Origin of the sequence: Nonomuraea sp. NPDC050022 (assembly GCF_044460705.1) — a bacterium.
In the GTDB taxonomy this organism is placed as follows: domain Bacteria; phylum Actinomycetota; class Actinomycetes; order Streptosporangiales; family Streptosporangiaceae; genus Nonomuraea.
On sequence record NZ_JBITKE010000007.1, the window covers coordinates 55,331 to 112,313 of the forward strand.

The 56,983-nt window shown below is 69.8% G+C and carries 49 protein-coding genes and 1 pseudogene (1 of these 50 only partly in view); 40 read left to right on the top strand and 10 right to left on the bottom strand.

Features of this window, described 5'->3' with window-relative positions; translation table 11 throughout:
• The 4 genes from ACIBO2_RS29390 to ACIBO2_RS29405 form a co-directional block, all read left to right on the top strand.
• Positions 1-764 carry the 3' portion of a protein kinase gene (locus ACIBO2_RS29390; RefSeq protein ID WP_397300927.1) on the top strand. It extends 169 nt beyond the left edge of the window, so 764 of the gene's 933 nt are visible here — the last part of the coding sequence; the start codon falls outside the window, past its left edge; its stop codon occupies positions 762-764.
• Positions 765-1,249: 485 nt separating this feature from the next.
• Positions 1,250-2,419 carry a hypothetical protein gene (locus ACIBO2_RS29395; protein ID WP_397300930.1) on the top strand — a complete coding sequence of 390 codons (1,170 nt, stop codon included), beginning with the start codon at positions 1,250-1,252 and terminating at the stop codon, positions 2,417-2,419.
• 2 nt (positions 2,420-2,421) lie between these two features.
• Positions 2,422-3,732, top strand: a complete 1,311-nt coding sequence (locus ACIBO2_RS29400; protein ID WP_397300933.1) for a serine/threonine-protein kinase — start codon at positions 2,422-2,424, stop codon at positions 3,730-3,732.
• Entirely contained in the window at positions 3,732-4,703 is a 972-nt protein-coding gene (locus tag ACIBO2_RS29405) for a TolB family protein (protein ID WP_397300936.1), read from the top strand. Before ACIBO2_RS29400 ends, ACIBO2_RS29405 begins: the two co-directional genes overlap by 1 nt.
• Before the next feature lie 95 nt (positions 4,704-4,798).
• On the opposite strand, the gene aceA is transcribed toward ACIBO2_RS29405, so the two are convergent.
• Complete coding sequence (gene aceA / locus ACIBO2_RS29410) at positions 4,799-6,085, bottom strand: isocitrate lyase (RefSeq protein WP_358552790.1); 1,287 nt, start codon at positions 6,083-6,085, stop codon at positions 4,799-4,801.
• A gap of 258 nt (positions 6,086-6,343) precedes the next feature.
• Between aceA and ACIBO2_RS29415 the strand changes: the two genes are divergently transcribed.
• Positions 6,344-7,816 (top strand): helix-turn-helix domain-containing protein, encoded by a 1,473-nt coding sequence (locus tag ACIBO2_RS29415; RefSeq protein ID WP_397300939.1) that lies wholly within the window; start codon positions 6,344-6,346, stop codon positions 7,814-7,816.
• Here ACIBO2_RS29415 and ACIBO2_RS29420 read toward each other — a convergent pair.
• Both ACIBO2_RS29420 and ACIBO2_RS29425 read right to left on the bottom strand, forming a co-directional pair.
• Positions 7,813-8,469: a response regulator transcription factor gene (locus tag ACIBO2_RS29420; protein ID WP_357957377.1), complete on the bottom strand. Its 657-nt coding sequence runs from the start codon at positions 8,467-8,469 to the stop codon at positions 7,813-7,815. The genes ACIBO2_RS29415 and ACIBO2_RS29420 overlap by 4 nt on opposite strands.
• Complete coding sequence (locus tag ACIBO2_RS29425) at positions 8,466-9,605, bottom strand: HAMP domain-containing sensor histidine kinase (RefSeq protein WP_358552788.1); 1,140 nt, start codon at positions 9,603-9,605, stop codon at positions 8,466-8,468. Before ACIBO2_RS29425 ends, ACIBO2_RS29420 begins: the two co-directional genes overlap by 4 nt.
• 85 nt (positions 9,606-9,690) lie before the next feature.
• Between ACIBO2_RS29425 and ACIBO2_RS29430 the strand changes: the two genes are divergently transcribed.
• The 5 genes and pseudogenes from ACIBO2_RS29430 to ACIBO2_RS29450 all read left to right on the top strand — a co-directional run bounded on the left by ACIBO2_RS29430 (position 9,691) and on the right by ACIBO2_RS29450 (position 13,517).
• A complete protein-coding gene (locus tag ACIBO2_RS29430) occupies positions 9,691-11,202 on the top strand; it encodes a hypothetical protein (RefSeq protein ID WP_397300943.1) in 1,512 nt (503 codons plus the stop codon).
• 67 nt (positions 11,203-11,269) lie between these two features.
• On the top strand, positions 11,270-11,551 hold the full coding sequence (locus tag ACIBO2_RS29435) for a metal-sensitive transcriptional regulator (protein ID WP_358552784.1): 282 nt from the start codon (positions 11,270-11,272) through the stop codon (positions 11,549-11,551).
• Between the two features lie 18 nt (positions 11,552-11,569).
• Entirely contained in the window at positions 11,570-11,779 is a 210-nt protein-coding gene (locus ACIBO2_RS29440) for a cation transporter (protein WP_358552782.1), read from the top strand.
• Positions 11,780-11,914: 135 nt separating this feature from the next.
• A pseudogene (locus ACIBO2_RS29445) lies at positions 11,915-12,286 on the top strand (heavy metal translocating P-type ATPase); the annotation flags it as partial.
• A gap of 256 nt (positions 12,287-12,542) precedes the next feature.
• Positions 12,543-13,517 (top strand): hypothetical protein, encoded by a 975-nt coding sequence (locus ACIBO2_RS29450; RefSeq protein WP_358552780.1) that lies wholly within the window; start codon positions 12,543-12,545, stop codon positions 13,515-13,517.
• 342 nt (positions 13,518-13,859) lie between these two features.
• Here ACIBO2_RS29450 and ACIBO2_RS29455 read toward each other — a convergent pair whose 3' ends face one another.
• Complete coding sequence (locus ACIBO2_RS29455) at positions 13,860-14,444, bottom strand: TetR family transcriptional regulator (RefSeq protein WP_358552778.1); 585 nt, start codon at positions 14,442-14,444, stop codon at positions 13,860-13,862.
• Between the two features lie 229 nt (positions 14,445-14,673).
• On the opposite strand from ACIBO2_RS29455, the gene ACIBO2_RS29460 reads away from it, so the two are divergent.
• A complete protein-coding gene (locus tag ACIBO2_RS29460; protein WP_358552776.1) occupies positions 14,674-15,840 on the top strand; it encodes an MFS transporter in 1,167 nt (388 codons plus the stop codon).
• Positions 15,841-15,970: 130 nt separating this feature from the next.
• Positions 15,971-17,179 (top strand): acyl-CoA dehydrogenase family protein, encoded by a 1,209-nt coding sequence (locus ACIBO2_RS29465; RefSeq protein ID WP_358552774.1) that lies wholly within the window; start codon positions 15,971-15,973, stop codon positions 17,177-17,179.
• Here ACIBO2_RS29465 and ACIBO2_RS29470 read toward each other — a convergent pair.
• Positions 17,157-17,507 carry an integrase gene (locus ACIBO2_RS29470; RefSeq protein ID WP_397300949.1) on the bottom strand — a complete coding sequence of 117 codons (351 nt, stop codon included), beginning with the start codon at positions 17,505-17,507 and terminating at the stop codon, positions 17,157-17,159. The genes ACIBO2_RS29465 and ACIBO2_RS29470 overlap by 23 nt on opposite strands.
• Before the next feature lie 97 nt (positions 17,508-17,604).
• On the opposite strand from ACIBO2_RS29470, the gene ACIBO2_RS29475 reads away from it, so the two are divergent.
• Positions 17,605-17,937, top strand: coding sequence for a hypothetical protein (locus ACIBO2_RS29475; RefSeq protein WP_358552771.1), 333 nt, complete (start codon positions 17,605-17,607; stop codon positions 17,935-17,937).
• On the opposite strand, the gene ACIBO2_RS29480 is transcribed toward ACIBO2_RS29475, so the two are convergent.
• On the bottom strand, positions 17,934-18,257 hold the full coding sequence (locus tag ACIBO2_RS29480; protein ID WP_358552769.1) for a hypothetical protein: 324 nt from the start codon (positions 18,255-18,257) through the stop codon (positions 17,934-17,936). The genes ACIBO2_RS29475 and ACIBO2_RS29480 overlap by 4 nt on opposite strands.
• 327 nt (positions 18,258-18,584) lie before the next feature.
• Here ACIBO2_RS29480 and ACIBO2_RS29485 point away from each other — a divergent pair, with 327 nt between their 5' ends.
• Positions 18,585-19,211 (top strand): ParB/RepB/Spo0J family partition protein, encoded by a 627-nt coding sequence (locus ACIBO2_RS29485; protein ID WP_397300953.1) that lies wholly within the window; start codon positions 18,585-18,587, stop codon positions 19,209-19,211.
• Here the strand turns inward: ACIBO2_RS29485 and ACIBO2_RS29490 are convergent.
• Complete coding sequence (locus ACIBO2_RS29490; RefSeq protein WP_397300956.1) at positions 19,181-19,903, bottom strand: hypothetical protein; 723 nt, start codon at positions 19,901-19,903, stop codon at positions 19,181-19,183. The genes ACIBO2_RS29485 and ACIBO2_RS29490 overlap by 31 nt on opposite strands.
• A gap of 1,146 nt (positions 19,904-21,049) precedes the next feature.
• Here ACIBO2_RS29490 and ACIBO2_RS29495 point away from each other — a divergent pair.
• Both ACIBO2_RS29495 and ACIBO2_RS29500 read left to right on the top strand, forming a co-directional pair.
• The gene (locus ACIBO2_RS29495) at positions 21,050-21,928 is read left to right on the top strand and encodes a RidA family protein (RefSeq protein ID WP_358552763.1); all 879 of its coding nucleotides are present in this window, start codon (positions 21,050-21,052) and stop codon (positions 21,926-21,928) included.
• Positions 21,929-21,932: 4 nt separating this feature from the next.
• Positions 21,933-22,085: a hypothetical protein gene (locus tag ACIBO2_RS29500; protein WP_358552761.1), complete on the top strand. Its 153-nt coding sequence runs from the start codon at positions 21,933-21,935 to the stop codon at positions 22,083-22,085.
• 127 nt (positions 22,086-22,212) lie between these two features.
• On the opposite strand, the gene ACIBO2_RS29505 is transcribed toward ACIBO2_RS29500, so the two are convergent.
• Complete coding sequence (locus tag ACIBO2_RS29505) at positions 22,213-22,416, bottom strand: amidase family protein (RefSeq protein ID WP_358552759.1); 204 nt, start codon at positions 22,414-22,416, stop codon at positions 22,213-22,215.
• 179 nt (positions 22,417-22,595) lie between these two features.
• On the opposite strand from ACIBO2_RS29505, the gene ACIBO2_RS29510 reads away from it, so the two are divergent.
• From ACIBO2_RS29510 to ACIBO2_RS29535, 6 genes are read left to right on the top strand one after another with little or no spacing between them, the layout of a single operon-like run.
• Positions 22,596-22,946, top strand: coding sequence for a bifunctional 3-phenylpropionate/cinnamic acid dioxygenase ferredoxin subunit (locus ACIBO2_RS29510; RefSeq protein WP_358552757.1), 351 nt, complete (start codon positions 22,596-22,598; stop codon positions 22,944-22,946).
• On the top strand, positions 22,943-24,115 hold the full coding sequence (locus ACIBO2_RS29515; protein ID WP_397300961.1) for an NAD(P)/FAD-dependent oxidoreductase: 1,173 nt from the start codon (positions 22,943-22,945) through the stop codon (positions 24,113-24,115). Before ACIBO2_RS29510 ends, ACIBO2_RS29515 begins: the two co-directional genes overlap by 4 nt.
• 14 nt (positions 24,116-24,129) lie before the next feature.
• The gene (locus ACIBO2_RS29520) at positions 24,130-25,215 is read left to right on the top strand and encodes an S-(hydroxymethyl)mycothiol dehydrogenase (RefSeq protein ID WP_397300964.1); all 1,086 of its coding nucleotides are present in this window, start codon (positions 24,130-24,132) and stop codon (positions 25,213-25,215) included.
• Complete coding sequence (locus tag ACIBO2_RS29525) at positions 25,215-25,838, top strand: MBL fold metallo-hydrolase (RefSeq protein WP_397300967.1); 624 nt, start codon at positions 25,215-25,217, stop codon at positions 25,836-25,838. Before ACIBO2_RS29520 ends, ACIBO2_RS29525 begins: the two co-directional genes overlap by 1 nt.
• A 29-nt stretch (positions 25,839-25,867) precedes the next feature.
• Positions 25,868-26,983, top strand: coding sequence for an aromatic ring-hydroxylating dioxygenase subunit alpha (locus ACIBO2_RS29530; protein ID WP_397300969.1), 1,116 nt, complete (start codon positions 25,868-25,870; stop codon positions 26,981-26,983).
• A complete protein-coding gene (locus tag ACIBO2_RS29535; RefSeq protein ID WP_397300972.1) occupies positions 26,983-29,235 on the top strand; it encodes an FdhF/YdeP family oxidoreductase in 2,253 nt (750 codons plus the stop codon). Before ACIBO2_RS29530 ends, ACIBO2_RS29535 begins: the two co-directional genes overlap by 1 nt.
• Here ACIBO2_RS29535 and ACIBO2_RS29540 read toward each other — a convergent pair.
• Positions 29,201-29,980: an IclR family transcriptional regulator gene (locus ACIBO2_RS29540; RefSeq protein ID WP_358552745.1), complete on the bottom strand. Its 780-nt coding sequence runs from the start codon at positions 29,978-29,980 to the stop codon at positions 29,201-29,203. The two genes, ACIBO2_RS29535 and ACIBO2_RS29540, sit on opposite strands and share 35 nt — an antisense overlap.
• Positions 29,981-30,107: 127 nt before the next feature.
• Here ACIBO2_RS29540 and betA point away from each other — a divergent pair, with 127 nt between their 5' ends.
• Complete coding sequence (betA, locus tag ACIBO2_RS29545) at positions 30,108-31,745, top strand: choline dehydrogenase (protein ID WP_358552743.1); 1,638 nt, start codon at positions 30,108-30,110, stop codon at positions 31,743-31,745.
• Between the two features lie 109 nt (positions 31,746-31,854).
• Here the strand turns inward: betA and purU are convergent, their stop codons facing one another.
• Positions 31,855-32,718, bottom strand: a complete 864-nt coding sequence (gene purU, locus ACIBO2_RS29550; protein WP_358552741.1) for a formyltetrahydrofolate deformylase — start codon at positions 32,716-32,718, stop codon at positions 31,855-31,857.
• Between the two features lie 227 nt (positions 32,719-32,945).
• On the opposite strand from purU, the gene ACIBO2_RS29555 reads away from it, so the two are divergent.
• The 17 genes from ACIBO2_RS29555 (at position 32,946) to ACIBO2_RS29635 (ending at position 56,768) form a co-directional block, all read left to right on the top strand.
• On the top strand, positions 32,946-34,406 hold the full coding sequence (locus ACIBO2_RS29555) for an aldehyde dehydrogenase family protein (protein WP_397300977.1): 1,461 nt from the start codon (positions 32,946-32,948) through the stop codon (positions 34,404-34,406).
• 24 nt (positions 34,407-34,430) lie between these two features.
• The gene (locus tag ACIBO2_RS29560; RefSeq protein WP_358552737.1) at positions 34,431-35,492 is read left to right on the top strand and encodes a betaine/proline/choline family ABC transporter ATP-binding protein; all 1,062 of its coding nucleotides are present in this window, start codon (positions 34,431-34,433) and stop codon (positions 35,490-35,492) included.
• Entirely contained in the window at positions 35,489-37,489 is a 2,001-nt protein-coding gene (locus tag ACIBO2_RS29565; protein ID WP_358552735.1) for an ABC transporter permease subunit, read from the top strand. The genes ACIBO2_RS29560 and ACIBO2_RS29565 overlap by 4 nt, the downstream gene beginning before the upstream one ends.
• Before the next feature lie 44 nt (positions 37,490-37,533).
• Positions 37,534-38,520: an ABC transporter substrate-binding protein gene (locus ACIBO2_RS29570; RefSeq protein WP_397300981.1), complete on the top strand. Its 987-nt coding sequence runs from the start codon at positions 37,534-37,536 to the stop codon at positions 38,518-38,520.
• A gap of 204 nt (positions 38,521-38,724) precedes the next feature.
• Entirely contained in the window at positions 38,725-41,127 is a 2,403-nt protein-coding gene (locus tag ACIBO2_RS29575) for an FAD-dependent oxidoreductase (protein WP_397300984.1), read from the top strand.
• A 13-nt stretch (positions 41,128-41,140) separates the two neighbouring features.
• A complete protein-coding gene (gene glyA / locus ACIBO2_RS29580) occupies positions 41,141-42,397 on the top strand; it encodes a serine hydroxymethyltransferase (RefSeq protein ID WP_397300987.1) in 1,257 nt (418 codons plus the stop codon).
• A complete protein-coding gene (locus tag ACIBO2_RS29585) occupies positions 42,394-43,626 on the top strand; it encodes a sarcosine oxidase subunit beta family protein (RefSeq protein ID WP_358552727.1) in 1,233 nt (410 codons plus the stop codon). Before glyA ends, ACIBO2_RS29585 begins: the two co-directional genes overlap by 4 nt.
• A 9-nt stretch (positions 43,627-43,635) precedes the next feature.
• A complete protein-coding gene (locus ACIBO2_RS29590; RefSeq protein WP_358552725.1) occupies positions 43,636-43,914 on the top strand; it encodes a sarcosine oxidase subunit delta in 279 nt (92 codons plus the stop codon).
• Between the two features lie 20 nt (positions 43,915-43,934).
• A complete protein-coding gene (locus ACIBO2_RS29595) occupies positions 43,935-46,688 on the top strand; it encodes an FAD-dependent oxidoreductase (RefSeq protein ID WP_397301699.1) in 2,754 nt (917 codons plus the stop codon).
• On the top strand, positions 46,681-47,268 hold the full coding sequence (locus ACIBO2_RS29600; protein WP_358552721.1) for a sarcosine oxidase subunit gamma family protein: 588 nt from the start codon (positions 46,681-46,683) through the stop codon (positions 47,266-47,268). Before ACIBO2_RS29595 ends, ACIBO2_RS29600 begins: the two co-directional genes overlap by 8 nt.
• Positions 47,265-48,641 (top strand): L-serine ammonia-lyase, encoded by a 1,377-nt coding sequence (locus ACIBO2_RS29605; protein ID WP_397300992.1) that lies wholly within the window; start codon positions 47,265-47,267, stop codon positions 48,639-48,641. The genes ACIBO2_RS29600 and ACIBO2_RS29605 overlap by 4 nt, the downstream gene beginning before the upstream one ends.
• Positions 48,642-49,017: 376 nt before the next feature.
• Positions 49,018-50,049 (top strand): LacI family DNA-binding transcriptional regulator, encoded by a 1,032-nt coding sequence (locus ACIBO2_RS29610; protein ID WP_358552717.1) that lies wholly within the window; start codon positions 49,018-49,020, stop codon positions 50,047-50,049.
• Between the two features lie 67 nt (positions 50,050-50,116).
• Positions 50,117-51,376 carry an extracellular solute-binding protein gene (locus ACIBO2_RS29615; RefSeq protein WP_397300995.1) on the top strand — a complete coding sequence of 420 codons (1,260 nt, stop codon included), beginning with the start codon at positions 50,117-50,119 and terminating at the stop codon, positions 51,374-51,376.
• Between the two features lie 3 nt (positions 51,377-51,379).
• The gene (locus tag ACIBO2_RS29620) at positions 51,380-52,342 is read left to right on the top strand and encodes a carbohydrate ABC transporter permease (RefSeq protein WP_397300998.1); all 963 of its coding nucleotides are present in this window, start codon (positions 51,380-51,382) and stop codon (positions 52,340-52,342) included.
• Positions 52,339-53,145: a carbohydrate ABC transporter permease gene (locus ACIBO2_RS29625; protein WP_397301001.1), complete on the top strand. Its 807-nt coding sequence runs from the start codon at positions 52,339-52,341 to the stop codon at positions 53,143-53,145. The genes ACIBO2_RS29620 and ACIBO2_RS29625 overlap by 4 nt, the downstream gene beginning before the upstream one ends.
• Before the next feature lie 16 nt (positions 53,146-53,161).
• On the top strand, positions 53,162-55,087 hold the full coding sequence (locus ACIBO2_RS29630; RefSeq protein ID WP_358552709.1) for a beta-L-arabinofuranosidase domain-containing protein: 1,926 nt from the start codon (positions 53,162-53,164) through the stop codon (positions 55,085-55,087).
• A complete protein-coding gene (locus ACIBO2_RS29635) occupies positions 55,080-56,768 on the top strand; it encodes a hypothetical protein (protein WP_397301004.1) in 1,689 nt (562 codons plus the stop codon). Before ACIBO2_RS29630 ends, ACIBO2_RS29635 begins: the two co-directional genes overlap by 8 nt.
• Positions 56,769-56,983 lie beyond the last annotated feature (215 nt).

Genomic DNA, 56,983 nt, shown 5'->3' on the forward strand with positions numbered 1-56,983 from the left:
CGTCGGCGGAGGATGGGTCGTCGTTGTCGCTGCCGTCGCCGTCGGAAGTTGAGCCGGCTCCGCCGTCGCCGTCGCCGTCGCCATCGCAGTTCGAGTCGGCTCCGCCGCCGTCAGCGGAGCTTGTCGTGGTGAAGCTGCTGCACCCGGAGATCGACCAGGAGCGCTTCCTGCGCCTGATCGAGCCCTTCCAGGAGGTCTCCGCCTTCTGTACGGCCCAGGTGCTCGGGTCTGGACTGCACGACGGCCGGCCCTACGTGGTGAGTGAGTACATCGACGGCCCCACGCTGGAGCGGACGACCGCGACAGGCACCCGGCTGCGGAATACGGCGCTGCACCGGCTCGCCGTCGGGACCGTCACCGCGCTGGTGGCCATCCACCAGGCGAACGTCGTCCACGGCGACATCCGGCCGGGCAACGTGGTGCTCGGCCCCGACGGGCCGCGGCTGATCAACTTCGGCATCGGCCGGGCGATGGCGGGCACGGCGTCCGCCACGACCCGCAAGGTGGACGTGCCCGCCTTTACCGCGCCCGAACGGCTCGCCGGGGCCGCCGCCGAGCCCCCGGCCGACCTGTTCTCGTGGGCGGGGACGTTGGTGTCGGCGGCGTCCGGCCGCTCTCCCTTCGACGGCGGCTCGATGGCGGGCACGGTCAACCGGATCACCAACGGCGAGCCCGACCTGCCCGACCTCGGGGACCTGCGCGACCTGGTGGTGGCCTGCCTGTCGAGGTGCTGCTGCGGCTGGTCGGGGAGACCAACTTCCTGACCGCCCGGCTGCCGCCACCGTCCGGGCTGCCCTACAACCTGCCGCCGCCACGGTTACCACCTGACTCGCAGCCGCGGCCTTCCTCCTCCCTGGATTCGCAGCCGCCCTCGCCGCAGTCGCCGCCGCCGTTATCGCCGGATTCGCCGCCGTCGCCGTGGCGGTCGTCGTTGGCTGGGCAGGCAGGGGAGGGGCAGGGGTCGACCGGGCAGGTACCGGAAGGGCGGGCGTCGGCAGGGCAGGAGCCGGATGGTCGGCGGGGGCCTGCTGGGCTGGAGCCGGATGGTTGGGGGCCGGACGGATGGGCGTCGGGCGGTCAAGGGCCGGACGGATGGGCGTCGGGCGGTCAAGGGCCGGACGGGCGGGCGTCGGACAGTCGAGGGCCGGATGAGCTGGAGCGGCAGGGGGCGGACGGTCGAGGGCCGGATGGGCTTGAGCGGCATGGGGCAGGTGGGCGGGCGTCGGACGGTGTCGCGGCGGCCCTGCCCGTGCGGCGGGGCCAGGGGGTGCTGATCGCCGTGGCCGCGTTCGTCGCCGGGGCGCTGGTGTCGGGCATCGGTGTCTACGCGCTGACCGGCCAGCGGCTCGTGGCGGCCTCCGGCCCGTCCGCACTCCGTTCGACTTCGACCGGTCCCGTCAGCCCCGGTCTCGTCAGTTCCGGTCCTGTTGGCACTGGTCCCGTACGGTCTGGTGCCGCGTCGGGTGCGCCCACCTCGGTCATCACCGCCGCGCCCCCGATCACCCCCAGCGTGACCAGCGCGCCGGTCGCCAGCGTCGCGCCCAAGGCCGACAAGGACGTCAAGCTCCCCGACGTCGACGCCATCCTGCACGAGAACTCCGCCGACCCCGTATGGCTGGCCGCCTACCTCCAGGTCAAGAGCCCGTACAAGGCGTTCGCCAGGGACAGGTCCGGCCAGTTCAAGGAGGTCGGCCTGGCCGAGGAGCCGCGCCTGTCACCGACGGGCGACTGGGTGGCGCTCAACCCGTGGGTCAAGTTCCAGAGCTCCGACATGGATCAGGTGCGGTTCACCAACCTGAACACCAAGGAGTCCTTCACCGTCAACACGGTGAAGAAGCCCGCGCAGACCTGGTCCCCAGCCTGGTCGCGGGACGGCAGGCGGCTGCTGCTGTCGGTCTCGAACGCCAAACGGACGTTGATCACGGGCTTCGCGGTCATCGACGTCCAGGCGCGGACGGCCACCGTCGTGGAAGCGCAGTACGAGGACGCCAGCAGCCTGCCGTTCGCGTTCACCCCGGACGGCAAGATCGCCAGAGGTTACAGCGCCACCAAGAGTCAGGGCATCGAGACGTACGACATGTCGGGCAAGGTCATCCACAGCATGCACTGGGTGGGCAGGCCCCGCGACGTCTCCTGGTATTCCCCGTCGGGCAAGCAGTTCATGACGGTCTGCCCCAATAACAAGGAGATCAGCATCTGGGACGCCACGACCGGTGACCGCACGGCCACCGTGCCCGGCGTCAAGGACGACTCCTACGTGCTCGGCTGGTTCAACGAGGACAACATCCTCGTGCAGGAGTCCGCCAAGAAGGGAAGGGCCCACGTCGAGATCATGGACTTCCTGGGCAAGGTCAAGCGCGTCCTCGCGGACGTCGCCCCGAACAAAAGCGCCCGGCAGTTCGCGCCCAAGGCTCCGTGACCATGGAACCGCGCCCCTTGCTCGCGGGCGACCCCGCCCAGGTGGGGCCGTACCGCGTCGCGGGCCGACTCGGCCAGGGCGGTCAGGGGGTCGTCTATCTCGGCGAGTCGGCGGCAGGGGAGCGCGTCGCGATCAAGCTGCTGACAAACGCGACCGGGGATGAGGGGTGGGCGGGGTTCGCCAAGGAGATCGAGCTCGCGCGACGGGTCAAGGCGTTCTGTACGGCGACCGTGCTGGCGACCGGCGAACTGAACGGCGTGCCGTACGTCATCAGCGAGTACGTCGACGGGCCCTCCCTCGCCAGGGTGCTCGCCGAGCGGGGCCCGCTGCGGCCGGCCGAGCTGCGCCGCCTGGCGGTCGGCAGTCTGACCGCGCTGACCGCCATCCACCAGGCCGGGGTGGTGCACCGGGACCTCAAACCGGGCAACGTACTGCTCGGCAGGGACGGTCCACGGGTGATCGACTTCGGGATCTCCCGGGCGCTGGATTCCAGTGAACTCACCGGCGAGCATCTGGTGGGCACGCCGCCGTACATGGCTCCGGAGCAGTTCGGCGGCGCCGGCGCGGGGCCGCCCGCGGACCTGTTCGCCTGGGCGGCCACGGTGGTGTGCGCGGCTTCCGGCAAACCGCCCTTCGGCTCGGGAGACCTGCCGTCCGTACTGAACCGGATCCTGTCGGCGGAACCCGACCTCGGCGACCTGCGCGGCGACCTGCGTGACCTGGTGGCCCGCTGCCTGGCCAAGGACCCCGCGGCCCGGCCCACGGCTGCCCGAGCGCTGCTCACCCTGCTCGGCCATCCGGTTCCGCCCCAGGGCCTGCTCACCGAGGGCACCAGATCCGCCGCCCCGCCCACCCCTACTCGACCCGCCGGTGCCCCGCATACCGCCGCCGCCTCGCCCACTACCGCCGCACCCGCTGCCGCCTCATCGTCTGCGACCCCGTCTGGGGGATCGCAGTCCGGATCGCCGTCTGTGCCGCTGGCTTCTGTTGTGCCCTCCGTTCCCTCTGGGCCGTCCCCGTCGACGTTGGTTCCGGGTCGGCGCTCCGGGCGGCGGGTGGCGTTGATCGGGACCGCCGCGGTGCTGGTGGCGGTCGCGGCGGTGGCCGTCACGATCAGGCAGGCCGGTACGACCGTCCTGGGCGCCACGGGAACCGGCACCCCAGGACGATCAGGCAGGCCGGTACGACCGTCCTGGGCGCCACGGGAACCGGCACCCCAGGGACCAGCGTCCCAGGGACCGGAGCCCCAGCCACTGCCCAGACCGGGGGCCCGTCCTCGACGTCATCCGGCGCGGCGACGACCGACGACGTGATGCCCACGACCTCGACAACCACGGTGAAGATCCCCGGCACCAAGATCACGTTGCACGAGAACCCCGCCGACCCCGTCTGGGTCAGCTCCGCCTACGGGACGGCGCAGCAGGGCGAGGGTTCTCCCGCCTATGTCCGCGACGCCAAGGCCGGCAAATTCCAGTATTTCGGGAACTTCCAGCAGCCGACGGTCTCGCCGCGCGGCACTTACGTGGCCGCCCTGTCCGTCACCACGCTGAGCCGTACCGACTACAACACGATCAGGCTGGTCACGCCGGCCACCGGCGAGGACGTCGAGCTCCGCACCGCGGACAAACCCGGCGACACGATGGACGCGAGGTGGAACGCCGACGGCCGTCACCTGCTCATGACCCTCTATACCGGCAGACCGGGCTCGCTGAACATAGCGGGATTCGTGATCGTGGACGCCGCCACCAAGAGCGTCCGGTCCCGCCTGACGCCCGGAGGGCGCAAGGGCGGCTATTCCTGGGGCCCGGACGCCTCGACGCTGCTGCGCCAGGAGACGGACGGCGCGATCTCTTTCGTCGGCCTGGACGGCACGGTGGCCCGCTCGTTCCGCGACAAGGGCGACCTGATGAACGTGGGCACCGCCACGCTGCGCATCGGTACGGTGACCGCCACGGTATTCGCCACGGCCTGCCCGGGCACGCTCAAGGGCGTCTGCCTGTGGGACGCGACCACCGGCGCCAGGCGAGCCGTCATACCGAGCGACAAGAGCTCGGGCGACAAGAGCCTGGGCGACAAGAGCCCAGGCGACAAGAGCCCGGGCGACAAGAGCAGGGTCTTCAACGGCTGGCTGGACTCCGAGCACTTCCTCGCCACGGTCACCAAGACAGGCACCACCCGGCTGGTCCTGGCCGACCTGAACGGCAAGACCCAGCGAGTCCTCGCCGAAGGGCCCGCGACGGAACTCAAGGCGGTCACCCTCTGGTACAGCAGAGCCAGGGCATGAGGTGGCCGCGCCAGGCCGGGGGGACGTCTGGCGCGGCCGGGTTCGCCGGGAGAACACCTGTCCATGCCCTGGAGGTGGCCGGCGAGACTGGGAAACTAGTGGGCGAACTGCTCTTCCTCCGTGGAGCCCCTGAGGGCGGTCGTCGAGGAGTCGGGGGCGATGGCGGTGCTGATCAGGTCGAAGTAGCCGGTCCCGACCTCGCGTTGGTGGCGGGTGGCGGTGTAGCCGCGCGACTCGGCCGCGAACTCCGCCTCCTGCAGGTCCACGTACGCCGTCATGCCGTCCGAGGCGTACCCCTGAGCCAGGTTGAACATCGAGTAGTTCAGCGAGTGGAACCCGGCCAGCGTGATGAACTGGAACTTGTACCCCATGTGCCCCAGCTCCCGCTGGAACTTGGCGATCGTGGAGTCGTCCAGGTGCTTCTTCCAGTTGAACGACGGTGAGCAGTTGTAGGCCAGCATCTGGTCCGGGTACTCGGCCTTGATCGCCTCGGCGAACTCGCGGGCGACGTCGAGGTCGGGCGTGCCGGTCTCCATCCAGAGCAGGTCGGAGTGCGGTGAGTAGGCCAGGCCGCGCGCGATGCACGCCTGGACGCCGTTGCGGACTCGGTAGAAGCCCTCGGCGGTCCGCTCGCCGGTGGCGAAGACCTGGTCGCGGGGGTCCACGTCACTGGTCAGGAGCGTCGCGGCCTGGGCGTCGGTCCGCGCGATGATCAGTGTCGGGACCCCGGCCACGTCGGCGGCCAGGCGGGCGGCGTTCAGCGTCTTGACGTGCTGGCCGGTCGGGATCAGCACTTTGCCGCCTAGGTGGCCGCACTTCTTCTCGGAGGCGAGCTGGTCCTCCCAGTGCACGCCCGCCGCACCCGCGGCGATCATGCCCTTCATGAGCTCGAAGGCGTTGAGAACGCCGCCGAATCCCGCTTCGGCGTCCGCCACGATCGGCGCGAGCCAGTGCGGGGCGTCCTGGAGGCCCTCCGACCAGGTGATCTGGTCGGCCCGCAGCAACGCGTTGTTGATTCGGCGCACGACGGCGGGCACGGAGTTCGCCGGATACAGGCTCTGGTCCGGGTAGGTGTGGCCGCCCAGGTTCGCGTCGGCCGCGACCTGCCAGCCGGACAGGTAGATGGCCTGAAGTCCGGCCTTCACCTGCTGCACCGCCTGGTTGCCGGTGAGCGCGCCGAGCGCGTGCACGTAGTCCTCGGTGTGCAGGAGGCCCCACAACCGCTCGGCGCCGAGCCGGGCCAGCGTGTGTTCCTCCTGGACGCTCCCGCGAAGCTTGATCACGTCCTCGGCGCTGTAGGTCCGTTCGACGCCCGCCCAGCGATGGTCGTTGTCCCATTCGTCCTGCAGCTGCTCAGCAGCTCCCTTGAGGCGATCGTTCATTTTTCACTCCTTTGTCGTCCCCTGGGGCCTGTGCCGAGTCTGTGCCCGGGCTGACGCGGCAAAATAGCCTCCTTCGAGCAGAAGAAGCAGCAAATTTCGCGATATATGAAGGTTTGTCCGTTGTTAAGCGGAGAATAAACGGCAAGTTTTCCATATGGACTAGACCAATGTGATGGGACTCAGGAAGCCTGTGGCACCCCCGGCACTCCGACCTCCGATGTCTAGAAAATGGCCGGAATTTCTGTCTAAGATGCTCGCATGGCGTCCTTGCTAGGCGAAGAACCGCTGTCTTTGACGCAGGAGCTTGATCTCCTCGCGTTTGGGCAACGCCTTCGTCACCTGCGCAAACAGCGTGGCCTGACCCTCTCCGACCTGGGGACGCGGGTCAGCAGGGCGCCCAGCCAGCTGTCGTTGCTGGAGAACGGCAAGCGCGAACCGAAGCTCACGTTGCTCAAGTCGCTGGCCGCCGCGCTGGGCGTCCCCGTCGAGGAGCTCCTGCGCCGTCAGCCGCCCAACCGCCGCGCCCAGCTCGAGATCGCCCTGGAAGAGGCCCAGCGCGACCCGATCTACGCGAGCCTCGGCCTGCCGCGGCTCAAGGTCTCCGCGCGCGTGCCGAACGACGTGCTCGAACACCTCCTCGGCCTGTACGGAGAGCTGCGCGCCCGGCAAGCGCGAGGCACCGCCACCCCGGAAGAGGCCAGGGTCGCGAACGCCGAGCTGAGACGCCGCCAGCGCGAGGTCGGCAACTACTTCCCCGAGATCGAGAAGGCCGCCGCCGAGGCGCTGACCTCGGTCGGCTACCGCACCGGCGCCCTGTCCCAGAGCACGGTCCAGGGCCTTGTCACCCATTTCGGCTTCACGGTGCACACGGCTCAGGACCTCCCCAGATCCGTACGCTCCATCACCGACCTCCGCAACCGCCGCATCTATGTCAAGCACGAGCAACTCGGTATGCACACCCCTCGGACGATCCTGCTGCAGACCCTCGGTCACCTCGCGCTCGGCCACGGCAAGCCGCGCGACTTCGCCGACTTCCTGCGTCAGCGCACCGAGGCCAACTACTTCGCCGCCGCCGTGCTCGTACCGGAGAAGGCCGCGGCCCTCTACTTGCAGGAGGCCAAGTCGGACCGGGCGCTGTCGGTGGAGGACCTGCGTGATGTGTTCGCGGTGTCCTATGAGATGGCCGCCCACCGCTTCACGAACCTGGCCACCCACCACCTCGATCTGGTCTGCCACTTCGTCCGCAACGACGCGGGCGGCACGATCTACAAGGCGTATGAGAACGACGGGATCGTCTTCCCCGCCGACGAGCAGGGGGCGATCGAGGGGCAGCGGATGTGCCTGCAGTGGTCGGGCCGCCAGGTGTTCTCCTCGCCGGACCGGTTCTCGGTGTTCTACCAGTACTCTGACTCGCCCACCGGCACCTATTTCTGCGTCGCGCACGTGGACCCGTCGCGGGAGCGGGACTTCGCGATCACGCTCGGGGTGCCGTTCAGGGAGTCGCGGTGGTTCCGGGGCAGGGAGACCACCAATCGCACCAAATCCAACTGCCCCAACGGCGACTGCTGCCGCCGCCCGCCCACCGAGCTGGCCGAACGCTGGGAGGGCTACGCCTGGCCCTCGGCCCGTGCCAACTCACACATCCTGGCCGCACTCCCGCCGGGGTCGTTCCCCGGAGTGGACGAGGCCGACGTCTACACCTTCCTGGAACGGCACGCCGCAGTGATCTAGGCGAGCCGATAGCCCACGCCGGGGGTGGTGGTGATGACCGGTGGTTCGCCCAGCTTGCGGCGCAGCCGCCCGATGGTCACGGTCACGGTGTTGGTGAACGGGTCGGCGTTCTCGTCCCAGACCCGCTCCAGCAGCTCTTCGGCGCTGAGGAAGCCGGGGCTCGCCCGCAGCAGCGCCTGCAGCAGGGCGAACTCCTTCACCGAAAGGTTCAGCTGCCTTCCGTCGCGCACGGCGGTCCGGTGGATCGGGTCCAGCTCGATCCCGGCGGCGCGCAGGGTCCGCGGGCGCGCGTCCGGCCTGCGGCGGGCCAGCGCCTGGACGCGCAGGACCAGCTCCGGGAAGTGGAACGGCTTGGCGAGGTAGTCGTCGGCGCCGAGGGTCAGGCCGCTGACCCGGTCGCCGGGCGCCCCGGCCGCGGTCAGCATCAGCACCATCGGGCGGTCCGGCCGCTCGCTGATCATCTGGCAGAGCGTGTCGCCGTGCAGGCCGGGCAGGTCGCGGTCCAGGACCACGACGTCGTACTCGGTGAGCTCCAGCTTGGCCGCGGCGCTCAGCCCGTCGTAGGTGATGTCGACCGCCATCCCCTGATCGCGCAGCCCCTCGGCGACCACCTCCGCGAGCGGCCGCGCGTCCTCGACCACCATGATCCTCATGCCGCCGCCCCGGCCGGCAGCGCGATCGAGACCCCAAGGCCGCCCTGCGGCCGGGCGAGCAGGTCGAGCCGTCCGCCGTGCGCCGCCGCGATCGCCGCCACGATGGACAGCCCGAGGCCGGAGCCGTTCTCGGAGCCGGTGCGATCGGCGCCGAGCCGTTCGAAGGGCCTCGCGAGCCGGTCCACGTCTCCCTGGGTGAGGACGCGTCCGCCGGTCTGTACGACGAACCGGACCTCAGCGCCCTCTCGGACGGTCTCGGCGTGGATCCAGCCGTCCTCCTCGTTGTGCGCCACGGCGTTGTCGATCACGTTCTGCACCATCCGGGAGAGCAGCGCGGCATCGCCCCGGACGTCCGCGGCCCGCAGTTGTGTGGTCACGGTCAGCCGTTTCGCCGCGATCCCGGCGGAATGGCCGCTCAGCGCTCGCGTGACCAGATCGTCCAGGTCGACGCCGGCCGCCTCGGCCAGGGCGCCGTGCTGGGCCCGGGCCAGCACCAGGAAGCCGTCGAGCAGCTGATCCACCTGGTCCAGCTGGGTGCGCAGCCGATCACCCACGACGAGCGTCTGCGCCGGCACGCCGGGCTTGGCGACCGCGACGTCCAACGAGGCCCGCATGGTCGCCAGCGGGGTCCGCAGCTCGTGCGAGGCGTTGGCGACGAACCGGCGCTGGGCGGCGAACGACGCCTCCAGCCGTTCCAGCAGGCCGTCGATGGTGTCGGCGAGGTCCTTCACCTCGTCGGCCGGGCCGCTGACGGCCAGCCGCCGGTCCAGATTGTCGGCGGAGATGCGCCTGGTCGCCGCGGTGATCAGCCGCAGCGGGCGCAGCACCCGGCGGGCCAGCGCCCGGCCGACCAGCAGGGACACGATCGCCATCACCACCAGCGCGAGCAGGGAGCCGACCAGCAGCTGCCGGGACTGGTTCGCCTCCGTGTCGCCCAGTTGCCGCTGCAACTGGAGAATGTGCCGCTGCGCCCCGGTCATGCCGTCGCCGCCAGGCGGGGGCGGTCCCACAGAGGCGACCTCGGTGTCGGACAACACGAAGGTCAGGGCCAGCAGCACGACGCCGGACAGCAGGAACACCCCGGCGTACAAGATCGTGAACCGGGCCCCCACCGTGCCCTTACGCAGCCTGATCACGCCCCCAGCATGCCCGAAGGGACCTAACAACGGTATGACAGGCCCGCTTCGGGTGATGTTAGGCCCGCGCCCATAGAACGAGCGCATGCTGAGCACCCAACTCCTCCACCGGGAATGGACGGCCTTCCGCCGTCCCGGCCGCCTGATCGCCCTGGCGGTGGCGGCCCTCATCGTGATCGCCATCGGCCTGGTCTTCAGCTCCACTGTCGACTGCGGCGATCCCTGCCCGGTCGCTCCGACCGCCGCGGACGGCTCGATCGTCGACGACCAGTTCTGGTTCCACCACCGCGACCTCGGCCCGAACGGCGTCATCACCGTACGGATGACCTCGATGACCGGCACGATCACCTACCCCCCGCCGAACCACGACCAGATCGTCTCCGGCCTGGTGCCGTGGGCCAAGGCCGGGATCATCATCAAGGACGGCGTCCGGCGGGGCTCCTCGTACGCGGCGCTCATGATGACCGGTCACCACGGCGTGCGGATGCAGGCCGACTATCGGCAGGACATCGCCGGGAGCTCGGGCGGCCTGTCGCCGGGATCCCCGCGCTGGCTGCGGCTGACGCGGTCCGGGGACACCATCACCGGCGCGGAGTCCGCCGACGGCCGGAGCTGGCAGACGGTCGGGACGGTACGCCTGGCGGGCCTGCCGGAGACGGTGCGGGCCGGCCTGTTCGCCGCCTCACCCGGTGACCTCACCTTACGGGAGGTCGGACTCGGCGGTGCCATCGAGGAGGTCCGGTTCACGCAGGCCACCGGGGTCTTCGACCACGTCGAGGTGACGGGCGCGGCCGGGGACGAGAACGTGGCGGGCGCGGCCGGCGGCAAGTGGCGCAGCGAGTCCGTCGGCGAGATGAACCACACCGACTGGGAGAAGCACCACACCGCCTCCGGCGCGGTCGAGAAGGACGGCGTCATCACCGTGAGCGGAACCGGCGACATCGGCCCGGGTGGGGGCGATGGCGGCGGCTTGACCGTCACGACCACGCTGTTCGGCCTGGTGATCGCACTGATCATCGTCCTGGTCGTGGCCGCCCGGTTCGGCGCCCGGTCCGGCACGCCGGCTTCCCGCCAGGTCCTGGCCGCGCGGGCCGTGGTGGCCGGCGGCGCGATCTTCGTGGCCGGGCTCGTCGCCGTCGGCGTGGCGGTGACAGCCGGCTTGGCGATCCTGACCGGTAAGGGCGTCAACCTGCAGCCGCTGTCACCGGTGACCGGCGCCCGGGTCGTCATCGGCCTCGCGGCGGTGCTCGCGCTGTGTGGTGTGCTGGCGTACGGGCTGGGGGTCCTGCTGCGGCGCGGCTGGGCGGCGATCCTGCTCGCGCTGGTGCTCGTCGCCGTGCCCTACACGGTGGCCGCGCTGCCGCTGCTGCCCGACACCGTGGCGCAATGGCTGCTGCGGCTCACCCCGGCCGCGGGCTTCGCCGTCCAGCAGACGGCGGTGGAGTATCCGCAGGTGACCGCGCACTACGCGCCGTCCGCCGGATACTTTCCGCTGCCCGGCTGGGCCGGCTTCGCCGTGCTGTGCGCGTACACGCTGGCGGTGCTGTGGCCGGCCGCGAAGCGTACCCCGGCCGGGCCACCCGCGAACTGGCGGTAGCGTCCGGCGCGCATAGGGTAGGGGGGTATAGTAAAGTCGACGGCGGAGCGCGGGAGAGGAGCGGCGAATGGCCGGCTACACCGACAACAAGCAGGACCACCAGCGGCGGTTGCGCCGGGTCGAAGGCCAGGTGCGTGGCCTGCAGCGGATGGTCGAGGACGACAAATACTGCATCGACATCCTCACACAGGTCTCGGCGGCCACCAGCGCCCTGCAGTCGTTCGCCCTGTCCCTGCTCGAAGAGCACCTGAATCACTGCGTCGCCGAAGCCACCCTCCAAGGTGGTCCCGAGGCCCAGGCCAAGGTCAAAGAGGCCAGTGACGCCATCGCCCGACTTGTTCGTTCCTGACCCGGAAGGTTGATCGATATGAGCACCGCCACCTACACCGTCAAGGGCATGACTTGCGGCCACTGCGTGAGCTCGGTCAAGGAAGAGGTCGGCGAGGTCGCCGGAGTCACCTCCGTGGAGGTGGACCTGGCCAGCGGACTGCTGACCGTGGACAGCGAGGGCCTGATCGACGAGGCGAAGATCGTCGCCGCCGTCAACGAGGCCGGCTACGAAGTGGCGAACCGGTGACGCACGGCGATCACTGACGCGAGAAAGGGGTGGTGAAGACCTCCCTGGCCGACGGCAACGTCGTCGAGCTCTCGATCGGCGGCATGACCTGCGCCCGCCCCACCCGCCCCACCCGCCGCCCCGGCGGGTGACGATGGCGACACCTTCGTCGTACGGCCGGGCGAGAAGATCGCCACCGACGGTGTGATCGAGGAGGGTTCCTCGGCCGTCGACGCCTCGACGCTGACCGGCGAGTCCATCCCCATGGAGGTGCGGCCCGGCGACGCGGTCACCGGCGCCACCGTCAACGCGGGCGGTCCTCTCGTGGCCCGCGCGACCAGGGTCGGCGCCGACACCCGGCCCGCCCAGATGGCCAGCTGGTGGAGGCCGCGCAGACCGGCGCGGGTCCAGCGGCTGGCCGACCGCGTCTCCGGCATCTTCGTGCCGATGGTGATCGGCCTCGCGCTCAGGCTGCTCAACCCGATGATCGCAGGTGCGGCGATGGCATTCTCGAGCGTCTTCGTGGTGGGCAACAGCCTGCGGCTGCGGCGCTTCAGGTAACGAAGATCGGAAGATGCCGACCGGCCGGCGTAGAACGGTTTTCGCGAACATCAGTTCGGAAGTGGAACGGAAGAGAAGCGGAAGTCCGATCTCGTAGCCTCCACAGATGTCGGCCATGACCAGGTAAGAGAAGCGCTGACCGAGTGCCGGTGCCTGGTGGCGACGCCCCCGCAAGGGGATCAGGCCACGTCATGGAGGTTTTGTGTTCAGTAGACGTCAGCTCATGCGGACGGTCGCGGTCGGCCTGCCGGCCGCCGTGTTGGGCGGGACGGTTTCGCAAGTGTCCCCTGCGCAAGCGCGCTCAGGGACGGGATCAATCGCCACCGAAGGGTACGAGCCGCCGGTGTGCGCTCCGGGCAGTGGCACGATCATCCAATGGGGTCCGTACAACGCCCCGGCAGTGCCGGAGGCCGGGTTGTCGGGAGTAACCGCCATCTCGGACGGAGCATGCGCGAACCTGTACAACCTGATGCTCAAGGACGGGCGGGTGACCCTCTGGGGAAACCTCAACCTCAATGACCGCAACCAGCAAAGGTTGGCTCGAGTACCTGTCGCGGTGACCAAGGACGTCACGGCGATCGCGACAGCCGGCTCGTATGCCTTCGCGCTCAGAGACGGAGGCGTGATCGTCTGGGGCGGCACCCACGACACCCAGCTGGCCCTCCCCGAAGCGGCGAAATCCGGTGTCACCGCGATCACCGGCGCGAACGGCGGAAACTCCTATGGCCTGTTTCTCAAGGACGGCGGCGTCATCCAATGGAATGGATATGTCGCCGTGCCCGACGAGGCGAAGGAGGGTATCGTCGCGATGTCCGCGAGACGCCATGCTCTCGCGCTGCGGGAGGACGGCCGCGTCGTCACCTGGGGGCCTGACCTTCCCGCGAACCTGACGGTGCCCGCCGAAGCACAGTCCGGTGTCACCGCCATCTCCGCGGGCGCCGGTTTCAGCCTCGCCCTCAAAAACGGTGCCGTGATCGCATGGGGCGACAACGAGTACGGACAACTGGAAGTCCCGTACGAGGCACAGTCCGATGTTGTCGCGATCTCCGCCGGGATCTGGGCCAGCATGGCCCTGACCGCCAGCGGCAAGATCGTCACGTGGGCGTACAACTTCTACGGGCAACTCGACATCCCCGCTGAGGCGCACTGCGGGGCGAGCGCCATCTCGTGCGGGTACGTGTGCATGGTGCTGCTGTGATGGAACTGTCGCGACTCGCCGCGTAGCGAGCGAGCAGTCCTCCGGGATGACGTCCGGCGGCATCGGGTACCAGGGCGCGGCCGCCGGCCACGACGGCCGCGCCCTCATTGGGTTCGGCGGGGGCCCATGGCGCGGGCCGGCATCGCCCCGATCGAGACCCACCAAGTGAACGGCCCCTTCCCGACGCTCTGACCAGGGATGGGACGGGGGGAGCTTGTCGCCGTCTTGTTGCGGCGCCCGGCCCTGTGCGGGCTCAGCGGCCGTATTCCTGGAGGCCCCAAGCCCTGGTCGGCGGGTGGGGCCCACCGGGCTTGCCGTACAAGAGACTGGTCGTAAAGGGTCTTAAGGGCGCGCGGCCAGGGCGGCGGCCTGGTCGCGGAGGGCGCGGCGGCCCGCGGGGGAGTCGGCGTCCTCGCCCAGGATGATACGTGCGAGCTGCGGCATCATCGACTGGAACAACGCCAGCCCCGTCAGCAGGAACAACCTGCGCGCCGTCGCCGCGTCCGGCTCCTCGCCCCGGCCCTCGGCGAGCGAGGCCGTCTTGCGCGCGCAGCGCGCGACGCGGGCCTCCTGGCCGGGCAGCAGGTCCTGGCCGCGGTAGTTGAGCGCCTCCCACATCAGCAGGCGCACCAGGTCGGGGTGCTCGTGGTAGTAGTCGGTCAGCTTGGCCACATAGTCGCCCGGATCGGCGCCCGGCAGCGCGATCTGCGCGGTCAGATCGTCGAGCGCCTCGGTGATGACGGCGTCGAACAGCTTCTCCTTGCTGCCGAAATGGCCGTAGATGCGCTCCTTGTTGACGCCCGCGCGCTCGGCGATGCGATCCACGCGGGCGCCCGCGACGCCGTACGCGGCGAACTCCCCCCGCGCGGCCTCCAGCAGGGCGGCTCGGGTGGCGGCGGTCGAGACCTTGGGTGCCATGGTGTCCATCTTGCCACCACCAACTGGTTGGTTGCAATCCAACCGTCTGGTTGACATCCAACTAGTTGGTTGGCTACCGTCCCGGCACATGGCTATCTCCTTTCCTCGTGTGATCCGCGGCCGTCGCGCCGCCCGCCCAAGCCCACGCCGGGCGCCGGCCACTTGCGATCGAACCGCGCCGACGTCGGTTCCTCGCGACCCTGCGGGTTCCCTTTCGACTGTCATCGCTCGTGAGCGTGTGCGGGCCGAACCCGCCCCGGCTGTCGCGCGGTTCGGGCGGACGATGGTGGCCTTCGTGCTCACCGCGGTCCTGGTCAGCGGCCAGCTGTACGTCGTGATCCCGCTCCTGCACGACATGGCGGCCGGTTGGGGCGCGTCCACCGGCGCCTTGACCTGGCTGGTCACCGCCTTCGGCATCGGGTACGGCGTTGGCTTCCTGGTGTTCGGTCCGTTGTCCGACCGGTTCGGGCGCAGGAGGCTGCTCCTGCTGGGACTGCCGCTGGCCGCCGTCACCACCGCGCTGGTGGCGTTGAGTCCCTCGCCGGAGGCGGCCTTCGTGCTGCGGGCGCTGCAAGGGGTGGCCGTGGCGATGTTCCCGCCGGCGGGCATGGCGTACCTGGCCGAGCGGGTCGAGCCCAGGCGCAGGGTCGTGGCGATCGCCGCGGTGACCGGCGCGTTCCTCGCCTCGGCCGTACTGCTGCAGGTCGCCGCCCAACTGCTGGTGGGTGTGCTCGGCTGGCGCGGGCTGTTCGGGCTGTCTGCGGCCGGGTTCGCGCTGGCCGCGCTCGGGCTGCGCGCCGTCATGCTGCCCGACCTGCCGCGGGAGGGGTCGGGGTCGCTGTTGTCGGTGTACCGGTCGGTGCCGGGGCTGCTGTTCGACCGGGTGTTGGTGCTGCGGTACGTCGCGACGATCGTGCTGATGGTCGGCTTCGTGGCCGTCTACACGGGATTGCAGATCTACGGCATGGCATCGCCGAGCGAACTGCTCCTCCTGCGCGCCGGTGGCCTGCCCTCGATCGTGCTCGTACCGCTGCTCATGCCCTGGCTGGGCCGGATCTCAGCGACCACGCGGGCCGTGGCGCTGCTGTTCGCGGGGGCCGTCGCACTGGCCGTCATCGGCTGGACGGCCGCCGCCGCACTCGGGCTGGTGCTCCTGCTCGCCGTCTATGTCGCCTCGATCACCGGTGGCCTGCCGAGCCTCAACGAAGCGGTCTCCGCGCGGGCGGGACAAGCGCGTGGCACGGCGCTGGCGCTGTTCTCCTTCGCCCTGGCCGTCGGTGGCAGTGTCGGCCCGCAGGTGGCCGCCGCGTTCGGTGGGTTCGGCCCGCTCATGTACGGCCTGGCGATCGCGATGGCCTTGGCCGCCGCGGCCGTACTGGCCTCGACCCTGTCCCGAGGCCGTTGACGCGTATGCCGGGCTTCCGGTGATGGGCTACTGGCCGGTAGGGTGTTACCAGTGGTAACGGTCGGCTCTGAGTGACCGTACCGTGAGCGTGGTCTTGGGTGTTTGGCGGGATTTTTCAGGGAGTAACAGCATGGGCGGCTTCTGTCCGGAGTTAGGCGACGACGTCGCCGAGGTGCGGGACTGGGTGCATACGTTCGCCCGCGACGTGATCCGCCCAGCAGGCGCGGAGTGGGACGAACGCGAAGAGACCCCCTGGCCCGTCATCCAGGAGGCCGCCAAGATCGGCCTGTACTCGCTGGACTTCTTCGCCACCCAGTGGTTCGAGGAGAGCGGCCTGGCGCTGCCGGTGGCGTTCGAGGAGATCTTCTGGGGCGACGCGGGCATCGGCCTGTCCATCGTCGGCACCGGCCTGGCCGCCGCCGCACTGTCCGCGAACGGCACGCCGGAGCAGATGGGGGAGTGGCTTCCGCAGATGTTCGGCACGGAGAACGACGTCAAGCTGGGCGCCTTCTGCGCCTCCGAACCGGACGCGGGCTCCGACGTCGGCTCGATCCGTACCCGTGCGGTGTACGCCGGCGGCGACTGGATCCTGAACGGCGTCAAGACCTGGGCCACCAACGGCGGCATCGCGAACGTCCACGTGGTCGTCGCCTCCGTCGAACCGTCACTGGGCACCCGAGGCCAGGCCACCTTCGTCATCCCACCCGGCACCCCCGGCCTGTCGATGGGGCAGAAGTTCCGCAAACACGGCATCCGCGCCTCCCACACCGCCGAGGTCGTCCTGGACGACGTCCGCGTCCCCGGCTCCTGCCTCCTCGGCGGCAAGGACAAACTCGACGCCCGCCTCGCCCGCGTCCGCAACGGCGGACGCGCGGGCGAGCAGGCGGCGATGCGTACCTTCGAGACCACCCGCCCGTCGGTGGCCGCGATGGCCGTCGGCATCGCCAGGGCCGCCTTCGAGTACGCCAGGGACTACGCGCGCGAACGCGAGCAGTTCGGCCGCAAGATCGGCGAGAACCAGGCGATCGCCTTCCTGCTCGCCGACATGGCGACCCGCGTGGACATGGCCCGCCTGCTCACCTGGCGCGCGGCCTGGATGGCCCGGATGGGCCGGCAGTTCGGGCAGGCGGAGGGCTCGATGTCGAAACTGGTGGCGGGGGAGACTGCGGTGTGGGTGACGGAGCAGGCGATCCAGATCCTGGGCGGGGCGGGGTATACGAGGGAACATCCGGTGGAACGCTTCCACCGGGACGCGAAGATCTACACCATTTTCGAGGGGACGTCCGAGATCCAGCGGTTGATCATCGGCCGGGCCGTTACCGGCTTGCCGGTCCGCTGAGTAGCTGCCGATCGATGGCCTCGCGGACTCGGTTGTGCGACGAGGGCAGCATGTGCGCATGGACACGGAGCGTAAGCGCCGGATCGGTGTGCCCCAGGTACTCGGATAAGTCCTTGATTGTCACGCCACCCGCCAGAGTGACGCTGGCGAAGTAGTGGCGAAGCTGGTGCGTGCCCTGCTGCCGATTGTTGAGGTACTGACGCCGACCATGTGCGTCCCTGGTCGGCTCGGGAAGGACCCCAGCCGCGACCAGCGCAGGCTTCCAGACGGTCAAGTCGTAGTTCCGGTGCCGGACGTGTAGATCGTCGGTGGCCCAGCGGAACAGCATGTTGTGAGTACGCGGTTTCCCAGTGGGCTTTTCCCAGGGCAGGGTGTACGGCCGCGGTTCGTGGGCGAGCAGTGTGACACGCCGGATCATCCAGCGTATGGATTCGGCAGAGGCGGCGTTCTACCTGGACCCGCCGTACCTCCGTTCGACGAGGAACGTCAGCGGAGAGATGGAGGCCGACGACCAGCACCGTCACCTGCTGGAGCTGCTGAACTCCTGCCGGGGCGCGGTTGTCCTGTCGGGGTACCGGTCGGAGCTGTACGACGAGGTGCTGTCCGGGGGCGTCGCGTTGACTATCGGGTGCGTCAGGCGTCTTCGGACCTACGCGCCGTCGCGGTCGAATCGATCTGGGTCAACCAGTAGGCAGTGGCAAGCCGTTGCAATGGCAGTCGTGGACACCTCTGGAATCCGCTGTTCGTCAACGGACTAGTAGACGATGCGGGTCCCTACCACGTAGGACCACACCTTGGTGTTCTTGTTGCCATAACCATCGTCACCGGCGGCGTTGACCACCCATCCCATGCCGTCGTCGGTGGGGCGGTTCTTGGTCGTGGTGACCGGCCGATAGGCTTCGAGACCACCACCGGTGAGCGTGTAGCCCTCGGGAACGTTAACCACGATGTCCTGACCGTTCGCCAGGCCGGCCTTCGAGTACACGACCTTGCTTTCCAGCCTGCCCTTCTTTGCGTCGAGCTGCCCGGTGGCTCCCTGTAGGGCACCCTTTGCGGCTCCGGTGATGGGGTTCGTCATGGTGTTATCTCCTGTCTCCCCATGATTGATACACAGACAACTATCTGTGCTGTGAGGTGTGCTTATGGGTATTGCCGTGCTGGCAGGTGTGTCGAGGGCACTGGTGCCAACGCCGTTCGAAGATTAGGTCTTGAGCTGCCTACCCGCTTCCGGACACGGACCCAACTCGTGGCGACACGTTCGGCGAACGAATTGTCACGATGCCGACCAGGTCACGAAACACTGCCCTACACGGCCGCAATCAGCGCGCCTCAGGCATCCCTATGCCACGCACGGACGACCGGCGCTCGCCTGCGATCTAACCATCCTTCCTCTTCCGGAGGTGTCGTGCCTGGCATCGTCTCGCAGACGTACCACATGGTTCCGGTCGGCGACCTTGAGCCGCATCCGGACAACCCCCACCAGGGCGACGTGGACGTGATCGCCGAGTCGATCGAGAAGAACGGCTTCTACGGCACCGTCTTGGTCCAGAAGTCGCGGATGCGGATCATCGCCGGTGAGCATCGCTGGCGCGGCGCGAAGGCCAAGGGCCTGGGCCAGATGCCCGTCCTGATCCTCGACGTGGACGACGCTGCCGCGCTTCGCATCCTCCTCGCCGACAACCGCACCGCAGAGATCGGCGGGTACGACGATCAGGCCCTTGCCGAGCTGCTGCGCAGCCTCGACGACCTCGACGGCACCGGGTGGACAGAGCAGGACCTCGACGACCTGGCCGAAGCAATCGCCGCCGACAACGCGGTGGCACTCGCCCCCAACCGCGCTCCGGGCGCGGGTGGCCGTGCCGACCAGGCTGGCACTGAAGACGAGGAGGAGTTGCCCGAGCCGGGCGACGCCGAGTCCCACACGCGGCCTGTCGTCTGGGGCGTCGTGGTCACCTGCGACAGCGAAGCGCAGCAGGTGCAGCTCCTCAACCAGCTTGCCGGTCAGGGCTGGAACGTCCGCGCCCTGATGTAACCCCTGCCGCCCGCTACCCCTTGGAAGGTCGTGCTGTGCGAGCCGAGATCACCGTATCGGCACCGGTCCACAAGACCGCCCGAGTGCTGCAACCGCAGGGCCTGTTCGACGTGCCCGTGGAGGAGCGGATGAGCAACTCCTGGGCCATGGGACGGCATGTCCATCAAGGACATCGTGGCGCTGCTCGGCGCGGTTGGCCTGTCCTCGCCGCCGGCGTGGCTTCGGCCATACCGGACCCTGTCCAACGGGAGGCGTTCCGCGCGTCGATCGCGCGGGCCTTGGCCGAGTCGGGCGACCTGGTCGTCATCGACGAGTTCACGTCGGTCGTGGACCGCCAGGTCGCGAAGGTCGCCGGCATGTCCGGCTGGGGTTCCGCCTGCCACGATGATCAGGTAGTGCTCAACCGGGGTGGCGCCGGCCGAACCATCCGGCATGGTGTCACGCCCTCGCGCGTGCACCCGAAGCCGGTAGAAGCCCTCCCCCTGCCAGGCAAGGTTCGGGAGTTTGGGGAGGTCTCCATCGAGCCCGCAAACGATGAGCGATCCGCTCGTGGATTCGATGGAGACCTCGACGATCTCCTCCCAGCTGTCCAGATCGCGAGGCGGAGGCCCCTCAGCCAGTTGCACCGTGACGTCAACGGCACCGATGGAGATGCCCGTGAGAATCGTCGCGCCATCCGGCTCATCCGCCACTGCGATGTCGCGGCCGGCGAGGACGCGGCCGTGAAGATCTGGGCCTCGGGGGCCACGGGGGAAGCCTCGGCCCCGCACCGGGCGACGCGTCGAGCAGCGGCGGCGACCTCGACTCGGTCACGGGGCTCCGGGACTACTACGACCCGGACGACGGCCTCTCGATCTCGAAAGGCCGCACCGTCTCATGGCAAGACATCCTGAGCCGCTGGGCGCTCGTCGAGCCCGACCTGCACGAGGTGTACGGCATCGACCTCGGCGAGCTGCGCGCCAGATCGTGGAGATGGCTGCGGACACGGTTGCACGGCCTGCTGACGTGTGACTCGCGTCTGGCCCGCGCCCCGGACCCCGGCGAGCGACGGTGAGGCGCCGCTTTCTCGACGGGGTCTGTAGCGCGAGATGGAGGCCGGGTTTTCAGCACGCGGCTCGGCTAGCAGAGCAGCCGTCGTGCGGACTCGACAGTTCCCATGGGGGTTCTCGCCACGGTGTAGTAGTTTCCGCGGCCCGACCGGCTGCAGTACGCATACGCCGTAACTGGGCTGGTTCCCCTAGGGCAGCAGGCAACCTGCCTGTCGAACCCGCCTGAGACGTCTATCCAGATCTCTACCGTGATGGTCTGGCTACCACATGATCCGATGCCCGTGATCACGTCGCCGTTTCGTCCAGGTGCGTAGGCCCACGGCCGGTATCCGTTGCAGTCGGCAGCCACCTGTGCCGCCTGTGCGCTCGGTGCCGCCGACGCGGCTGGCGACCCCGCCAGGACACCGGCCATAACGGCAGCCGCGGTGGCGATGGCCGCCAATACTTGCTTGAGACGCATAGATCACTCCATCGCTCGATGTAGTTGGATCACACACAATGAGCATCGGATCTCCTTCCATGCCGGACCAGGGCAGCAACAGGACATCTGCCGGACACTTACTGGCCGATCGGAGCGGGTGTGCTCGAACGGCTTCCGGCCGCTGGCTTCACCCCACCCCGAACCCCAGGAGGTGAATCCCGGTGGGCCCGTCCCAGGCGGGCTCGGCGGCGGCCGCGCCTCGTCCCGGACTGTGGTCAACGTGACGAACCACTACCCGCAGGCGGAACCCACGAGCGGGAGCGTGAACCGCAGCCTCCAGTACGTCGGCGCGATGGGAGCCTCTGAGGGTGCCGAGCTACTCACTCGACGGCGTGCCGCTGGACCACCCGGCCGGCTGCTGGCGGACCAAGAAGGGGACACAGCGCAGGCCCTGGCCCGGCGCGCGGGCCGTCAAGGTCAGCGTGCCGGGCCGGCGCGGGGACATCCCAGTCGTCGGCCTCGATCTGGAGGCCACGACGTTCGGCCTGACGTTCAAGGTCACGTCGGCCAACCCTTCGGGAGCGAACGGCGGCTACGAGCAGATGGAGCGCAACCTGGAGGCCCTGTCCGCACTCCTCGGTACCCGGCACCGGCTGATGAAGCTGCGCTACCAGGCAGGCAGCCTCGTCCGCGTCGCCGACGTGACGATCACCGCCGCCAGTGAACCAGAGGTAAACACCGGCGCCGCGACCGCCCCCATCACGGCCGTGGTCGAGGTGCCGGGCACGCTGTGGCGGGACGAAGCCGAACCCACCTGGGCCGGGGCACCCAACCAGCTCGCCCAGGCGGTGACCACGCTCGCAGGCTCGACCGGGCCGATCACGGACGCGCTGCTGCGCTTCGCCGGCCCTGCCGTGCAACCGTCGATCGGGGACGTCGCTCTGCCGCCCGCGCCCTGGATTTCGCAGCAGCTTGAAACCATATTTCGACTATCTGAAATCAGTCTCGCGGATGGTCCGGGCCAGTGGGGCTCGCGTCTAGCGTGGACCCGGATGAACGTGTCACGAGAAAAGAGACCGCCTATGATCCGCCGACAGGTCGGCGTGCTGGACGATGGCACCCTGGCGGGCCCTGACGCGCGGTCGCAGACGCGGCAGATCTTCGCCGACATCGAGCGGCTGCTCGACTCCCTCGCCGTCGGACACGAGCACCTGGTGAAGCTGATGACGCTGGTGGCGGGGCACTGAGCACTTGGACGGCTGCAGAGCCGCCCGCCAGGAGGTGTTCGGCCGGTGGTATCCGGACGGCGACTGGCCCGCGCACTCTCTCGCGGTGGTCGCCGCGTTGGCGACCACCGAGCTGGCGGTGGAGATCGAGGGCATGGTCGTGGTCCCGCGCCGATGACTCCGGCGCGGTTCCGCGAGCTGTTCCCCGCGCCTGACATGGCTGAAGGCCACCCCGGCGGCGGGGTGGCGAACTCGCCGATGACAGCGGCGATCCAACCCCCGAGGAACGTACGGCCCGCGGCCACCTAGCTCACGGTGAAACGTGAGGGGCGGCGCAATGGCCGTGGGTCCACCGTCTCCAGGGCGGAGGCGAGGCGGATGAGCACGGCCTCGTCCCAGGGACCCGCCACGAGCTGGGCGCCGATGGGGAGGCCGGTGGGGGAGGTGTGCAGCGGAAGGCTGATCGCCGGCAGGCCGGTGATGTCGCAGACCGCGGTGAAGGAGATCATCTGGGTTTCGGTGATCCGCAGAAACGACGGGCCGGTCTCTGGACGGAACCGGCCGATATCTGGCTAATCCGACACCCTGCTGGAAGTCCTCGCAAACCAGTCTTGACATCCGCATGCCGCGCCCTCAATCTGTTGCGTATAGCGCTAGACGTTGCTCGTTGTGAAACCGGGGTGTGACAATGATCCCAGCGTGCCCTCTTGCCTCACTACCGCGAGGTGAGGCCCTCCGTCTAGATGTCGATCCGCCCATCGCGGTCTTCCACACAGATGAGGGCGACATCCTGGCGATCGACGACACCTGCACCCATCAGGACGCCTCACTGGCCGACGGCTGGCTGGAGGGCTGCGAGGTCGAGTGCCCGCTGCACGCCTCGCGGTTCAACCTGCGCACCGGCGAGGTGGACGCTCCTCCCGCGAAGCGGCCGGTCCGCATCCACCAGGTCGTCGTCGAGAACGACGTCATCTACGTCGTGCTGTCGGACGCGCCGCCCAACCTGCCGCCGGGCATCACCCTGAAAGGGCAGGCGTGAAGACGGTCTGCGTGGTCGGCGCCTCGCTGGCCGGGCTGCTGACGGCTCGGGCCCTGCGGAGCCAGGGCTACGGGGGGCGGCTCGTCGTCGTCGGCGCCGAGGAGCACCGGCCCTACGACCGGCCACCCCTGTCCAAGGACTTCCTCAAGGGCACGATCGGCGAGGACGATCTGGCGCTGGAAGGCGGCGACGAGCAGCAGGACATCGAATGGCGGCTGGGCGTGGCCGCCACCGGCCTGCAGGCGACCGCCCGCCGGATCGCGCTGAGCGACGGTACGTCGCTCGTGGCGGACGGCATCGTGATCGCCACCGGCGCGGCCGCACGCACGCTGCCGGGGACGGAGGCGCTACGCGGTGTGCACACGCTGCGCACCCTCGACGACGCTCGCGCGCTGCGCGCCGACCTGGCGACCACCAGGAGGCTGGTGGTGATCGGCGGCGGCTTCATCGGCGCCGAGGTCGCCGCCAGCGCCCGCGAACTCGGCCTCGACGTGACCCTCGTCGAGTCGGGGCAGGCGCCGCTGGCCGGCGTGATCGGCCTCACGATGGGGCACGCCATCGGCGACCTGCACGAACGGCGCGGCGTCCGGCTGGTACACGGCGCGTACGTCACCGAGGTGACCGGAACGGACCGGGCCGATGGTGTACGGCTGGGCGACGGCACGTACCTGCCCGCCGATGTCGTGGTCGTCGGGATCGGCGCGGTGCCCAGCATCGGCTGGCTCCACGGAAGCGGTGTCGAACTGGGCGACGGGGTGCTGTGCGACGAGGGCGGTGGCACCTCCGTGCCGGGCATCGTCGCGGTCGGCGACTGCGCGGCCTGGTACGACCCGGCATGGGGCAGGCACCACCGGGTCGAACACTGGACCGGCGCCCGCCAGCGGGCCGCGGTCGCCGCGGCGACGCTGCTGTCCGGCGGCACCGCCCGCCCCGAGCCCGCGCGCCCGGCATACTTCTGGTCCGACCAGTACGACGTGAAGATCCAGTTCATCGGGCACGCGGGCGACGCGGACACGGTGACCGTGGAGGAGGGCGACCCGGCGAACCACAGCTTCCTCGCCGTCTACCGACAGGGAGACCGGCCGGTGGCGGTGCTGGGCGTCAACCAGGTCCGGCTGTTCACCCGCTGGCGCCGCCGTTTGGAGACCGTGCCGGTCCAGACCGGCTGAAACAGGAGTGAACCATGACTCATGAAGTGCGCGGCGTGGTCGCGATGGGCAAAGGCAAGCCGGTCAGCCTGGAGACGATCCTCGTACCGGACCCAGGTCCCGGCGAGGCGCTGGTCAAGGTGCGAGCCTGCGGTGTCTGCCACACCGATCTGCACTACCGCGAAGGCGGCATCAACGACGACTTCCCGTTCCTGCTCGGCCACGAGGCCGCCGGAGTGGTCGAGGCCGTCGGCCCCGATGTCAGCGACGTGGCGCCCGGCGATTTCGTGATCCTCAACTGGCGGGCGGTGTGCGGGGCCTGCCGGTCCTGCTTGAGGGGTCGCCCGCAATACTGCTTCGCCACCCACAACGCCACCCAGAAGATGACACTGGCGGACGGCACGCCGCTCAGCCCCGCGCTCGGCATCGGCGCGTTCGCCGACAAGACGCTGGTGGCCGCCGGGCAGTGCACCAAGGTCGACCCGGCCGCCTCCCCGGCCGCCGCCGGGCTGCTCGGCTGCGGCGTGATGGCCGGGCTGGGCGCCGCCGTCAACACCGGCGCGGTCAGCCGCGGCGACTCGGTCGCGGTCATCGGGTGCGGCGGCGTCGGCAACGCGGCGATCGCCGGAGCACGGCTGGCCGGCGCTACGACGATCATCGCCGTGGACGTGGACGACAGGAAGCTCGCCTGGGCGCGTGGCATCGGCGCGACCCACACGGTGAACGCCGGGCAGGCCGATCCCATCGAGCGGATCAGGGAGCTCACCGGTGGCTTCGGCGCCGACGTCGTGATCGACGCCGTAGGCCGGCCGGAGACGTTCAAGCAGGCGTTCTACTCCCGGGACCTGGCCGGGACCGCTGTCCTCGTGGGTGTGCCCACCCCGGAGATGACGCTGGAACTGCCGCTGCTCGACGTCTTCGGCCGCGGCGGCGCGCTGAAGTCGAGCTGGTACGGCGACTGCCTGCCGAGCCGCGACTTCCCCATGCTCGTCTCCCTCTACTTGCAGGGCCGCTTCGACCTCGACGCGTTCGTCACCGAGACCATCGAGTTGGGCGATGTCGAGGACGCCTTCGCCAAGATGCACCACGGCGAGGTGCTCCGCTCTGTGGTGGTGCTGTGATGCGGATCGAGCGCCTGGTCACCTCGGGCACTTTCAGTCTGGACGGCGGGAGGTGGGAGGTCGACAACAACGTCTGGCTGCTGGGTGACGACGACCAGGTCCTCGTGATCGACGCGGCGCACGACGCCGAGGCGATCGCGCGGGCCGTGGGCGACCGCCGGGTGGCCGGGATCGTGTGCACGCACGCCCACGACGACCACGTGAACGCCGCCCCCGAACTGGCCGCGCGCACCGGTGCACCGGTGCTCCTGCACCCGGACGACGAGCCGCTCTGGAAGCTCGCGCACGTCGGCGCCGTGCCGGACGGTCCGCTGGAGAACGGGCAGATCCTCCGGATCGGCGACGCGGTCGTGCACGTCCTGCACACTCCCGGGCATGCCCCGGGAGCGGTGTGCCTGTACGTGCCCGAGCACGGCGTGCTGTTCTCCGGTGACACCCTCTTCCAGGGCGGCCCGGGGGCCACGGGCAGGTCGTACAGCGACTTCCCCACGATCATGGCGTCGATCAGCCGGTCCCTGCTCACGCTGCCCCCGGAGACGGTGGTTCACACGGGGCACGGCGACGACACCGGCATCGGAGCCGAGGCTCCGCAGCTCGAGGACTGGATCCGCCGAGGACACTGACCCGGCCCGTTACACAGAGGAGTAGTCCCGTGACCACTTCAACCACCTCCAGCGTGATCCCCACCCTCCCGGGCCGCTACTACACCGATCCGGAGATCTTCGCGCTGGAGCAGAAGAACATCTTCGAGACGATGTGGTTCTGCGCGGTGCGCTCGTCCGACCTGCCCAGACCAGGCGCCTTCAAGACGGTGCGGGTCGGCGCCGAGAGCATGCTCATCAGCCGGGCACGCGACGGGTCGGTCCGCGCCTTCTTCAACGTCTGCCGCCACCGGGGCGCCACTTTGCGCACTGAGGAGTCGGGCGAGGTCAAGCGGGCCTTTCAGTGTCCATATCACGCGTGGACCTACGACCTCGACGGCAAGCTGATCGCGGCGCCCAACCTGACCAAGATGAACGACCTGGACCGGGTGCAGTACGGGCTGGTCAAGGCGCACGTGCGCGAGTGGCTCGGCTACGTGTGGGTCTGCCTGGCCGACGAGCCGCCGCTGTTCGAGCGGGACGTGCAGGGCGCGGTGGCCGAGCGGCTGGGCGCGCCGGACCTCATCGACAACTACGACGTGGCCGGATTGTCGGTGGGCCGGCGGATTGTCTACGACGTCAAGGCCAATTGGAAGCTCATCGTCGAGAACTTCATGGAGTGCTACCACTGCGCCACGATCCACCCTGAGCTGACCGAGGTGCTGCCCGAGTTCGCCGACGGGTTCGCCGCACAGTACTTCGTCGGCCACGGCGCGGAGTTCGGCGAGCGGATCGAAGGCTTCACCGTCGACGGCTCGGCCGGACTCGACCGCATCCCGGGCGTGAATGAGGACCAGGACCGGCGCTACTACGCCATCACCATCAAGCCGCAGGTCTTCATCAACCTGGTGCCCGATCACGTCATCCTGCACCGGATGTTCCCGCTCGCGGTCGATCGCACGGTGGTCGAATGCGACTGGCTCTACCTGCCCGACGTGGTGGCCACAGGCAAAGACCTGGACAAGTCGGTCGAGCTCTTCCACCGGGTCAATGAGCAGGACTTCGACGCCTGCGAACGCTGCCAGCCCGCCATGAGCTCGCGTACGTACCGCGACGGCGGCGTGCTGGTGCCGAGCGAGCACCACATCGGCGCCTTCCACGAGTGGGTCCAGGACCGGATCGGCTGATGGTGACAGGCGGGAACGAAGACGAGGGACTCAGGGTCGGCCCGCCCAAGGAGTGGGCGGGCGGCCTGCCCGCCGTGGGGCACGCGCTGGAGATCGCCCATCGCGAGATGGGCGCCGCCCGAACCGTGCGCACGCTGCTGCGGGTGAACCAGAAGGACGGCTTCGACTGTCCCGGCTGCGCCTGGCCCGAGAGCGAGCACCGCAGCCCCGCCGAGTTCTGCGAGAACGGCGCGAAGGCCGTCGCCGAAGAGGCCACCACGCGCCGGGTCGGGTGGGAGTTCTTCGCCGCGCACCCGGTGGCGGACCTGGCCGTCCGTAGCGACCACTGGCTCGGCAGGCAGGGCCGGCTGACCGAGCCGATGCACAAGCCGCCCGGCGCGGAGCACTACCAGCCGATCACCTGGTCGCGGGCGTTCGAGATCATCGCCAGGGAGTTGCGCGCCCTCGACGGCCCCGACGAGGCCGTCTTCTACACCTCCGGCCGCACCTCCAACGAGGCGGCCTTCGCCTATCAGCTCCTCGTGCGCAGGTTCGGCACCAACAACCTGCCTGACTGCTCCAACATGTGTCACGAGTCCAGCGGCTCGGCCCTGACCGAGACACTGGGTATCGGCAAGGGCACGGTGTCGCTGGAGGACCTGCACCGGGCCGAGCTCATCTTCGTGGTGGGCCAGAACCCCGGCACCAACCATCCCCGCATGCTCACCGCGCTGGAGCGGGCCAAGCGTGGCGGGGCGCGGATCATCGCGGTCAACCCGCTGCCCGAAGCGGGCCTGCTGCGCTTCAAGAACCCGCAGCGCCCTTCGGGGGCGGGCCGCGGTACCGCGCTCGCCGACCGGTTCCTGCAGATCCGGCTCAACGGTGACATGGCGCTGTTCCAGGCGCTGTCCCTGCTGCTCATCGACAGCGCCGACCGGGCCTTCATCGACGAGTACACCTATGGGTTCGAGGTGTGGGAGAAGCACCTTCGCGCGCTCGACTGGGAGAAGGTCCTCCAGGCGACGGGTCTGACCCGGGCGGAACTGGAGGAGACGGCGGGTGAGGTCCGTACGGCTCGCTCGGTCGTCGTCTGCTGGGCGATGGGCCTGACCCAGCACCGCAACTCCGTGGCGACGATCAGGGAGGTGGTCAACTTCCTGCTGCTACGCGGCAACGTCGGTCGGAGCGGGGCGGGCGTGTGCCCGGTGCGCGGCCACTCGAACGTGCAGGGCGACCGGACGATGGGCATCTACGAGAAGCCGTCCGCGGCCTTTCTCGACGCGCTGCGCGAGGAGTTCGGTTTCGAGCCGCCCCGCCGCCACGGCCTCGACACGGTCGAGGCGATCCGTGCCATGCGTGATGGGGCGGCCAAGGTCTTCTTCGGCCTGGGCGGCAACTTCGTCCGGGCCACGCCCGACAGTGACGTGACGGAGGCCGCGCTGCGCCGTACCAGGCTGACCGTGCAGGTGTCCACCAAGCTCAACCGCTCCCACGCGGTGTGCGGCGAGGAGGCGCTGATCCTGCCGGTGCTCGGGCGCACCGAGCGCGATCCCGGCGGCTATGTGACCGTCGAGGACTCGATGGGCCTCGTCCACGCCTCCCGGGGCAGGCTCAAGCCCGGCTCCCCGGACCTGCTACCGGAAGTGGCCGTTGTCAGCCGGCTGGCGCGCGAGCTCTTCGCTGACGACCCGCACGTGCCGTGGGCGGAGTTCGAGCGCGACTATGGCGCGATCAGGGACCGCATCGCGCGGGTCGTCCCCGGGTTCGAGGACTTCAACGCGCGGGCGCCCGCCGGGTTCGCGCTGCCCAACGCGCCGAGGGATGAGCGCCGCTTCCCGACCGCGACGGGGAGGGCCAACTTCACCGTCAACGAGCTGGAGGTGCTGCGGGTGCCTCCCGGCCGGCTGTTGCTGCAGACCGTCCGCAGCCACGACCAGTACAACACCACGATCTACGGGCTCGACGACCGCTACCGCGGGGTCAAGGCGGGCCGCCGGGTGATCTTCGTACACCCGGACGACCTGGCCGAGCGCGAGCTGGCCGACGGCGAACTGGTTGACCTGGTCAGCGAGTGGCCCGACGGCGGGCGCACGGCCGCGGGGTTCAGGGTGATCGCCTACCCCACGGCCCGAGGCTGCTGCGCGGCTTACTTCCCAGAGACGAACGTGCTGGTGCCACTCGACTCGGTGGCAGAGACGTCCAACACCCCGACCTCGAAGAGCGTGGTGATCCGGCTGCTCAGGGCTGGCCCGCGTAGCCCAGCCGGTGGCTGATCTCATCGGCGCCGCTGATGAGGGTGGGGGCGAGTTCGTGGATGCGCTCGACGCTGAAGCGGTAGGCCGGCCCCGAGACGCTGATCGCGGCGACGACCTCGCCGTGATAGGAGCGGATGGGCGCGGCCATGGCGTTCAGTCCCTCTTCGAGCTCCTCCAGGCAGAAGGCGTAGCCCGTCTGCCGTGTCTGCGCGAGCTGCAGCTCCAGCGCGTCGGGGTCGACCATCGTCTTGGGCGTGAAGCTCTCGAGTTCGCCGTCCGACAGCAGCCGGGCGCGTTCGCTGAAGTCCTGGTAGGCGAGCAGCACCTTGCCGCTGGAAGTGGCGTGCAGCGGGGTGATCTGGCCGACCCAGTTGTAGGTGGTGATCGCCGAGGGGCCGCGCACCTGGTCGAGGTTGACCGCGTGGGCGGAGCGGAGCACGGCGATGTTCACCGTCTCGCCGATCTCCCCGGCCAGCCGGTTGCAGATCGGCCGGGCGCGGCCGGTGATGTCCATCTGCGTGCTGACCCCGCCGGCCAGCCGGATGATGCCGAAGCCCAGACGGTATTTGCCGCGGTCCTCGGCCTGTTCCACCAGACCGCGCGCCTCGAGCGCGCCGAGCAGCCGGAAGGCCGTCGACTTGTGCACGTCGATCTCGGCGGCTACCTCGCTCACGCCTGCCTCGCCGCGCTGGGAGAGGATCTCCAGCACGCTGATCGCCCTGTCGACCGACTGTACGCCTCCGCTGCCCGCATCGTTGCTCATAGCGAAACTGTAAGTGCAACGGGGAACTTCGTCGATTCGCTATGCCAAAAGATCTCTTGTTGCGAGTAGTGAAACGCGATGCGTATAGCGCTACGATTTGGTGAAACGTGTGATGAGACGAGGCACTATGACGCCACAGCAGTACGACTTCGTCATCGTGGGCGGCGGCTCGGCGGGGTGCGCCCTGGCCAACCGGCTCTCCGCGGACCCCGCCACGCAGGTGCTGGTCCTGGAGGCCGGCCGATCGGACTATCCGTGGGACGTGTTCATCCACATGCCCGCGGCCCTGCCCTTTCCCATCGGCAACCGTTTCTATGACTGGCGGTACGAGTCCGAGCCGGAGCCGTACATGGGCGGCAGGCGGATCTACCACGCCCGCGGAAAGGTGCTCGGCGGCTCCAGCAGCATCAACGGCATGATCTTCCAGCGCGGCAACCCCCTCGACTACGAGCGCTGGGGCGCCGACCCGGGCATGAAGAGCTGGGACTACGCGCACTGCCTGCCGTACTTCAAGCGGATGGAGAACTGCCTGGCCGACCCGGGCACCCCCTTCCGTGGTCACGACGGCCCGCTGGCGCTGGAGCGCGGAGCGGCGAGCAGCCCCTTGTTCGGGGCCTTCTTCGAGGCCGTCCAGCAGGCCGGCTACCCGCTCACGGACGACGTCAACGGCTACCGTCAGGAGGGCTTCGCCCGGTTCGACCGCAACATCCGGCGGGGCCGCCGGCTCAGCGCCGCGCGGGCCTACCTGCACCCCGTGCTGAAGCGTCCCAACCTCACGGTCAAGACCCGTGCGTTCGTGACGAGGATCCTCTTCGAGGGCGCCCGAGCGATCGGGGTGGAGTACGACGGCGGCACCGTACGCGCCAAGGAGGTCATCCTCTCCGGTGGCGCGATCAACTCGCCCCAGCTGCTGCAGTTGTCCGGCGTCGGCAACGCGGGGGAGCTGGCCGCCCTCGGCGTCGACGTGGTGCACGACCTGCCGGGCGTCGGCGAGAACCTGCAGGACCATCTGGAGGTCTACATCCAGCACGGCTGCGCCCAGCCGGTGTCCATGCAGCCGAACCTGCGGAAGTGGCGCCATCCCTGGATCGGCGCGCAGTGGCTGTTCGCGCGCAGCGGGCCGGGAGCGACCAACCACTTCGAGGCCGGCGGCTTCGTACGCAGCAACGACGACGTCGACTACCCCAACCTGATGTTCCACTTCCTGCCCATCGCCGTGCGCTACGACGGCACAGCGCCGGCCGGCGGGCACGGTTACCAGGTGCACGTCGGGCCGATGTACTCCGACGCCCGCGGGTCGGTCAAGATCAAGAGCGTCGACCCGCGGGAGCACCCCGCCCTGCGGTTCAACTACCTGTCCACCGAGCAGGACCGGCGGGAGTGGGTGGAGGCCGTCAGGGTGACCCGCGCCATCCTCGGCGCGCCCGCCCTGGCCGAGTTCAGCACCGGGGAGCTGTCACCCGGGCCGTCCGTCGAGACCGACGAGGAGATTCTGGACTGGGTCGCCAAGGATGGGGAGACGGCTCTGCACCCCTCGTGTACGGCCCGGATGGGCTGCGACGAGATGTCGGTGGTCGACCCGGAGACCATGCGCGTACGCGGCCTGGAGGGGCTGCGCGTGGTGGACGCCTCGGCCATGCCGTACGTGACCAATGGCAACATCTACGCGCCGGTCATGATGCTGGCGGAGAAGGCGGCCGACCTGATCCTCGGCAACACCCCGCTTCCGCCCGAGACGACCGAGTTCTACCGGCACCGCGCGTGAGGAGATGCGGCGTGGCCGCCACCGGCAGGTGAAGGGAGGCGGTGGGGGCCGCAGCACCCCCACCGCCTCCTGGCCGGTGCCCGCCTCGGGCGGAATTCTCGGCGGGTCCTCAGCGGAAGACGACCGTGCGGTCGCCGTTGAGCAGCACGCGCTGCTCGCTGTGCCACTTCACGGCCCGGGCGAGCACCTGGGCCTCGACGTCCCGGCCCGCCGCGATCAGGTCCTCGGGGTCGAGCTCGTGGTCCACCCTGGCCACGTCCTGCTCGATGATCGGCCCTTCATCGAGGTCGGCCGTGACGTAGTGAGCGGTCGCGCCGATGAGCTTCACCCCCCGCTCGTGCGCCTGGTGGTACGGCTTGGCGCCCTTGAACCCCGGCAGGAACGAGTGGTGGATATTGATGGCACGGCCCTCGAGGCGCTTGCACATGTCGTCCGACAGGACCTGCATGTAGCGGGCGAGCACCACCAGGTCCGCCTCGTACTCCGCCACCAGCTCCAGCACCCTGGCCTCGGCCTCGGCCTTGCTCTGCGGCGTGACCGGCACGTGGTGGAAGGGCACGCCGTAGGAGGCGGCGAGCGGTTCGAGGTCGGGGTGGTTGGAGACGATCACGGGGATGTCGATGTTCAGTCCGCCCACCTGGCGGCGGAAAAGCAGGTCGTTCATGCAGTGACCGAACTTCGACACCATGATGAGCGACCTGGTGGGGGTCACGGCGTCCTTGAGCTGCCAGGTCATCTGGAAGGAGTCGGCGACGTAGGTGAAGCCGGCGCGCAGTTCCTCGAGCCCGTGCTGGGCCGCGAAGTGCACGCGCATGAAGAAACCGCCGCCTTGGCGGTCGTTGAACTGCTTGCTCTGCAGCATGTTGCCGCCGTGCTGCACCAGGAAGCTGGTCACGGCGTAGACGATGCCTGGCTTGTCGGAGCAAGAGACCGTGAGGATGAACTCGCGTCCAGGATCGGGCCGAGGAGACATCACACCTCCTAGTGTTGCGTATAGCGCAAAGCAGTGATGTATGCGCAACAGGGTGTATGTCTGAGTGCCGTCCAGTCAAGAGGGCGAGAGGTAGAGCCTGTGGAAAAGACACGGCAAGGATTCCGGCTGTGATTTCGGCCACCCCTTGACTTATTCGAGGGAGCCCGTCAATGCTGTTCCCCACTAAGCATTGTCTTGCGCGATACGCAACGATCAGGGGTGTGCCGATGACCGATCTCTACATCGGCGGCACGTGGACCAAGCCAACCGACGGTGGGCGGCGCGACATCCGCTGCCCTGCCGACGGCAGCCTCGTTACCACGGTCGCAGAAGCCACCGCGGCCGACACGGTGGCCGCGATCCTGGCGGCCCGGCGCGCCTTCGACCTGGGCGGCTGGTCCGGCACACCGGCGCGCGAGCGTGGCGCGCTGCTGTACAGGGTGGCCGATCTGCTGGAGCGGGACAAAGCGGCCTTCGCCCACGCGGAGTCGTCCGACACCGGCAAGCGGCTCGTGGAGAGCGAGTACGACGTCGACGACTCCGTGGCCTCGCTGCGCTACTTCGCCGGCGTCGCCGGCACCGACGCGGGGCGGGTGATCGACACCGGCCGTGACGACGCGATCAGCCGGGTCGTCTATGAGCCGGTCGGCGTGTGCGGCCTGATCACGCCGTGGAACTACCCCTTGCTGCAGGCTACGTGGAAGGTGGCGCCCGCGCTCGCCGCGGGCAACACCTTCGTGCTCAAGCCGAGCGAGCTGACCCCGAGCACCGCGATCCTCCTGATCCGCGCGCTGGAGGAGGCGGGCCTGCCCGCGGGCGTCGCCAACCTCGTGCTCGGCGCCGGACCGGCCGCGGGCGCGCCGCTCGCCGAGCACCCTGACGTGGACCTGGTCTCCTTCACCGGTGGCGCGGCCACCGGACGGCGGATCATGGCCGCGGCGGCCGCCACGGTCAAGCGGGTGGCGCTGGAGCTCGGCGGCAAGAACCCCAACATCGTCTTCGCCGACGCCGACTTCGACACGGCGGTGGACTTCGCGCTCACGGCCGTCTTCCTGCACTCCGGGCAGGTGTGCTCGGCCGGTGCCCGGCTCCTGGTGGAGGACTCGCTGCACGACTCGTTCGTGGACGAGGTCGTACGGCGTGCCGAGCTGATTCGCCTCGGCGGCCCCTTCGACCCGCAGGCCCAGACCGGTCCGCTCATCTCCGCCGCGCACCTGGCCAAGGTGGAGGAGTACGTGGCCGCCGGGCTCGCCGAGGGCGCCGTGCTGCGCTGCGGTGGCCACCGGCCGGCCGGTGAGGGCTTCTACTACCGGCCGACCGTGCTCGACGGGTGCAAGCAGGGCATGCGGGTGGTGCGCGAGGAGTCGTTCGGCCCCGTGCTGACCGTGGAGCGCTTCACCACCGAGGACGAAGCCGTCAGCCTGGCCAACGACACCGAGTACGGCCTGGCGGGCGCCGTGTGGACCCAGGACGCCGGCAAGGCGCAGCGGGTCGCGGGACGGCTGCGGCACGGCACGGTGTGGATCAACGACTACCACCCCTACGTCCCGCAGGCCGAATGGGGTGGCTTCAAGCAGTCAGGTATCGGCCGCGAACTCGGACCGACCGGCCTGGATGAATATCGCGAGATCAAACATGTGTGGCAGAACATCCGTCCGCGACCCCAGCGGTGGTTCCCAGCGAACTGACGCTCCGACGACCAAGAGGTGGTCATGACTGTGCCGTCAGTGGCCGAACGTAGTGCGCCCGACATCGACGCCCCTCCCATCCTCGCCGTGCGCGGCCTGTGGAAGGTGTTCGGCCCCAAGGCCGAGAGCGTGGTCGGCAGCACGCTCACCCGCGACGAGCTCAAGCAGCAGAGCGGCTGTGTCGCCGCGGTCCGCGATGTCTCCTTCGAGGTGCGGCGGGGCGAGGTGTTCGTCGTCATGGGCCTGTCCGGTTCGGGCAAGTCCACCCTGGTCCGCTGCCTGACCAGGCTGATCGAACCCACGGCGGGCGAGATCCTGCTGGACGGGGAGGACGTGCGGGAAGCCGACGACCGCAGCCTGCGCGAGCTGCGCAGGCACCGCATGGCCATGGTCTTCCAGCACTTCGGGCTGCTGCCGCACCGGTGCGTCCTGCACAATGTCGCCTTCGGCCTGGAGATCCGCGGGGTCTCCAAGCGGGAGCGCTACACGCGGGCCCGCGAGGTGATCGGGCTCGTCGGCCTCGACGGCTTCGAGGACTCCTACCCCGACCAGCTCTCCGGCGGCATGCAGCAGCGGGTGGGCCTGGCGCGGGCGCTCGCGGCCGACCCCGAGGTGCTCCTGTTCGACGAGCCGTTCTCCGCGCTGGACCCGCTGATCCGGCGCGAGATGCAGAACGAGGTCATCCGGCTGCACCACGAGGTCGGCAAGACCATGATCTTCATCACTCACGATCTCAGTGAGGCGCTCAAGCTGGGCGACCGGATCCTCATCATGCGCGACGGCGAGCTCGTCCAGGTGGGCACGCCCGACCAGGTGGTGGGCGCGCCGGCCGACGACTACGTCAGGGACTTCGTCAGCGACGTCCCGCGCTCGCGCGTGCTGACGCTCCGCTGGATCATGCGCCCGGCCCAGCCGGGCGAGCCGCTCGACGGTCCCGTACTCGCTCCCGACGTGGTCATCAGGGACGCCGTGAAGGCCGTGCTCTCGGCCGAGCGGCCGGTGCGCGTGATGGACGGGGAGACGTTGCTCGGCGTGGTCACCAGTGCGGAGATCCTCGAAGTGATCGCCGGAGGGCCGCAGGCATGACCACGGTGTCCGTGGTGAAGGCGCGGGTGACCGCCAGGCTGACGGGCCGCGGCTACCTGGTCGTGGCGACGCTCGCGGTGTGGGTGCTGGGCTGGGCGGTGCTGCGCGGGCGGGACACGCTGGCGCTCGGCGGTGCGGAGCTGACCCCGCTGCACGGCGGGCTGAACAGCGGCATGGACGCCATCGACGACAGCCGCAACAGCAACCCGTTCTTCCTCTACTTCATCAACTACATCCGGCTCTTCATCGACGAGGCCGTGCGGTTCGTCCAGGCCCTGATCAGCCAGCCGTCCTTCGACCGGCCGGTGCCGGTGCTCGGCTGGCTCGGGGTGGCCGGTCTGGCGACCGCCATCGCCCTGCTGTACGGCAACAGGAAGGTGGCGCTACTCACCGCCGCCGGATTCCTCTCCTTCGGCGTCCTGGGCCTGTGGCAGGAGAGCATGGACACCCTGGCGCTCACGCTGACCGCCGTGGTGCTGTCGCTGGCGGTGGGCATCCCGCTCGGGGTGTGGGCCGGGTTGAGCGACCGCTTCCACCGGCTGGTGACCCCGGTGCTGGACTTCATGCAGACCATGCCGACCTTCGTCTACCTGGCGCCGCTCACGCTGTTCTTCCTGATCGGCCCAGCCAGCGCGACGGTCGCCACGATGATCTACGCGATCCCGCCCGCCATCCGGATCACCGCGCTCGGCATCCGGCAGGTCTCGCCCGAGACGCTGGAGGCCGGCACCTCACTAGGCGCCACGCCCGCGCAGGCGCTGCGGCTCGTGCGGCTCCCCATGGCCAAACAGACGATCATCGTCGGGGTGAACCAGACCATCATGGCCGCCCTGTCCATGGCCACCATCGCGGCGCTCATCGACGCCCCCGGCTTGGGCCAGGCGGTCCTGAAGGCGCTGCAGACGCTCGACGTGGGCACCGCGTTCAACGCCGGGCTGGCCATCGTCATCATGGCCGTGGTGCTCGACCGGGTTACCTCGGCGGCCAGCCGCCGTGTGGAGGTCGCGCGCCGGGCCGGGCGGCTGCGCACCGTGCGGGGGCGCCGTCTCGAGGTGGCGGGCGTTCTCGGGATCGCCGCCGTGCTCGGCTATCTGTCCTATACCTACGTCTGGGCGGCGGAGTTCCCCGTCGACGCCAATTTCGGCTCCTACGTACGCCGCGCGGCCGACGCCGCGAGCCTGTGGGTGCAGGACAGCATGGTCACCTTCACGGACGCGCTGAAGAACCTGCTGACCAACGCGCTGCTCAACCCCTTCGAGGCGCTGCTGACGGGCTCGCCCTGGTGGCTGGTCGCCGCCGTGGCCGTGGCCGTCGTCCTGCTGGTGGGCAGCGTACGGGCCGCGCTGGTCGCCACGGCCGGGCTGCTGACGCTGGTGCTGCTCGGGCTCTGGCAAGACAGCATGGTCACGCTGGCCTCGACGCTCGTCGCGACCGTCCTGGTCATGCTGCTGGGCGTGGTCGTCGGGGTATGGATGGGCCGCAGCGACCGGGTCGACACCGTGCTCCGCCCCGTGCTGGACGCCGGCCAGACCATGCCGGCCTTCGTCTACCTGGTGCCCATCCTCGGCCTGTTCGGGCCGACCCGGTTCACCGCGATCATCGCGGCCGTGGTGTTCGCCGCACCGGTCGCGATCAAGCTGGTCGCGGAGGGCATCAGGGGGGTTTCGGCCACCACCGTCGAGGCGGCGACCTCGGCAGGGGCGAGTGCCTGGCAGCTCATCTCCAAGGTGCAACTGCCGATGGCACGCAGTGCCGTGACTCTGGCGACGAGCCAGGGGCTCATCTACGTGCTCTCCATGGTGGTCGTCGGCGGTCTGGTCGGCGCGGGAGCGCTCGGCTACGACGTCGTCGCCGGGTTCTCGCAGCACCAGTTGCGAGGCAAGGGGCTGGCCGCCGGGCTCGCGATCGTCGTGCTCGGCATCGTGCTCGACCGTGTCACGCGGGCCGCCACCGAGCGTGCGGACGCCGCGGCGCACGGCGGGCTTCATCAGAGGTGAACGATATCGGCCGGTTCCGGCCAGAGGAACTACAGGAGGACCAGGTGGCAGTAACCAGGAGCGGAAAGGTCCGGGCCGCCGTGCTCGTGACCGGCGCCGGCCTCCTGCTCACCGCGTGCGGAGGGGCGAAGGTCGGGCAGGTCGAGACCCCCACGAGCAGCGGTGCCGGCGGTGCCAAGAGCTGCGGAACCTTCAATCTCGCGGTCAACCCGTGGGTGGGCTACGAGGCCAACGCGGCGGTGATCGCGCAGGTGGCCGAGAAGCAGCTCGGTTGCAAGGTGGTCAAGAAGGACCTGAAGGAGGAGGTCGCCTGGCAGGGCTTCGCCACCGGTGAGGTCGACGCCGTCGTGGAGAACTGGGCCCACGACGACCTCAAGAAGAAGTACATCGATGACCAGAAGGTCGCCGTGTCCGCCGGGCCGACCGGCAACAAGGGCATCATCGGCTGGTACGTGGCGCCGTGGATGGCCAAGAAGTACCCGGACATCACCGACTGGAAGAACCTCAACAAGTACGCCTCGCTGTTCAAGACCTCCGAGTCCGATGGCAAGGGCCAGTTCCTTGACGGCGACCCGTCGTTCGTCACCAACGACGCCGCCCTGGTGAAGAACCTCAAGCTCGACTACAAGGTCGTGTACGCGGGCAGCGAGACCGCACTCATCACCAGCTTCCGCCAGTCGGAGAAGGAGCAGAAGCCGATCATCGGCTACTTCTACGACCCGCAGTGGTTCCTGTCGGAGCTCAAGCTGGTCAAGGTCAACCTGCCTGCCTACACCAAGGGCTGCGATACCGACGCGGCCAAGGTGGCGTGCGACTACCCGCCGTACGAGCTGGACAAGATCGTGAGCAAGAAGTTCGCGGACTCCGGCAGTCCCGCGTACACGCTGGTCAAGAACTTCTCCTGGACGAACGACGATCAGAACCTCGTGGCCAAGTACATCGCCGAGGACAAGATGACGGCCGAAGAGGCAGCCGCCAAGTGGGTGGCCGACAACCCCGACAAGGTCAAGGCCTGGCTGCCCGCCGGCTGAGATCCGCATGCGCCCGGCCCGGTCGACGTTCGGCGATCGGGCCGGGCGTACGCGTGTCCGGACCTGGTGTTCGACCAGGTTCGGCGCGGCCCGGCAAACCGTAGGGAATAAGACGCGACGCACTCTTGACACCCGGAACGCAGCGAGCGACGCTTGTTGCGGAAAGTGCGCTTGGTTGCATATTAGGCAACAACGGAGGTGGCTATGACGGGCCCGAGCGTCGTCATCATCGGCGCGGGTGTGGTCGGCGCGGCTCTCGCCGACGAGCTGTCCGCCCGCGGTTGGACCGGCGTCACGGTCGTTGATCAGGGAGACGTGCCCGCCACCGGCGGCTCCTCCTCCCACGCCCCAGGTCTGGTGTTCCAGATCAACGGGTCGAAGACCATGACCGAGATGGCCCGCTACACCGTCGAGAAGTTCGTCGAGCTGGACAGCTTCCTCCAGGTGGGCGGGCTCGAGGTGGCCACCACCCCCGAGCGGCTCGCCGAACTGCGCCGCCGCCACGGCTGGGCCACCTCCTGGGGGATCGAGGCCCACCTGCTCTCGCCGGAGGAGAGTGTGGCCAAGCACTCCCTCCTCGACCGCGACAAGGTGCTCGGCGGCCTGTTCATCCCCACTGATGGGCTGGCCAAGGCGGTCAAGGCGGTCGACGCGCAGCTCGCGCGGGCACAGGAGCGCGGCGTGCGGGTGCTCGGCAGGCACGAGGTGCTGGACGTCAGGAGTGAGGGCGGCCGGGTCACCGCGGTGGTGACCGACCAGGGCGAGATCCCCGCCGACATCGTGGTGTGCTGCGCCGGGATCTGGGGCCCGCGGGTCGCCCGCATGGTCGGGATGGAGCTGCCGCTCACTCCGGTCGCCCACCAGCTCGCCTGGACCGGGCAGGTGCCCGACCTGGCGGGCCAGACCGTCGAGGCCTCCCGGCCGATCCTCCGCCACCAGGACGCCGACCTGTACTACCGCGAGCGCTTCGACACGCTCGGCATCGGCTACTACGGTCACCGGCCCATGCCGATCAGCTCCGACGACATCCTGTCCGTCGATGCCGCCGAGGTGATGCCGTCCGTGCTCACCTTCACCCCCGACGACTTCGCCGAAGCCTGGAAGCAGACCCGGGAACTGCTCCCGTCCACGAACTCCGCCAAGGTGGAGGACGGCATCAACGGGCTGTTCTCGTTCACCACCGACCACCTGCCGCTGATGGGCGAGTCGCGCGAGGTCGAGGGCTTCTGGGTGGCCGAGGCCGTCTGGGTCACCCACTCCGCCGGAGTCGGCCGGGCGATGGCCGAATGGCTCGTCGACGGCCACTGCACGACGTTCGACCTGCATGAGTGCGATGTCAACCGGTTCGAGCCGCACCAGCTCGCACCCGACTACGTGCTGGCCCGCGGCTGCCAGAACTACGTCGAGGTCTACGACATCATCCACCCGCTCCAGCCGATGGAGGACCCCCGCCCGCTGCGTACCAGCCCGTTCCACCCCCGGCAGCGGGAGCTCGGCGCGACCTTCCTGGAGGCGTCGGGTTGGGAGCGCCCGCAGTGGTACGAGGCCAACGCCCCGCTGCTGCGGGGCCGCGACATCCCCGCGCCGGGAGACTGGGCGGCGCGGTACTGGTCGCCCATCGTCGGCGCGGAGGCCCAGGCCACCCGCGAGAGCGTCGCCATGTACGACATGACCGCGCTCAAGCGCCTGGAGGTCAGCGGCCCGGGCGCCGCCGCCTTCCTGCAGCGCCTCACCACCGGCAACGTGGACAAGTCAGTCGGCTCGGTGACGTACTGCCTGCTGCTCAACGCCGACGGCGGCATCCGCAGCGATGTCACCGTGGCCCGCCTCGGCCCCCAGGAGTTCCAGGTCGGTGCCAACGGCAACCTCGACCTCGACTGGTTCGACCGCCACCGGCCCGCCGACGTGTACATCCGCGACCTCACCCCGGCGACCTGCTGCATCGGCCTCTGGGGGCCCAAGGCCCGCGACCTCGTCCAGCCGCTGGCCACCGCCGACCTGACCGCGCTGCGCTACTTCCGCGGCACCCGCGCCTACCTCGGGAACGTGCCGGTCACCATGCTCCGCCTGTCCTACGTCGGCGAGCTCGGCTGGGAGATCTACACCACCGCGGACATGGGCCTCAAGCTGTGGGACACCCTGTGGGAGGCCGGCCAGGAGCACGGCGTCATCGCCGCCGGCCGGGGCGCCTTCACCAGCCTGCGCCTGGAGAAGGGCTACCGCTCCTTCGGCGCCGACATGACCTTCGAGCACGACCCGTACGAGGCGGGCCTCGAGTTCGCCGTCAAGCTGGACAAGGGCGACTTCATCGGCCGTGAGGCGCTGCTCGCCCGCAAGGAGTCGGTCGGCCGCCGCCTCACCTGCCTGCTCACCGACGAGGTCGTCATGGGCAGGGAGCCGGTGTACGACGGCAAGCGGCCGGTCGGCTACGTCACCAGCGCCGCCCACGGATACACGATCGGCAGAGGGATCGCCTACGCGTGGCTGCCCGCCTCGCTCGCGAACCCGGGCCAGACCGTCCACGTCGGCTACTTCGACCGGCGGGTGGGCGCCGTCGTGGCCGAGGAGCCCCTGTTCGACCCGGCGATGACCCGGCTGCGCGGTTAGGAGAGGACATCAGATGATCGACACCCCGCTGGACGTGGTAGACCCGGAGGTTCACGCCGCCATCGGCGCGGAGCTGGACCGGCAGCGATCGACGCTGGAGATGATCGCGTCGGAGAACTTCGCGCCCGTGGCCGTCATGGCCGCCCAGGGCTCGGTGCTCACCAACAAGTACGCCGAGGGCTACCCGGGCAGGCGTTACTACGGCGGCTGCGAGCACGTCGACGTGATCGAGCGGCTCGCCATCGATCGGGTGCGGGCGCTGTTCGGCGCCGAGGCGGCCAATGTGCAACCCCACTCGGGCGCGCAGGCCAACGCCGCGGCCATGGCGGCCCTGCTGGAGCCGGGCGACACCATCCTCGGCCTCGACCTGGCCCACGGCGGGCACCTCACGCACGGCATGCGCATCAACTTCTCCGGCCGGCTCTACAACGTGGTCGCCTACCACGTGCGCGAGAGCGATCACCTGGTGGACATGGAGGAGGTCGAGCGGCTGGCCCGCGAGCACCGGCCGAAGCTCATCATCGCCGGCTGGTCGGCCTATCCCCGGCAGCTCGACTTCGCGGCCTTCCGCCGGATCGCCGACGAGGTGGGTGCCTACCTCATGGTCGACATGGCACACTTCGCCGGCCTGGTGGCGGCGGGTCTGCACCCCTCGCCCGTGCCGCATGCCCACGTGGTCACCACGACCACGCACAAGACCCTCGGTGGCCCGCGTGGCGGGGTCGTCCTGTCCATCGCGGACCTCAGCAAGAAGATCAACTCAGCGGTGTTCCCCGGCCAGCAGGGTGGTCCGCTGGAGCACGTCATCGCGGCCAAGGCCGTCGCGTTCAAGGTCGCGGCCGAGGAGGCGTTCCGCGACCGGCAACGGCGCACGCTGGAGGGCGCGCGAATCCTCGCCGAGCGGTTGCTCGCTCCCGACGCGGCCGCCGCCGGGGTCAGGGTGCTGACCGGCGGCACCGACGTGCACCTCGTACTGGTCGACCTGCGCGACTCCGAGCTGGACGGCAAGCAGGCCGAGGACCGGCTGCACGCGGCGGGCATCACGGTGAACCGCAACGCCGTGCCCTTCGACCCGCGCCCGCCCATGGTCACCTCCGGGCTGCGGATCGGCACACCCGCCCTGGCGACGCGCGGGTTCGGCGCGGCGGACTTCAGGGAGGTCGCCGACATCATCGCGGGTGCCCTGACGCCGGACGCCGACTTGGCGTTCCTGCGCGGCAGGGTCGAGGCCCTCGCCGGCAAGCACCCTCTCTACGGAGAGGTCCGATGACGCCGCGCGCGCCCGGAGCGGACCTGCCCGAGCACCCCGACCGGCTGTGGAGCGCGGCCGAGCCGAAAGCCTCCTACGACGTGGTGATCGTCGGCGGGGGCGGCCACGGCCTCGCCACCGCCTACTACCTGGCCAAGAACCACGGCATCAGCAACGTCGCGGTCTTGGAGCGGGGCTGGCTGGCCGGCGGCAACATGGCTCGCAACACCACCATCATCCGGTCCAACTACCTGTGGGACGAGAGCGCGGGCATCTACGAGCACGCGCTCAAGCTCTGGGAGGGCTTGGAGGAGGAGCTCGACTACCCGCTGCTGTTCAGCCAGCGCGGCGTGCTCAACCTCGCGCACAGCCTCCAGGACGTGCGTGACAGCGTCCGCCGGGTGGAGGCGAACCGGCTCAACGGCGTGGACGCGGAATGGCTGGACCCCCAGCAGGTCAAAGAGGTCTGCCCGATCGTCAACATCTCGCCCGACGTGCGCTATCCGGTGCTGGGGGCCACTTTCCAGCCCCGCGCGGGCATCGCCAAGCACGACTACGTCGCATGGGGGCTGGCCCGGGCGGCCGCGGCGCTCGGCGTCGACTTCATCGAGCACTGCGAGGTCACGGGGCTGCGGGTGAGCGATGGCCGGGTCACCGGCGTGGACACCACCCGCGGCACGATCGCGGCGGGCCGGGTGGCGCTGTGCGCGGCCGGGCACAGCTCGGTCGTCGCCGCCACCGCCGGCATCGACCTGCCGGTGCAGAGCCATCCGCTGCAGGCGCTGGTCTCCGAGCTGCTGGAGCCCGTGCACCCGACAGTCGTCATGTCCAACGCCGTCCACGTGTACGTCAGCCAGGCCCACAAAGGGGAGTTGGTGATGGGGGCGGGTATCGACGCGGCCAACTCCTACCGCCAGCGCGGCGCCTTCCACATCATCGAGCGGCAGATGGCCGCGGCGCTGGAGCTGTTCCCGATCTTCGCCAGGGCACACGTGCTGCGGACCTGGGGCGGCGTCGTGGACGTCACACCGGACGCCTCACCGATCGTCGGGCTGACCCCGGTCGACGGCCTCTACCTCAACTGCGGGTGGGGCACCGGGGGCTTCAAGGCCACCCCCGGCGTGGGCTGGTGTTTCGCCCACACGGTGGCCAACGGCGAGCCGCACCCGCTCAACGCTCCCTTCTCCCTTGACCGATTCGTCACCGGGGCGCTCGTCGACGAGCACGGCGCCGCCGCGGTCGCGCACTGAGGACGTCACATGCTGCTGATCCCATGCCCCTGGTGCGGCCCACGCGAGGAGGCCGAGTTCCACTACGGCGGGCAGGCACACGTCGCCTACCCGGAGAACCCGGCCACGCTCTCCGACGAGGAATGGGCCCGCTACCTGTTCTTCCGCGACAACCCCAAGGGCGTCTTCGCCGAGCGCTGGAGCCACTCCGCGGGCTGCCGCCGGTGGTTCAACGCCCTGCGCGACACCGCGACCAACGAGATCCACGCCGTCTACCGTGCGGGCGAGCCGCGGCCGGTGACCTCATGACGCGCGAGAGCGGCGACCGAATGGACGGGCTGAGGCGGGAGAGCGGCGGCCGCATCGACCGCTCCCGCACTCTGCGCTTCCGGTTCGACGGGCAGGAGTACACCGGCCACCCCGGTGACACCCTCGCCTCCGCGCTGCTGGCCAACGGCGTACGCCAGGTCGCCACCAGCGTCAGGCTGGGCCGCCCGCGCGGGATCTTCTCCGCGGGCAGCGAGGAGCCCAACGCGGTCGTCCAGATCGAGGAGCCGTTCCCCGAGCCGATGCTGCCCGCCACCACGGTCGAGCTGTATGACGGCCTGGTCGCCAGCAGTCTCGTCGGCCAGGGCCGCCTGGCGACCGAGCCCGACCCGGCCCGGTACGACAGCGTCCACGCCCACTGCGACGTCCTGGTGGTCGGCGCCGGGCCGGCCGGGTTGGCCGCCGCTCGCGAGGCGGCGAGAACCGGCGCGCGGGTGATCCTCGCCGACGAGCAGCCCGAGCCGGGCGGCAGCCTGCTGGGCACGACCGACCTCGTGGACGGCGTGCCGGGCGCAGAGTGGGCCGCCACGATGGCGGCCGCGCTGGAGGACCTGCCCGAGGTGCGGGTGCTGCGGCGCACCACCGTCTTCGGCTACTACGACGACAACTACCTGGTCGCCGTCGAGCGGCGCACCAACCACCTCGGCGGCGCGGCGCCCGCCGCCGTGGCACGCGAGCGGGTCTGGCGCATCAGGGCGCGACGGGTGGTCTTGGCCACCGGCGCGCACGAGCGGCCGATCGCCTTCGCGGGCAACGACCTGCCCGGCGTGATGCTGGCCAGCGCCGCCCGTACCTACGCCAACAGGTACGGCGTGCTGCCGGGCCGCCGCGCGGTGGTGTTCACCGCGAACGACAGCGCCTACGCCGCCGCTCTCGACCTCGCCGAGGCGGGTGTGGAGGTGGCGGCCATCGTCGACGTCCGGCCCGCCCCTGGCCCGGGCTGGGCCGAAAGGGCACGTGAGCGCGGTATCGCGCTGCTGCCAGGCCGCGTGGTGACCGCTGCCCGTGGCGACGGCCAGGTCTCGTCGGTGCTGGTCGCCGAGGCAACGGACGCCACGGCAAGGGACGCCACTCCCACCGCTTCCGCGGCCGGGGAGCGGGCGCTCGACGCCGACCTGCTGCTCGTGTCGGGCGGCTGGAACCCGGTCGTCCACCTGTTCAGCCAGTCGGGCGGCACGCTCCGCTACGACGAGGCGCTCGGCACACTCGTTCCCGACCGGTCCCGGCAGGCCGTCGACGTGGCCGGGGCGGCGGCGGGAGACCTGGAGGCGGCGGGGGAGGCGTACTGGCTGGTCCCCGCGAGCGACTACTCGGCGCACTTCGTCGACCTGCAGCGGGACGTGACCGTCGCCGACATCCAGCGGGCGACCGGCGCCGGCCTGCGCTCCGTCGAGCACGTCAAGCGCTACACCACCGCCGGAACGGCCCACGATCAGGGCAAGACCTCCGGGCTGCTCACCTCGGCGGTCGTGGCCCACGCGATCGGCGTGCCGGTGGCCGAGCTGGGCATCACCACGTTCCGCGCGCCGTACCTGCCCGTGAGCTTCGCGACCCTGGCCGGCCGCGACCGCGGCCTGCTGCACGACCCCGTCAGAGTGACGGCGCTGCACGAGTGGCACGTCGCCCACGGCGCGCTCTTCGAGAACGTCGGTCAGTGGAAGCGGCCGTGGTACTACCCGCGTCCCGGCGAGGACATGGAGGCCACTGTGCTGCGCGAGTGCCGGGCGGCCCGCGAGGGTGTGGCGGCGATGGACGCCTCCACCCTCGGCAAGATCGACGTGATCGGGCCCGACGCGGGGGAGTTCCTCGACCGGCTGTACACCAACCTGATGAGCTCGCTGAAGGTCGGCGCCATCCGCTACGGCGTCATGTGCCGGCCCGACGGAATGGTATTCGACGACGGCACGGTCATCCGCCTCGCCGAGGACCACTTCCTCATCACCACCACGACGGGCAACGCGGCGACCGTCCTCGACTGGATGGAGGAGTGGCTGCAGACCGAGTGGCCCTGGCTGCGGGTGTACTGCACGTCGGTAACCGAGCAGTGGGCCACGGTCGCCCTCGTCGGGCCGGCCTCGCGTGAGGTGCTCGCCGGGCTCGCGCCGGGGCTCACGGTGGACGCGGCGGCCTTCCCGTTCATGACCTGGCGGGACGCGCACGTGGCCGGGATCCCGGCGCGGGTGTGCCGGATCAGCTTCTCCGGCGAGCTGGCCTTCGAGATCAACGTGACGTCCTGGGACGGCCTGCCCCTGTGGAGGGCGATCATGGATACCGGACTCGTGACCCCGTACGGGACCGAGACCATGCACGTGCTGCGAGCCGAGAAGGGCTACCCGATCGTCGGCCAGGACACCGACGGCACGGTCACCCCGCAGGACCTGGGTATGTCCTGGGTGGTGTCGAAGAAGAAGCCCGACTTCATCGGCAAGCGATCGTTCGCGCGGGCCGACACCTCGCGGACGGACCGCAAGCAGCTCGTCGGTCTGCTGCCGGAGGATCCGGACTTCCTGCTGCCCGAAGGGGCGCACCTGGTCGCCACGGCCTCGCCGCCACAGCCGCCCGTGCCCGCCCTCGGCCACGTCACCTCCAGCTATCGCAGCGCGGCCCTGGGCCGCACGTTCGCGCTGGCGCTGGTCAGTGGCGGGCAGGGCCGGCTCGGAGAGCGGCTGTACGCGCCGGTCGCGGGCAGGTTCGTGCCGGTGACCGTCGCCTCTCACGTTCTGTACGACCCGGAAGGAGCGCGCCGTGATGGCTGAGCGCAGGAGCCCGGCCGCGGCCTTCGCGGGCCGGTTCGCCGCCGCGTCCGAAGGTGGGGGGCTGCGGCTCGCCGAGCTGCCGTTCCTCACCCACGTCAACGTGCGCGTCGACCCGGCGAGCCCGCCGGCCGAGGACCTCGGGGCCGTGCTGGGGGTGCGGCTGCCCGTCGAGCCGTGCACCGCCGTACAGACCGGCTCCGGGGCCGGCTCCGGCGCCGACGACGTCACGGTGGCCTGGCTCGGTCCCGACGAGTGGCTGGTGATCGGGCCCGAGGGCTACCGGCACGAGCTGCTGCGCAAAGCTCTCGGGGACCGGCACGGGTCGATCGTGGACGTGTCGGCCCAGCGCACCACCCTGCTGGTGTCGGGCCCCCGCGCGCGCGACCTGCTGGCCCACGGCTGTGCGCTCGACCTGCACCCCAGCGTCTTCGGGCCCGGGAGTTGCGCGCAGACCATGCTGGCACAGGCCCAGGTCGTGCTCCTGGCCCGGCCCGATGGCTTCCTCGTGCTCGTCCGCTCGTCCTTCGCCGCGTACCTGGCGGAGTGGCTCCTCGACGCGGCGACGGAACACCTCGGGTGAGCATCGGCGTCTTCGACCTGTTCAAGATCGGCATCGGGCCGTCCAGCTCGCACACAGGCGGCCCGATGGCGGCCGCGCACCGGTTCGCGCGGGGGCTGCACGAGGACGGCCTGCTGCCGCGCACGGCCCGGGTCCAGGCGATCCTGTACGGCTCACTGGGCCTGACCGGCAAGGGCCACGGCAGTGACAAGGCCGTCCTGCTCGGCCTGTCGGGTGACAAGCCCGAGCTGGTCGACGTCGACGGTATCGACGCCCGGCTGGCCCTGATGCGCTCCTCGGCCACGATCAGTCTGTACGGCAGCCACCCGATCCCGTTCGTGGTCGGCGAGGACCTTGTCTTCGAACGCAGGATCTCGCTGCCCGGTCACCCCAACGGCATGCGCTTCACCGCGCTGGCCACCGACGGGTCGGTGCTGCGGGAGAAGGTCTACTACTCTGTCGGCGGCGGCTTCGTGGTGGACGAGAACGCCACCGGCGCCGACCGGATCAAAGCCGACGACACCGTGCTGCCCTATCCGTTCACCACCGCTGAGGAACTGCTCAAGCACTGCTCGGCCACCGGCCTGTCGATCTCGGGGCTGATGCTGGAGAACGAGAAGGCGTTCGGCCGCACCGACGAGCAGATCCGCGGGCAGATCCTGGAGCTGTGGCGGGTGATGTCGCAGTGCGTGCGGCGGGGCATCTCCCGGGAGGGGATGCTGCCCGGCGGGCTGAGGGTCAGGCGGCGCGCCCACCAGTTGCAACGCCGGCTGCAGAGCGAGGCCTCCGGCGCCGATCCGTTGCAGGTGATGGACTGGGTGTCGCTGTTCGCGCTGGCGGTCAACGAGGAGAACGCCGCCGGTGGTCGCATCGTCACCGCGCCGACCAACGGCGCGGCGGGCATCATCCCGGCGGTGCTGACCTACTACTCCAGGTACGTGCCCGGCGTCGATGAGGAGGGGGTGATCCGCTTCTTCTTGACCGCGGCGGCGATAGGCGTGCTGTTCAAGGAGAACGCCTCCATCTCCGGGGCCGAGGTGGGCTGCCAGGGCGAGGTCGGCTCAGCCTGCTCGATGGCCGCCGCCGGGCTGACCGAGGTGTTGGGCGGCACCCCGGAGCAGGTGGAGAACGCCGCCGAGATCGGCATCGAGCACAATCTCGGCCTGACGTGCGACCCGGTCGGTGGGTTGGTGCAGATCCCGTGCATCGAACGCAACGCCGTCGCCTCGATCAAGGCCATCACCGCCGCCCGCATCGCGCTACGTGGCGACGGCCGCCACTTCGTCTCGCTGGACAAGGCCATCAAGACGATGCGCGACACCGGCCGTGACATGCTCGACAAGTACAAGGAGACCTCACGCGGCGGCCTCGCCGTCAACGTCATCGAATGCTGAACGGTCTTTCCAGTGGCTCCCGCGACGCAACGAGAGTTGCGCGTAAGTCACGTAGCCGCGCCGTCGCACGTCAATGGGTCGACCGCATCCGAGGCTTTGGCGTTTCCGGCATGTCACGATTCGATACCGCACTCTTGACGTGCGTCGCCTTGTGAGTGAAAGTCGAGCCAGATCGTTGAACCGGTTCGCTTGATCGCGAAGGTCGCAGGCGGACGCTCCCGTGGCGATGTCGAGTCGCGGGATGGCATCTGTCCGGAAATTCCCAGGAAAAGGCGTTTTTCGTCCGGCCATCCGGTCCTCGATGCAGGGAGCCTTTTACGTCATCGTCGAACCGGTTCGACGATGACGCGACAACAATTCGACGCAGGAGGTGAGAATGGCGACGATCGGAGACGTGGCCCGGGAGGCCGGCGTGAGCCGCAGCACGGCGTCCTACGCGCTGTCGGGCAAGCGGCCCATCTCGCAAGAGGTCCGCCTGCGCGTGCTGGCGGCGGCCGAGGCGCTGGCGTACACGCCGAACGCGGGCGCTCGCGCACTGGCCACATCCCAGACCAAGGTCCTCGGTCTGCTCGCCCAGTTCCACGAAGACGAGTTCGCGCCCGCGATGATGCAGTACATCCTCGGCGTCACGGACACCGCCCGCGACCTGGGCTACGACACGCTGCTGGTCACCGAGGCCGACGGCGCGCGGGCGCTGCGGCGCGTCACCGATTCCCGGATGGTGGACGGCGTCGTTCTGATGAACATCGCGCAGGAGGACGCGCGACTGCCCATCCTGCGTGCGGCGCCGCAACCGGGCGCCCTGGTCGGCCTGCCGGGCGACTGCTCGGGACTCGACGTGTTCGACCTCGACTTCGAGGAGGCCGGAAGGGGCATGGTGGATCACCTCCACCGGCTCGGCCACCGCGAGCTCATCCTGGTCTCGCAGCCGGAACACGTGGTCGAGCGCGGCGGCGCGTACGTGTGGCGGCTGAGGGACGCCGCGCTGGAACGCGCGCGGCAGCTCGGTGTCACGCTGCACGCGGTGTACGGCGAGTCCCGGCAGCCGGCCGTCGGACGCCTGCTCAACGCCCTGCTCGACGCGCACCCCTCGGCGACGGGCCTGCTCATCAACAACGAGGCGGCCGCTGCCGCGCTGCCCTCCGTCACCTACGGGCGGGGACTCCGGGTGCCCGAGGACCTGTCGGTCATCGGGCGCTACTCCGCCGAGTTCGCCGCGACCTTCTCCCTGCCTTATTCGTTCATCGAGAGCGCACCCGACCGTCTGGGCGCCATGGCGGTGCGCCAGCTCGTACGCCGCGTGGAATCGGCGGCGGCCCGAAGCGAGCCGTTCGTCGTCCGCTTCATCTCTCCCGAACTGGTGTCACGGGGAAGCACCGCACCCCCGAAAGCCCCGCCCGCCCGCTGAGCGCGGGCCACAGCCCCACGACCGTCCGGCCACAGTAAAATGTGAGCGCTAACATTGGAGGAATCCAATGCCCCGTCCATCCACGTCCACCAAGGTCGGTGCCGCCGTCCTGGCACTGTCCGCTCTGGCCGCCTGCTCATCGGCTCCCCAGGGCGGCGCCGCCACCAGCAGCGCATCCGCGGGCGGCGCCTACACGTGGTGGGACCCGTACCCGCAGCACGACCCGGCCTCCGCCTGGGCCAAGCGGGTGAACGCCTGCGGGCAGCAGGCCGGCGTCGCCATCAAGCGCACCGCGTACGACACGACCGCGCTGACGAACCAGGCCCTGCTCGCGGGCCAGGAAGGCAACGCGCCCGACGTCATCCTCCTCGACAACCCCGCCGTCTCCACCCTGGCGGACGCGGGGATGCTCACCTCGATGGGCGACTTCGGCCTCGACACCGCGAGATTCGACAAGAACCTCATCGCCGCCGGAGAGCTGGACGGCAAGACGTACGGCATCCCCATCGGCGCGAACACCCTCGCGCTGTACTACAACAAGAAGATCCTCGACGCCGCCGGTGTCGACCCGAAATCGATCAAGGACTGGGCCTCGCTCAATTCCGCGCTGAAGAAGGTCAAGGCCGCGGGCAAGAAGCCGATCACCTTCTCGGCCATCGGCACGGAGGAGGGCTCGTTCCAGTTCCTGCCGTGGTTCTGGGGCTCCGGCGCGCAGCTCACGCAGCTCGACTCGCCCCAGGCCGTCGAGGCGCTCACCTTGTGGAACTCGTGGGTCAAGGACGGCATCGCCCCCAACTCGGTCATCAGCAACTCCCAGAACACCACGTGGGAGGAGTTCCTCACCGGTGAGTTCGCGTTCGCCGAGAACGGCACCTGGCAGATCAACAGCGCCGCGAAAGCCGGCTTCCCCACCGGCATCGTGCAGATCCCGGGCAAGGACGGCGGGGCCGCCCCCACACCCACGGGCGGCGAGTTCATCACGGTCCCGGTGCAGAAGGACACCCAGCGCTACAACACCACCAAGAAGATCCTCGAATGCATGACCACGCCCGAGGGCCTGGTGGAAACCGGTACGACGTTCGCGTACTACATCCCGTCCACCGCAGAAGGGCAGAAGGCGATCCTGGCGAAGGAGCCCAGCCTGCAGCCGTGGGTCGAAGCGGTGCGTTCGGCCAAGGGCCGAACGAGCGACAACCTCGGCACCAAATACCCGAAGATCTCCGAGGCCATGTGGACGGCGGTGCAGAAGGCGCTGAGCGGCACGGCGAGCCCGGCTGACGCGCTCAAGGCGGCCCAAACCCAGGCCAAGCAGGCGATCGGCGGCTGAGCCGTGCTCACGAGGACTCGCACCCAGACGGTGGCGGCCGCCGCCGGCAGCGTGGCGAGCCGGGCGGCGGGCTCCACCGCCCGGCGCCGCTCGCGGCAGTGGACGGCCTTCGCCTTCCTCGCGCCGCTCGTCGTCTACCTGGCCGTCTTCTACGCCTATCCGCTCTATCGCAACATCGACCTCAGCGTGCACGACTACACACCGCGCGCCTTCGTACAGGGCAACCCGGAGTTCACCGGGCTGGACAATTACCTGAACGTAGTCTCCGACGACACGTTCCTGGCGGCCCTGCTCAACACAGCGCTGTTCACCCTGGGGTCCATCGCCGTCCAGTACGCCCTCGGCCTGGCCCTCGCCGTCTTCTTCCACCGCAACTTCCGCCTCTCCGCGGTACTACGCGCGATGTTCCTCGTGCCGTGGCTGCTGCCCCTGATCGTCTCCGCCTCGACCTGGTCGTGGATGCTCAACAGCGACAACGGCATCGTCAACACGGTCCTCCAGGCGTTCGGGATCGGCCAGATCAACTGGCTGACGTCCCCCGACACCTCGCTGCTGTCCGTCACGGTCGCCAACATCTGGCTCGGGATCCCCTTCAACCTGGTGATCCTCTACGCCGGGCTGCAGAACATCCCGGCCGACCTGTACGAGGCCGCCGGCCTGGACGGGGCGAACTCGTGGCAGCGGTTCTGGCGCATCACCTTCCCCCTGCTGCGCCCGGTGTCGGCGATCACTCTGCTGCTCGGCCTGATCTACACGCTCAAGGTCGTCGACATCATCTGGATCATGACGAAGGGCGGTCCGGCGGACGCGTCCACGACGCTGGCCAGCTGGTCGTACCGGGAGGCGTTCGGCACCGGCCAGCCCGACTTCTCCCCGGCGGCGGCCGTCGGCAACCTGCTCATCCTCATCGCCTTCACCGCCGGACTCGCGTACGTGCGCCTGCAGCGCAGGGAGGAACAGGCATGAGCAGGTGGAAGACGGTGCTCGGTGTCGTGCTGGTGGGGCTGATGCTCTTCCCCGTCTACTGGATGTTCAACGTCTCGCTCACCAAGACGAGCGACATGCGGGCCGATCCGCCCCACTGGTTCCCCTGGAACCCCACGTTCGAGGGCTACACCGCGGCGCTCGGCCAGCAGCTGCCCGCCCTCGCCACCAGTCTCTTCATCGGCCTCGGCACCGTCGCGCTCACGCTGCTCGTGGCACTGCCCGCGGGGTACTCACTGGCGAAACTGCGGCCGCGCGGCGCCCGCGGGATCGACTTCGTGCTCCTGGTCGCGCAGATGATCCCGGCCGTCGTCATGGCCATGGGCTTCTACACGATCTACATCAGGCTCGGGATGCTGAACACCGTGGCGGGCCTGATCGTCGCCGACTCGACACTGGCCGTGCCGTTCGCGGTGCTGCTCTTCCGGGCGTTCATGGCGAGCATCCCCCGTGAGCTCATGGCCGCGGCCCAGATCGACGGGGCGAGCACCTGGCGCACGTTCCGGTCCATCATCCTGCCGCTGAGCCGCAACTCGGTGATCACGGTCTCGCTCTTCGCCTTCCTGTGGGCATGGTCGGACTTCATCTTCGCCTCGACCCTCAACCGCAACAGCGACGTCATCCCGATCACCCTCGGCATCTACCGCTACATCGGCAACAACACCACGCAGTGGAACTCGATCATGGCGACGGCCGTGATCGCGTCCATCCCGGCGGCCTTCCTGCTGGTTCTCGCGCAGCGCTACATCGCCGCCGGGGTCACCGCGGGCGCCGTCAAAGACTGAACGAAAGGCGCACGACATGACCGAAGGCACGACGGGCGGCTCCTGTCCCGTGCTGCCCTCCCGCGGCCGGGTACGTCCCCTCGCGCAGGTCTCCATCACCGGCGGCTTCTGGGCCGCCCGCCAGGCCGTCAACGGCACGGCGACCCTGGCCCACTGCGAGTCGTGGATGGAGCGCCTCGGCTGGCTGGCGAACTTCGATCGTGTCGCCGACGGGACGACCTCGCCCGACCGGCCCGGCTGGCCGTTCTCCGATTCGGAGGTCTACAAGCTCCTGGAGGCCCTGGCCTGGGAGACGGGTCGTACCGGCGACCCGGAGGCGGAAGCCGCGATCAAGCGGCTCACCGCGCGCGTCGCCCGGGCGCAGGATCCGGACGGATACCTCGGCACCTGCTTCGGGCACGGCGAGCAGCGGCCGCGCTACAGCGACCTCGAAGGCGGGCACGAGCTCTACAACATCGGCCATCTCCTGCAGGCGGCGGTCGCGCGGCTGCGCACGGCCGGCGAGGACGACCTGGTACGGGTCGCGCGGCGGGCCGCCGACCACGTGTGCCGGACCTTCGGGGCCGACGGCCTGCCCAAGATCTGCGGGCACCCGGAGATCGAGGTCGGCCTGGCGGAGTTCGGCCGGGCGCTGGGGGAGGAGCGCTACGTCGAGCAGGCCCGCCTGTTCCTTGACCGCCGTGGGCACGGCACGCTCCGCGACATTCCGCTGGGACGGGCCTACTTCCAGGACGACGTCCCGATCCGGGAGGCCGACGTGTGGCGTGGCCACGCGGTCCGCGCGCTCTACCTCACCGCCGCGGCGGTGGACGTGGCCGTCGAGCGCGGCGACGACGAGCTGCTGCGGGCGGTGGAACGGCAGTGGGAGCGCTCCGTCGCGCGCCGGACGTACATCACGGGAGGCATGGGCTCACGCCACCAGGACGAGGGGTTCGGCGAGGACTGGGAGCTGCCGCCGGACCGGGCGTACTGCGAGACGTGCGCGGGGGTCGCCTCGATCATGGTCTCGTGGCGGTTGTACCTGGCCACCGCCGACGTCCGCTACACCGACCTGATCGAGCGCACGCTCTACAACATCATCGCGACCTCCCCGAGTCCCGACGGCCGGGCCTTCTTCTACGCCAACCCCCTCCATCAGCGGGTGCCGGGCAAGCCGACGGACGGCACCGAGGTGAGCCCGCGTGCCGAAGGGGGCACCCGGGCCGCCTGGTTCGACGTGTCCTGCTGTCCCACCAACGTCGCGCGGACGCTGGCGAGCCTCGGCGGTTACCTCGCCACCGCGGACGACGACGGCCTCCAGATCCACCAGTACGCCTCGTGCGCCATCAGCGCCGAACTGCCGGACGGCAGGCGGGTGGCCGTGGACGTCGAGACCGGCTACCCCGAGACCGGGACCATCCGCGTCCGGATAGCGGCCGACGAGCCGGCGCCATGGACGCTCGCGCTGCGGGTTCCCGCATGGGCGGCCGGAGCCACGCTGATCATCGATGGGCGGCCCCAGTCCGTCGAGCCCGGCATGGTCGAGGTTCGGCGCGCCTTCCGCGTGGGTGAGGTCATCACCCTCGAACTGCCGATGGCGCCGCGCTTCACCCGGCCGGATCCGCGCATCGACGCTGTACGCGGTTGCGTCGCCGTCGAACGTGGCCCGGAGGTCCTGTGCGTCGAGTCCCGCGACCTCCCTGACCCCGGCGGGCTCGACGCTCTGACGATCGACCCCCTGTCCGCCCCGCATGCGGAACCCGGCGGCGTCCGGCTCCGCGGCCGGCTGCCCGCGTACGCCGACCGGCCATGGCCCTATCCCACGGCCACCACACCCGTCGATAACGCCGAATGGTTCGACGTGCCGCTGCGGCCCTACCACTCATGGGCGCATCGCGGCCCGTCGAGCATGCGCATCTGGTTGCCCGCATCCCAACCCCCCGAAGGAGAGCACCGTGCGTAAACCCCTCTTAGCCGTGATCACCGCGGCCGCGACCCTGGCGACCTTCACGCCCCCGGCCGCGGCGGCGGGCGCGACGCTGACCGTCAACGTCGCCCAGCCGTTCCGGCCGGTGACCCACGTCGCCTCGGGCGGCCTGTACGGCCTCGCGGAGAACAGCAGGCCGGCCGACTCCACCCTGTTACCGATCAAGGTGAACTCGCTGACCCAGCCCGCGCCCGGCGTGGGCCAGCGCCCCAACGGTCAGCCGCCTGGTGGCGACTCGCTGCTGGTGGCTCCGCAGGCCACCCGGGTCGGCGCTGGCGAGTTCGTCCGGATGCCCGACATCTACCCGGACTTCCCCTACCGGTGGGTGAGCTGGAACGACTGGCTGGCCAAGGTGAACACCATGGTCAACGCCCGGCTCTCGGCCTCGACAGTCACGAACGTGATCGGCTGGGAGCTCTGGAACGAGCCCGACTGGACCTGGAACACCGCCGCCGCGGGCGCCTTCAACGACGGCTGGGTGCGTACGTACCGGGCGGTGCGCGCGCTCGACACGCTGACGCCCGTCGTCGGCCCCAGCACCGCCACGTACAACCGCTCCTGGATGCAGTCGTTCCTGACCCGTGCCAGGGACACCGGCACGCTGCCCGACATCATCTGCTGGCACGAGCTGGTGAACCCCGACCGGATCGCCGCCGACCTCGCCGACTACCGGAACCTGGAGTCCTCCCTGGGCATCAGCCCGCGCCGGGTCTCCATCAACGAGTACGCCGCCACCGGTGAGGTGGACGTACCCGGCCGGATCGCCAGCTACGTGGCCAAGTTCGAGCGCGGCGGCGTGGAGTCCGCGCATCGGGCCTTCTGGTACGAGTACGGCACCATGAACGGCCTGGTCGTCAACAACAACCAGCCCACCGGCACCTGGTGGCTGTACAAGTGGTACGGCGACATGGCCGGCAGCATGGTCGCGACGACGCCGGGCACGCAGACCGGCCTGGACGGGTTCGCCTCCTACGACGGCACCCGCAAGATCGTCAACGTGGTGTTCGGCAACGAGTCCGGCACCAACACCGTCAACCTGACGGGCATCGGCGCACTGGGCTCCAGCGTCCGCGTCACGCTGCTGTCCACCCCGTCCAGCGGCCGCTTCACCGCCGTGAGCGCACCCACCACGATCTCCACCACCACCCGCGCGGTGAGCGGCGGCCAGCTCAGCGTGTCCGTGCCGAACATGGCCGCCACCAGCGCCTACCAGCTCATCGTCGAGCCGGTCAGCGGGGTGCCCGCCTACCAGCGGCGGTATGAGGCCGAGAACGCCTCGGTGTTCCGCGCCCAGCGGCTGAGCGCCGCCGGCGCGTCGGGCGGCGGCTATGTGGGGCGGATCGACAACTCGGGCACGCCGCGTACCGACAGCTACGTGGACTTCGTGGTGAACGTGCCCGCCGCTCGCGCGTACACGATGACCATCGGCTACGCCAACGGCACCGGCGCCACCTCGACGCAGGGCCTGGCGTACAACGGCGGTGCGTGGAGCACGGTCAGTTACCCGCCTACCCCGGGCTGGGGCCAGTTCGGCGCCACGATCAGTACCACTGTCACGCTCGGTGCCGGCTACAACGTGATCCGCCTGGCCAAGGGCTCGCCGTACTTCGCGGGCGGCACCGGATACGCCGAACTGGACTACATCGAGCTCACCTGACCGAACGCCACGGCACGCCCCGGCCGCGGTCCGCCGCGCCGGGGCGGCGCAGGCCCAGGACAGCCTGGCCTGCTCACGGACCGCGGGCCCGGAGTGGTGTGTCATCATCGAGCCGCGGATCCGAGAGGACGCGCCTCCCGCTCCGGCCGCGGGCGCACGGCGAGGGGACAGCGCATGAACGTACGTCGCCTGACATATTCGACCGCTCTGGCAGC

What these genes read in the sequence shown, in the direction of transcription:
- ACIBO2_RS29585 (WP_358552727.1), top strand. Translation starts at nt 42,394, where the DNA reads ATGACGCCGCGCGCGCCCGGAGCGGACCTGCCCGAGCACCCCGACCGG.
- ACIBO2_RS29420 (WP_357957377.1), bottom strand. Translation starts at nt 8,469, where the DNA reads ATGAGGATCATGGTGGTCGAGGACGCGCGGCCGCTCGCGGAGGTGGTC.
- ACIBO2_RS29440 (WP_358552782.1), top strand. Translation starts at nt 11,570, where the DNA reads ATGAGCACCGCCACCTACACCGTCAAGGGCATGACTTGCGGCCACTGC.
- ACIBO2_RS29565 (WP_358552735.1), top strand. Translation starts at nt 35,489, where the DNA reads ATGACCACGGTGTCCGTGGTGAAGGCGCGGGTGACCGCCAGGCTGACG.
- ACIBO2_RS29475 (WP_358552771.1), top strand. Translation starts at nt 17,605, where the DNA reads ATGGATTCGGCAGAGGCGGCGTTCTACCTGGACCCGCCGTACCTCCGT.
- ACIBO2_RS29415 (WP_397300939.1), top strand. Translation starts at nt 6,344, where the DNA reads ATGGCGTCCTTGCTAGGCGAAGAACCGCTGTCTTTGACGCAGGAGCTT.
- ACIBO2_RS29450 (WP_358552780.1), top strand. Translation starts at nt 12,543, where the DNA reads ATGCGGACGGTCGCGGTCGGCCTGCCGGCCGCCGTGTTGGGCGGGACG.
- purU (WP_358552741.1), bottom strand. Translation starts at nt 32,718, where the DNA reads ATGTCTCCTCGGCCCGATCCTGGACGCGAGTTCATCCTCACGGTCTCT.
- ACIBO2_RS29430 (WP_397300943.1), top strand. Translation starts at nt 9,691, where the DNA reads ATGCTGAGCACCCAACTCCTCCACCGGGAATGGACGGCCTTCCGCCGT.
- ACIBO2_RS29520 (WP_397300964.1), top strand. Translation starts at nt 24,130, where the DNA reads ATGACTCATGAAGTGCGCGGCGTGGTCGCGATGGGCAAAGGCAAGCCG.
- ACIBO2_RS29400 (WP_397300933.1), top strand. Translation starts at nt 2,422, where the DNA reads ATGGAACCGCGCCCCTTGCTCGCGGGCGACCCCGCCCAGGTGGGGCCG.
- ACIBO2_RS29625 (WP_397301001.1), top strand. Translation starts at nt 52,339, where the DNA reads ATGAGCAGGTGGAAGACGGTGCTCGGTGTCGTGCTGGTGGGGCTGATG.
- ACIBO2_RS29630 (WP_358552709.1), top strand. Translation starts at nt 53,162, where the DNA reads ATGACCGAAGGCACGACGGGCGGCTCCTGTCCCGTGCTGCCCTCCCGC.
- ACIBO2_RS29595 (WP_397301699.1), top strand. Translation starts at nt 43,935, where the DNA reads ATGGACGGGCTGAGGCGGGAGAGCGGCGGCCGCATCGACCGCTCCCGC.
- ACIBO2_RS29610 (WP_358552717.1), top strand. Translation starts at nt 49,018, where the DNA reads ATGGCGACGATCGGAGACGTGGCCCGGGAGGCCGGCGTGAGCCGCAGC.
- ACIBO2_RS29590 (WP_358552725.1), top strand. Translation starts at nt 43,636, where the DNA reads ATGCTGCTGATCCCATGCCCCTGGTGCGGCCCACGCGAGGAGGCCGAG.
- glyA (WP_397300987.1), top strand. Translation starts at nt 41,141, where the DNA reads ATGATCGACACCCCGCTGGACGTGGTAGACCCGGAGGTTCACGCCGCC.
- ACIBO2_RS29455 (WP_358552778.1), bottom strand. Translation starts at nt 14,444, where the DNA reads ATGGACACCATGGCACCCAAGGTCTCGACCGCCGCCACCCGAGCCGCC.
- ACIBO2_RS29600 (WP_358552721.1), top strand. Translation starts at nt 46,681, where the DNA reads ATGGCTGAGCGCAGGAGCCCGGCCGCGGCCTTCGCGGGCCGGTTCGCC.
- ACIBO2_RS29465 (WP_358552774.1), top strand. Translation starts at nt 15,971, where the DNA reads ATGGGCGGCTTCTGTCCGGAGTTAGGCGACGACGTCGCCGAGGTGCGG.
- ACIBO2_RS29470 (WP_397300949.1), bottom strand. Translation starts at nt 17,507, where the DNA reads ATGCTGTTCCGCTGGGCCACCGACGATCTACACGTCCGGCACCGGAAC.
- ACIBO2_RS29540 (WP_358552745.1), bottom strand. Translation starts at nt 29,980, where the DNA reads ATGAGCAACGATGCGGGCAGCGGAGGCGTACAGTCGGTCGACAGGGCG.
- ACIBO2_RS29480 (WP_358552769.1), bottom strand. Translation starts at nt 18,257, where the DNA reads ATGACGAACCCCATCACCGGAGCCGCAAAGGGTGCCCTACAGGGAGCC.
- ACIBO2_RS29615 (WP_397300995.1), top strand. Translation starts at nt 50,117, where the DNA reads ATGCCCCGTCCATCCACGTCCACCAAGGTCGGTGCCGCCGTCCTGGCA.
- ACIBO2_RS29505 (WP_358552759.1), bottom strand. Translation starts at nt 22,416, where the DNA reads ATGATCTCCTTCACCGCGGTCTGCGACATCACCGGCCTGCCGGCGATC.
- aceA (WP_358552790.1), bottom strand. Translation starts at nt 6,085, where the DNA reads ATGAACGATCGCCTCAAGGGAGCTGCTGAGCAGCTGCAGGACGAATGG.
- ACIBO2_RS29525 (WP_397300967.1), top strand. Translation starts at nt 25,215, where the DNA reads ATGCGGATCGAGCGCCTGGTCACCTCGGGCACTTTCAGTCTGGACGGC.
- ACIBO2_RS29405 (WP_397300936.1), top strand. Translation starts at nt 3,732, where the DNA reads ATGCCCACGACCTCGACAACCACGGTGAAGATCCCCGGCACCAAGATC.
- ACIBO2_RS29555 (WP_397300977.1), top strand. Translation starts at nt 32,946, where the DNA reads ATGACCGATCTCTACATCGGCGGCACGTGGACCAAGCCAACCGACGGT.
- ACIBO2_RS29575 (WP_397300984.1), top strand. Translation starts at nt 38,725, where the DNA reads ATGACGGGCCCGAGCGTCGTCATCATCGGCGCGGGTGTGGTCGGCGCG.
- ACIBO2_RS29535 (WP_397300972.1), top strand. Translation starts at nt 26,983, where the DNA reads ATGGTGACAGGCGGGAACGAAGACGAGGGACTCAGGGTCGGCCCGCCC.
- betA (WP_358552743.1), top strand. Translation starts at nt 30,108, where the DNA reads ATGACGCCACAGCAGTACGACTTCGTCATCGTGGGCGGCGGCTCGGCG.
- ACIBO2_RS29560 (WP_358552737.1), top strand. Translation starts at nt 34,431, where the DNA reads ATGACTGTGCCGTCAGTGGCCGAACGTAGTGCGCCCGACATCGACGCC.
- ACIBO2_RS29510 (WP_358552757.1), top strand. Translation starts at nt 22,596, where the DNA reads ATGATCCCAGCGTGCCCTCTTGCCTCACTACCGCGAGGTGAGGCCCTC.
- ACIBO2_RS29435 (WP_358552784.1), top strand. Translation starts at nt 11,270, where the DNA reads ATGGCCGGCTACACCGACAACAAGCAGGACCACCAGCGGCGGTTGCGC.